General features: G+C 59.0%; 53 protein-coding genes (1 of these 53 cut by a window edge). 30 read left to right on the top strand and 23 right to left on the bottom strand.

Annotated features, from left to right (window positions below; genetic code table 11):
• Positions 1 to 796, bottom strand: the 5' portion of a protein-coding gene (locus tag ABX75_RS22005; RefSeq protein ID WP_014338800.1) for a cytochrome P450. The gene continues 482 nt to the left of window position 1, outside the view; the window shows 796 of its 1,278 coding nt (coding positions 1–796); the start codon lies at positions 794 to 796; its stop codon lies beyond the left edge, outside the window.
• Between the two features lie 182 nt (positions 797 to 978).
• On the opposite strand from ABX75_RS22005, the gene ABX75_RS22000 reads away from it, so the two are divergent.
• Positions 979 to 1,644, top strand: a complete 666-nt coding sequence (locus tag ABX75_RS22000; protein ID WP_014338799.1) for a TetR/AcrR family transcriptional regulator — start codon at positions 979 to 981, stop codon at positions 1,642 to 1,644.
• 179 nt (positions 1,645 to 1,823) lie between these two features.
• Here the strand turns inward: ABX75_RS22000 and ABX75_RS21995 are convergent, their stop codons facing one another.
• From ABX75_RS21995 to ABX75_RS21960, 8 genes are all read right to left on the bottom strand, one after another.
• Positions 1,824 to 3,428 (bottom strand): NAD(P)/FAD-dependent oxidoreductase, encoded by a 1,605-nt coding sequence (locus ABX75_RS21995; RefSeq protein ID WP_014338798.1) that lies wholly within the window; start codon positions 3,426 to 3,428, stop codon positions 1,824 to 1,826.
• A gap of 90 nt (positions 3,429 to 3,518) precedes the next feature.
• The gene (locus ABX75_RS21990; RefSeq protein ID WP_014338797.1) at positions 3,519 to 4,340 is read right to left on the bottom strand and encodes an SDR family NAD(P)-dependent oxidoreductase; all 822 of its coding nucleotides are present in this window, start codon (positions 4,338 to 4,340) and stop codon (positions 3,519 to 3,521) included.
• 32 nt (positions 4,341 to 4,372) lie between these two features.
• Positions 4,373 to 5,191 (bottom strand): enoyl-CoA hydratase/isomerase family protein, encoded by an 819-nt coding sequence (locus ABX75_RS21985; protein ID WP_014338796.1) that lies wholly within the window; start codon positions 5,189 to 5,191, stop codon positions 4,373 to 4,375.
• Positions 5,188 to 6,159 (bottom strand): lactoylglutathione lyase, encoded by a 972-nt coding sequence (locus ABX75_RS21980; RefSeq protein WP_014338795.1) that lies wholly within the window; start codon positions 6,157 to 6,159, stop codon positions 5,188 to 5,190. The genes ABX75_RS21985 and ABX75_RS21980 overlap by 4 nt, the downstream gene beginning before the upstream one ends.
• A gap of 47 nt (positions 6,160 to 6,206) precedes the next feature.
• Positions 6,207 to 8,738, bottom strand: a complete 2,532-nt coding sequence (locus ABX75_RS21975) for an RND family transporter (RefSeq protein WP_014338794.1) — start codon at positions 8,736 to 8,738, stop codon at positions 6,207 to 6,209.
• A 35-nt stretch (positions 8,739 to 8,773) separates the two neighbouring features.
• Positions 8,774 to 9,904 carry a YCF48-related protein gene (locus tag ABX75_RS21970; protein WP_014338793.1) on the bottom strand — a complete coding sequence of 377 codons (1,131 nt, stop codon included), beginning with the start codon at positions 9,902 to 9,904 and terminating at the stop codon, positions 8,774 to 8,776.
• Between the two features lie 95 nt (positions 9,905 to 9,999).
• On the bottom strand, positions 10,000 to 11,361 hold the full coding sequence (locus tag ABX75_RS21965; RefSeq protein WP_039588653.1) for a DUF1329 domain-containing protein: 1,362 nt from the start codon (positions 11,359 to 11,361) through the stop codon (positions 10,000 to 10,002).
• A gap of 30 nt (positions 11,362 to 11,391) precedes the next feature.
• Positions 11,392 to 13,053 (bottom strand): DUF1302 domain-containing protein, encoded by a 1,662-nt coding sequence (locus ABX75_RS21960; RefSeq protein WP_014338791.1) that lies wholly within the window; start codon positions 13,051 to 13,053, stop codon positions 11,392 to 11,394.
• Positions 13,054 to 13,474: 421 nt separating this feature from the next.
• Here ABX75_RS21960 and ABX75_RS21955 point away from each other — a divergent pair, with 421 nt between their 5' ends.
• The gene (locus tag ABX75_RS21955) at positions 13,475 to 14,320 is read left to right on the top strand and encodes an SDR family oxidoreductase (RefSeq protein ID WP_014338790.1); all 846 of its coding nucleotides are present in this window, start codon (positions 13,475 to 13,477) and stop codon (positions 14,318 to 14,320) included.
• Positions 14,321 to 14,364: 44 nt separating this feature from the next.
• Here the strand turns inward: ABX75_RS21955 and ABX75_RS21950 are convergent, their stop codons facing one another.
• Positions 14,365 to 15,402 carry an amidohydrolase family protein gene (locus ABX75_RS21950; protein ID WP_014338789.1) on the bottom strand — a complete coding sequence of 346 codons (1,038 nt, stop codon included), beginning with the start codon at positions 15,400 to 15,402 and terminating at the stop codon, positions 14,365 to 14,367.
• Between the two features lie 165 nt (positions 15,403 to 15,567).
• Complete coding sequence (locus tag ABX75_RS21945; protein WP_034114514.1) at positions 15,568 to 16,479, bottom strand: LysR family transcriptional regulator; 912 nt, start codon at positions 16,477 to 16,479, stop codon at positions 15,568 to 15,570.
• 141 nt (positions 16,480 to 16,620) lie between these two features.
• Here ABX75_RS21945 and ABX75_RS21940 point away from each other — a divergent pair, with 141 nt between their 5' ends.
• Positions 16,621 to 17,526, top strand: a complete 906-nt coding sequence (locus tag ABX75_RS21940) for an AraC family transcriptional regulator (RefSeq protein WP_034114517.1) — start codon at positions 16,621 to 16,623, stop codon at positions 17,524 to 17,526.
• 40 nt (positions 17,527 to 17,566) lie between these two features.
• Here ABX75_RS21940 and ABX75_RS21935 read toward each other — a convergent pair whose 3' ends face one another.
• From ABX75_RS21935 to ABX75_RS21900, 8 genes are all read right to left on the bottom strand, one after another.
• Complete coding sequence (locus tag ABX75_RS21935) at positions 17,567 to 18,493, bottom strand: zinc-binding dehydrogenase (protein WP_047882653.1); 927 nt, start codon at positions 18,491 to 18,493, stop codon at positions 17,567 to 17,569.
• A gap of 93 nt (positions 18,494 to 18,586) precedes the next feature.
• Positions 18,587 to 19,834: an MFS transporter gene (locus ABX75_RS21930; protein ID WP_014338785.1), complete on the bottom strand. Its 1,248-nt coding sequence runs from the start codon at positions 19,832 to 19,834 to the stop codon at positions 18,587 to 18,589.
• 10 nt (positions 19,835 to 19,844) lie between these two features.
• Positions 19,845 to 20,666, bottom strand: a complete 822-nt coding sequence (locus ABX75_RS21925) for an SDR family oxidoreductase (protein ID WP_034114521.1) — start codon at positions 20,664 to 20,666, stop codon at positions 19,845 to 19,847.
• A 59-nt stretch (positions 20,667 to 20,725) separates the two neighbouring features.
• Positions 20,726 to 22,090 carry a phosphotransferase family protein gene (locus tag ABX75_RS21920; RefSeq protein WP_014338783.1) on the bottom strand — a complete coding sequence of 455 codons (1,365 nt, stop codon included), beginning with the start codon at positions 22,088 to 22,090 and terminating at the stop codon, positions 20,726 to 20,728.
• A gap of 38 nt (positions 22,091 to 22,128) precedes the next feature.
• Positions 22,129 to 22,578 (bottom strand): nuclear transport factor 2 family protein, encoded by a 450-nt coding sequence (locus tag ABX75_RS21915; RefSeq protein ID WP_014338782.1) that lies wholly within the window; start codon positions 22,576 to 22,578, stop codon positions 22,129 to 22,131.
• A 33-nt stretch (positions 22,579 to 22,611) separates the two neighbouring features.
• Complete coding sequence (locus ABX75_RS21910; RefSeq protein WP_014338781.1) at positions 22,612 to 23,430, bottom strand: SDR family NAD(P)-dependent oxidoreductase; 819 nt, start codon at positions 23,428 to 23,430, stop codon at positions 22,612 to 22,614.
• Between the two features lie 65 nt (positions 23,431 to 23,495).
• A complete protein-coding gene (locus ABX75_RS21905; RefSeq protein WP_014338780.1) occupies positions 23,496 to 24,848 on the bottom strand; it encodes a DUF1329 domain-containing protein in 1,353 nt (450 codons plus the stop codon).
• Between the two features lie 67 nt (positions 24,849 to 24,915).
• Positions 24,916 to 26,586, bottom strand: coding sequence for a DUF1302 domain-containing protein (locus tag ABX75_RS21900; protein WP_014338779.1), 1,671 nt, complete (start codon positions 26,584 to 26,586; stop codon positions 24,916 to 24,918).
• 373 nt (positions 26,587 to 26,959) lie between these two features.
• On the opposite strand from ABX75_RS21900, the gene ABX75_RS21895 reads away from it, so the two are divergent.
• From ABX75_RS21895 to ABX75_RS21885, 3 genes are all read left to right on the top strand, one after another.
• Positions 26,960 to 30,523, top strand: coding sequence for an indolepyruvate ferredoxin oxidoreductase family protein (locus ABX75_RS21895; protein WP_047882652.1), 3,564 nt, complete (start codon positions 26,960 to 26,962; stop codon positions 30,521 to 30,523).
• Positions 30,524 to 30,623: 100 nt separating this feature from the next.
• Positions 30,624 to 31,181 carry a GTP cyclohydrolase I FolE gene (gene folE / locus ABX75_RS21890; RefSeq protein WP_014338777.1) on the top strand — a complete coding sequence of 186 codons (558 nt, stop codon included), beginning with the start codon at positions 30,624 to 30,626 and terminating at the stop codon, positions 31,179 to 31,181.
• Positions 31,182 to 31,245: 64 nt separating this feature from the next.
• Entirely contained in the window at positions 31,246 to 31,704 is a 459-nt protein-coding gene (locus ABX75_RS21885; protein WP_039588814.1) for a MarR family winged helix-turn-helix transcriptional regulator, read from the top strand.
• Between the two features lie 52 nt (positions 31,705 to 31,756).
• Here the strand turns inward: ABX75_RS21885 and ABX75_RS21880 are convergent, their stop codons facing one another.
• Together ABX75_RS21880 and ABX75_RS21875 are read right to left on the bottom strand one after the other, a co-directional pair.
• Entirely contained in the window at positions 31,757 to 33,409 is a 1,653-nt protein-coding gene (locus ABX75_RS21880; RefSeq protein WP_014338775.1) for a methyl-accepting chemotaxis protein, read from the bottom strand.
• Between the two features lie 189 nt (positions 33,410 to 33,598).
• Entirely contained in the window at positions 33,599 to 34,615 is a 1,017-nt protein-coding gene (locus tag ABX75_RS21875) for an AraC family transcriptional regulator (RefSeq protein ID WP_014338774.1), read from the bottom strand.
• 127 nt (positions 34,616 to 34,742) lie between these two features.
• On the opposite strand from ABX75_RS21875, the gene ABX75_RS21870 reads away from it, so the two are divergent.
• The 12 genes from ABX75_RS21870 to ABX75_RS21810 all read left to right on the top strand — a co-directional run bounded on the left by ABX75_RS21870 (position 34,743) and on the right by ABX75_RS21810 (position 46,904).
• Positions 34,743 to 35,927 carry an acetyl-CoA C-acyltransferase family protein gene (locus ABX75_RS21870; RefSeq protein ID WP_014338773.1) on the top strand — a complete coding sequence of 395 codons (1,185 nt, stop codon included), beginning with the start codon at positions 34,743 to 34,745 and terminating at the stop codon, positions 35,925 to 35,927.
• Between the two features lie 13 nt (positions 35,928 to 35,940).
• Entirely contained in the window at positions 35,941 to 36,792 is an 852-nt protein-coding gene (locus tag ABX75_RS21865; protein ID WP_014338772.1) for a 3-hydroxybutyryl-CoA dehydrogenase, read from the top strand.
• Positions 36,779 to 37,459, top strand: a complete 681-nt coding sequence (locus tag ABX75_RS21860) for a TetR/AcrR family transcriptional regulator (protein ID WP_080569988.1) — start codon at positions 36,779 to 36,781, stop codon at positions 37,457 to 37,459. The genes ABX75_RS21865 and ABX75_RS21860 overlap by 14 nt, the downstream gene beginning before the upstream one ends.
• Positions 37,460 to 38,036: 577 nt before the next feature.
• Complete coding sequence (locus tag ABX75_RS21855) at positions 38,037 to 38,786, top strand: hypothetical protein (RefSeq protein WP_047882651.1); 750 nt, start codon at positions 38,037 to 38,039, stop codon at positions 38,784 to 38,786.
• Positions 38,787 to 38,898: 112 nt separating this feature from the next.
• Complete coding sequence (locus ABX75_RS21850) at positions 38,899 to 39,126, top strand: AlpA family transcriptional regulator (protein ID WP_034113396.1); 228 nt, start codon at positions 38,899 to 38,901, stop codon at positions 39,124 to 39,126.
• A 406-nt stretch (positions 39,127 to 39,532) separates the two neighbouring features.
• Complete coding sequence (locus tag ABX75_RS21840; protein WP_014338768.1) at positions 39,533 to 41,104, top strand: ParB family protein; 1,572 nt, start codon at positions 39,533 to 39,535, stop codon at positions 41,102 to 41,104.
• The gene (locus tag ABX75_RS21835) at positions 41,101 to 41,649 is read left to right on the top strand and encodes a DUF2857 domain-containing protein (RefSeq protein ID WP_039588660.1); all 549 of its coding nucleotides are present in this window, start codon (positions 41,101 to 41,103) and stop codon (positions 41,647 to 41,649) included. Before ABX75_RS21840 ends, ABX75_RS21835 begins: the two co-directional genes overlap by 4 nt.
• A complete protein-coding gene (locus ABX75_RS21830; RefSeq protein ID WP_047882650.1) occupies positions 41,646 to 42,833 on the top strand; it encodes an STY4528 family pathogenicity island replication protein in 1,188 nt (395 codons plus the stop codon). Before ABX75_RS21835 ends, ABX75_RS21830 begins: the two co-directional genes overlap by 4 nt.
• Positions 42,834 to 42,977: 144 nt before the next feature.
• Entirely contained in the window at positions 42,978 to 43,733 is a 756-nt protein-coding gene (locus ABX75_RS21825) for a PFL_4669 family integrating conjugative element protein (RefSeq protein WP_047882670.1), read from the top strand.
• Positions 43,730 to 44,248 carry a DUF3158 family protein gene (locus ABX75_RS21820; protein ID WP_047882649.1) on the top strand — a complete coding sequence of 173 codons (519 nt, stop codon included), beginning with the start codon at positions 43,730 to 43,732 and terminating at the stop codon, positions 44,246 to 44,248. Before ABX75_RS21825 ends, ABX75_RS21820 begins: the two co-directional genes overlap by 4 nt.
• Complete coding sequence (locus ABX75_RS21815; protein ID WP_047882648.1) at positions 44,245 to 44,715, top strand: single-stranded DNA-binding protein; 471 nt, start codon at positions 44,245 to 44,247, stop codon at positions 44,713 to 44,715. The genes ABX75_RS21820 and ABX75_RS21815 overlap by 4 nt, the downstream gene beginning before the upstream one ends.
• Positions 44,716 to 44,936: 221 nt before the next feature.
• Positions 44,937 to 46,904, top strand: a complete 1,968-nt coding sequence (locus tag ABX75_RS21810; protein ID WP_047882647.1) for a DNA topoisomerase III — start codon at positions 44,937 to 44,939, stop codon at positions 46,902 to 46,904.
• Positions 46,905 to 46,941: 37 nt separating this feature from the next.
• Here the strand turns inward: ABX75_RS21810 and ABX75_RS21805 are convergent, their stop codons facing one another.
• Positions 46,942 to 47,199 carry a hypothetical protein gene (locus tag ABX75_RS21805; protein WP_047882669.1) on the bottom strand — a complete coding sequence of 86 codons (258 nt, stop codon included), beginning with the start codon at positions 47,197 to 47,199 and terminating at the stop codon, positions 46,942 to 46,944.
• A gap of 209 nt (positions 47,200 to 47,408) precedes the next feature.
• Between ABX75_RS21805 and ABX75_RS21800 the strand changes: the two genes are divergently transcribed.
• From ABX75_RS21800 to ABX75_RS21745, 12 genes are all read left to right on the top strand, one after another.
• The gene (locus ABX75_RS21800; RefSeq protein WP_047882646.1) at positions 47,409 to 47,750 is read left to right on the top strand and encodes a helix-turn-helix domain-containing protein; all 342 of its coding nucleotides are present in this window, start codon (positions 47,409 to 47,411) and stop codon (positions 47,748 to 47,750) included.
• A gap of 860 nt (positions 47,751 to 48,610) precedes the next feature.
• A complete protein-coding gene (locus ABX75_RS21795) occupies positions 48,611 to 49,192 on the top strand; it encodes an STY4534 family ICE replication protein (RefSeq protein WP_047882645.1) in 582 nt (193 codons plus the stop codon).
• A 71-nt stretch (positions 49,193 to 49,263) separates the two neighbouring features.
• The gene (locus tag ABX75_RS21790; protein WP_047882644.1) at positions 49,264 to 49,521 is read left to right on the top strand and encodes a hypothetical protein; all 258 of its coding nucleotides are present in this window, start codon (positions 49,264 to 49,266) and stop codon (positions 49,519 to 49,521) included.
• Positions 49,522 to 49,622: 101 nt separating this feature from the next.
• Positions 49,623 to 50,117 carry a JAB domain-containing protein gene (locus ABX75_RS21785; RefSeq protein ID WP_047882643.1) on the top strand — a complete coding sequence of 165 codons (495 nt, stop codon included), beginning with the start codon at positions 49,623 to 49,625 and terminating at the stop codon, positions 50,115 to 50,117.
• A 55-nt stretch (positions 50,118 to 50,172) separates the two neighbouring features.
• Complete coding sequence (locus ABX75_RS21780) at positions 50,173 to 50,919, top strand: hypothetical protein (protein WP_047882642.1); 747 nt, start codon at positions 50,173 to 50,175, stop codon at positions 50,917 to 50,919.
• Between the two features lie 106 nt (positions 50,920 to 51,025).
• On the top strand, positions 51,026 to 51,565 hold the full coding sequence (locus ABX75_RS28685; RefSeq protein ID WP_082136191.1) for a PilL N-terminal domain-containing protein: 540 nt from the start codon (positions 51,026 to 51,028) through the stop codon (positions 51,563 to 51,565).
• Positions 51,562 to 52,233: a chemotaxis protein gene (locus ABX75_RS21770; RefSeq protein ID WP_047882640.1), complete on the top strand. Its 672-nt coding sequence runs from the start codon at positions 51,562 to 51,564 to the stop codon at positions 52,231 to 52,233. The genes ABX75_RS28685 and ABX75_RS21770 overlap by 4 nt, the downstream gene beginning before the upstream one ends.
• A 9-nt stretch (positions 52,234 to 52,242) precedes the next feature.
• Complete coding sequence (locus ABX75_RS21765) at positions 52,243 to 52,962, top strand: TIGR03759 family integrating conjugative element protein (RefSeq protein ID WP_034113418.1); 720 nt, start codon at positions 52,243 to 52,245, stop codon at positions 52,960 to 52,962.
• Positions 52,944 to 53,492, top strand: coding sequence for a hypothetical protein (locus tag ABX75_RS21760; protein ID WP_047882639.1), 549 nt, complete (start codon positions 52,944 to 52,946; stop codon positions 53,490 to 53,492). Before ABX75_RS21765 ends, ABX75_RS21760 begins: the two co-directional genes overlap by 19 nt.
• The gene (locus ABX75_RS21755) at positions 53,489 to 53,992 is read left to right on the top strand and encodes an integrating conjugative element protein (protein ID WP_034113420.1); all 504 of its coding nucleotides are present in this window, start codon (positions 53,489 to 53,491) and stop codon (positions 53,990 to 53,992) included. Before ABX75_RS21760 ends, ABX75_RS21755 begins: the two co-directional genes overlap by 4 nt.
• A gap of 9 nt (positions 53,993 to 54,001) precedes the next feature.
• Positions 54,002 to 56,110, top strand: coding sequence for a type IV conjugative transfer system coupling protein TraD (gene traD, locus ABX75_RS21750; protein WP_047882638.1), 2,109 nt, complete (start codon positions 54,002 to 54,004; stop codon positions 56,108 to 56,110).
• 87 nt (positions 56,111 to 56,197) lie between these two features.
• Positions 56,198 to 56,929: a TIGR03747 family integrating conjugative element membrane protein gene (locus ABX75_RS21745; RefSeq protein ID WP_047882637.1), complete on the top strand. Its 732-nt coding sequence runs from the start codon at positions 56,198 to 56,200 to the stop codon at positions 56,927 to 56,929.
• Positions 56,930 to 57,180: 251 nt separating this feature from the next.
• Here the strand turns inward: ABX75_RS21745 and ABX75_RS29205 are convergent.
• The coding region (locus ABX75_RS29205) for an IS3 family transposase (RefSeq protein WP_138762977.1) at positions 57,181 to 57,289 on the bottom strand (109 nt) is incomplete at its 5' end.

Here is a 57,289-nt window from a genome sequence, read left to right as displayed (position 1 = left end):
CAGCGGCCGGCAACAACGAGCGGGTGAAGGTGATCACTTCATGGTCATCCAGCGTGCGCCCTTCGTATTCGGCACGCAGCAAACGCCCGATCACATCATCGCCCTGGCTACCCTCGGCACGGCGTTGCACCACGACCTCGGCCAGCGCGTCGTACAGCCCTTTGACGGCGATGCCGGCCTGGCGGCGCGCTTCAGCCATTTTGCTCGGGTCAATCTGGTTGCCGCCGACAATGGCCAAGGCCCAGGCGGCGTATTGCTTGTACTTGGAGGGGTCATCCGAAGGGAAGCCCATCAAGGCGTACATGATGCGAATCGGCAGTTCGAGGCCGAACTTCATCAAGTCGGCCTTCTTCGCTGGCAGCATCGGCCGGATGTATTCTTCGCGAATCACTTGATCGATCTGCGGGCGCCATTTGTTCACGGTCTCCGGCATGAATGCCGGTTGCAGCAAGGCGCGGACCTTGCGGTGTTCGTCACCGTCCATGGCAAGAATGATCAGGCCATCGAAGAACGCGCCCAGACCTTCGGCAATGAATCCACTGGTGTAGGTCGCACCGTCGCGCAGGACGGTCATCACATCCTGGTACTTGAACAAGGCGAAGGTCGGGCGAGTGCCCTGCTGGGTCCCGGCATTGGTCGGAACGCCGAACTGGGTGATGAAGTCGCCTTCATAGATGGGCGATTTCAGCCGTTGCTCGCGGCACACCGCGTGAATATCCAGGTCGGTGCCGCGGTACATTTGCGATACGGCAGAATAAGCGGTTGCCAGGTCCAGTGCCGCGCTGTCGTTGTTCATCAGGGTCTCCCGTCTTGTTTTTATGGCTCTTGCACACCAAGATTGCCCGGCTGCTAACCTATGGTATGCGCTTGCATCCATACCGGTGGCCGGCTTCGTTTGACTTAGGGTCAAACGAAGGCCCACGGGAAAATGCTTCAAAGTATCAATAGCCTGCCCCATGCAGGCATGAGGAGTACGAGGTGGCGGTGAAGGCAGGAGAAGGTGGCGAACAGGGCAAGCGCAATACGATGAATCGCCTGCTCGCTGCTGCGCGCATGGAGTTCGCCAAAAAGGGCCTGGCCGGTGCGCGAGTGGAAGAAATTGCCCGGGATGCGGGCGTCACCAAGCAGTTGGTCTACCACTACTACAAGTCCAAGGAAGGGCTGTTTGTAGCGGTACTGGATGAGTCTTCGGACAACATCATGTCCGAGCTGGTCAACCTCAATGTCGAAGCGCTTCCACCACCGGAAGCGATGCGCGTCGTGCTCAACCATTTCTTCGATCAGTACCGCCTGGACCCCTTCCTTGGCAGCCTGGCGCTGGAGGGCATCCGCTACCACGATACCCACGAAACACCCCGTAACCATTTCCTGGAAATGGCGCCGAAACTGATCGCCAAACTCGACGCGATTCTGCTGCGCGGCGCTGCCAATGGTGATTTCCGTGGGGGTATCAACCCGCGCCTTTTGCTGGCCAGTGCATCTTTGGTGACCACTGGCTGGTTCACCAACCGCTATTCGATGTCGGCACTCGCCGGGTTGGACACCGACTCGGCCCAAGGCATGGCCATCTGGCGTCAGTACTCGGCGGACTTTGTCCTGGCGAGTATTTCACTGGGGGCAGAAAAGAACGCCGACAGCGTTTAAGGCTGTCGGCGCGTTTTCGCGAGCAGGCTCGCTCCCACAGGTTTACCCGCGTTACCTGAACATGATCTCTTTGTGGGAGCGAGCCTGCTCGCGAAGGGGCAAGCACTTGCACCATCATCGCCGCCTGACACACCACCTTCGCGAGCAGGCTCGCTCCCACAGGTTTATCTGTCGACGGTTCAGTTGCCTTTTTTACTCAGGTACTTGCTCACCCGCCTGGCCGCCAGCCGGCCGGCCATGCCATTGACTCCGCCGCCCGGGTGAATGCCGGCACTGCCCAAATACAATCCCGCCACCGGCAAGGTATCGCCTCCCAAGCCGTATGCCGGGCGCATGGTACTCGAGCGCATCGAGGTGGTGTCGATATGCACCACGCAGCCATTCACGGTGTTCAGGCGTTCGGTAAAGTCCGGGGCGGCCTCGATGCGTCGGCCAATCACTTGCCCTTCGATACCCTCGATATAGTCGTACAACTGTTCCTGCACCTGGTCGGCCACTCGCTCACGCAACGCGTCCCAGCCTTCGTTGGGGTTCACCGGCATCACGGGCGGGTAGATGTACAACACATCCTGGCCGGCTGGCGCCTGGGAGGGATCCGCGGCGCTTGGTGCGGCCACGGTGATATAGGGCAATTTGGGGACCTCGCCACGGGCGCAGGCGGCGAAGTTTTCCAGCACGGCCTCTTCGGTGCCGATCAACATCACGGTCTTGCGCAGATCCACACCGTCGCCGCGCGCGGCAGCGAAACGTGGCAGGGAAATCTGCCCACGCAAGGCGACATCCACTTTGAGCGGTCCCGAGCCCTTGCCGTTGGCCGGCGCCATGGCGATGCGGGTCAGCAGGTGTTGCGGGATCTCGCCGCGGGTGACCATGTCCAGCGCTGGCTTGGGATGACAACCGGCAATGACTGCACGGGCCGTGAACTCGCGACCGTCGGCCAGCTTCACGCCTTTGACCTGACCTTGCCTGGCGACGATTTCACTGACGCTGGCCGATACCAGCACCTGGCCGCCCAACTCTTCCAATCGAGCCTGCATGGCATTGCTCAACTGCTGCATACCCCCCATCACCCGGCCCACGCCAAAACGATGGAGGAAACCGAGCAAGGCGTAATAGATGCCACCGCCATCGGCGCTGATATCGCCCGCCAGGCCGGTGAGTGCGCACATCGCAGAAAGGGTCACCGGATGCTCGAAGCGCTCACGGGCCGCCTGCAACGCAGAGCCCGTCATCAGCGCCATCAGCTCGGGTTTCAAGGCTTTGTGCTTAAGCGCGGTGCCGAGCATTTTCAGCTTCACGCCCAGGTTGGTTTTCGCCGGGTCGACCCGCATCATCGGCAGCGCGATATCGAGGAACATGTCGATGACCTTCATGAACTGGAGAAACGCCTCGGCGTCCTTGCTGCTGAAGCGGCGTATCTCGGCAGCGGTTTTCTCACGGTCACGCCAGAAAATCAGCGACTGCCCATCCGGGTGGAGGTAGACATACCCCGGCGCGAGCTCCACCGATTTGAAGCCGTGGCGCTCCAGTCCCAATTCCAGCGGCACATGGGAATGCACACGCATCGACATCATGTCCAAGGCACAGGGGTGTACCAGATGCTGCGGCGCTTCGGGTATCAGGTAGCCAGACGAGGCCATCCCGCCAACCTTGTCCAACGCCTCAAGGACCAACACTTTTTTGCCTTCCATGCCCAAGTAACAGCCCGCTGACAGGCCGTTGGTACCCCCACCGACCACGATTACATCGAAATCAGTGTTTCTCTCAATTTGGTTCTGGTTCATTACAGGCTTCCAATGTCGAAATACAAGCACGGCGGCTGTAGCGGCGAAGATCAGCCTCGGCGCACTGCGTAGAGGGCGCCGAGGCAAGCGTTACATGCCGGTGCGGCCCATCTGCGCAAAGAGCGCGCGCATCGCCACCAGGGATGGCGTGTGGCTGCTGAAACCACCGTCGGCGACCAGTGTGGTGCCGGTGACAAAGGCGGATTCATCACTGGCCAGGAATGCCACGACATCGGCGATCTGCCGGGGTGTGCCCAGCTCGGCGGTGCAGTGGTTGTCGCGCAGAATGTCGAGCACCGGTTCAGGCATGGCGTGCTCCGAAGGCGCCAGGCCGATCTGCACGGCGTTACCACGAATACCTTGCTTGCCGTACTGCGAAGCCACCATGCGCGGCAGCATCATCAGCCCCGCCTTGGAGGTGGCGTAGCCGGTCAGGGACATATCGCCCTGCATGCCCAGGCCTGAAGTGGCAAAGATAATCGAGCCCTTGCCGTTCTCCAGCATGACCGGGATCACATGCTTGGTGCACAGCACCGCGCCCCGCAAGTTGACGGCGATGGCGCGATCCCAGGCCTGCATATCGAGGTTGACGAAGTCACGGTCCAACTGACGTTGCTCGGCATTCAGGATCGCCGCGTTGTTGTGCAGGATGTCGACACGGCCAAAACGCTGTTTCACCTGGGCGACCATCGCCCGCACGTCGTCTTCCGAGGACACGTCCGTAGCGATCGCCAAGGCTTGATGACCCGCAGCCAGCAGCGACTCGGCAACGGCCGTCGCGCCCTCGAAGTTGATATCGACCACTGCGATACTTGCACCATGCGACGCCAGTACCCGGGCGCACTCAGCGCCCAGGCCGCCACCGGAACCGGTAATAATGGCCACTCGCCCTGCCAGTTTTCCTGTGCTCATGTCCTGTTCCTTATTGTTTTTTGGGTGACGCTTTACTCGCCGGTAAAGCGCGGTTCGCGCCGCTCGCTGAACGCCTGGGCCGCTTCGCGGGCATCCTTGGTCGGGGCCAGCAAGGCGAACAGATCGAGCTCCAAGTCCAGGCCGCGCTTGAGATCCATGTCCAGCGCCGCCCGGGCCGCCTGTTTGACAAAGGCCGACGCGGTGGGTGGTTTGCTGGCGATGCGCTGAGCAAAGGCCCGTACTTCGTCCAGCAGGCTGGCGTTGTCACTGGCCAGGCGGCTGACCAGGCCAATGCGCTGCGCGTGTTCGGCACCCACCCGGTCACCGGTAAGCAACATGTCCAATGCCTGACCCGGCGCCACCACACGGGAAAGTCGTTGCGTGCCGCCGCCACCGGGAATCAGGCCCAGGCCGGTTTCCGGCAGGGCGAACACGGCATCGGGCGCGGCGAAACGGATGTCACACGCCAATACCAGCTCCAGCCCACCGCCCATGCAGTAGCCATGGATGGCGGCAATCACGGGTTTGCCGATGCCATCCAGCGCTTCGATCCAGCGCACCTTTTCCATGCGCTGGCGCACTTGCAGGCTCGACTCCGGACCGCGACGTTCCTTGATATCGGCGCCCGCACAAAAGCCTCGCTCGCCTTCCCCGCGAATCACGATCACACGAATTTCCGGGTCTTGTTGCAACAACGCCAATGCTTGCGGCACGCCCTGGCGAATGTCGTCGTTGATGGCGTTGATCTGCCGGGGCCGGGTCAGTACCACCCAGCCCACCATGGCCTCCCGCTCCAGGCGCACGGCATCGTTGATCAGCACGCAAGACGGCTGGTTCTGCGCCGGGCTCATGCAGAGCACTCCTCGAACTCGAAGACTTGGCCATCGAGTTCCTGCGGATCGACCTTGATCAACGCACGGCCACCCACGGCCGCCGAGGATTCGATCCACTGGAACCGAGTGCCGCGCGCTCGCAAGTCCTCGGCTTTGGCGGCCAGGTCGTTGACACCGATGCGGATGTAGTACGGACCCGGGCCCCAATTATTGACGTAGTGGCCGGCGTCGGTGTTCCAGTAGGTAGCCTCGAGCACATCGAGGGTGGCGCTGTTGGGCACTGTGAAGCCCATCCGCGCACGGCGGTAACCTTCACTACCGATGGTCTCTACCGGGCCGCTCGGCTCCCAGTCGAGGTTGGTCGATACCTTGCGCAGGGTTTCATCGAGGTCGCGTACCAGGAAGCCACGGGCGGTGACGCGCACCATGTCGCCGGGCTTGAGATCGCGCGGTTGCATCGGTGGCAGCTGGTAGGTTTCCGGCGGCATCTGCAAAGGCTCGGTCGGCATGATTTCAATGCACAAGCCGCCGTCCACGGAGGGTTGGTAATACGGTTGCTCGGGGGTCGCCCCCAGCCATAGGCGATCGAACGGCATTTCCGGGGTGCGCTGCGCCATGCGGAATGGCAAGCGACGACGCATCAGTTTGTCCACCAGCGCGTCGAACTTGTCCCCATGCAGCGCCAGCACGATGGAGTGGGTAAGCATGGGCCGGTGGTGGCCCTGGAAATCCTTGAGGCTTTCCAGGAAATCATGAAACAGCGGGTCACCGGGGTTCGGCCGATCCAGGTGCCACTGCGGTTCGATGCGCGTCGGCGACACCGCCAGGGATTTGTGTACCCGCAGAAAATGCGCGATGTACGGGTGATTATCGAACGCCTGGCGCCAGCGCTCGTGTTTGTAGATCCCGAGCTTGTCGACCAACATTTGCGTCATGCCGTCCGGGTCTGGAACCATCATGTCGGCACTCATCAATAACTCGAACATCTTTATCTCCTTGCAATTGCCAGCCAGGGCCTGGGCCCGGCCATTAGTCAGCGGGCACGCCGGGGTAAGGCGAGCTCAGTCAATGAGTGTGTTGGTGCACTGGTCGCGGCCTTACGCGGTTCCTGCTGCGCGCGGGCGTCTTCAAGGTCAAGCGTCACTCCGGCCTTGGAGTTGCCCTTGGGGTTGAGCAGGTAATGTGACAGGGCCGGGATCAACACCAGCGCACCGAGCATGTTCCACAGGAACATGAAGGTCAGCAGAATGCCCATGTCCGCCTGGAACTTGATCGGCGACCAGGCCCAGGTAATCACCCCCGCGGCCATGGTCAGGCCCACCAGGGCGACGACACGGCCAGTGAAATCCAGCGAGCGGCGATAAGCGACAGCCAGGCTGCCACCTCGCGCCTGCACCGCCAGTTGCACGCTCAGCAGGTACAACGCGTAATCGACACCGACCCCGACACCCACGGCGATGACCGGCAAGGTGGCCACTTTCAGGCCGATGCCCAACCAGACCATTAGCGCCTTGCAGATGATCGTGGTCATCAGCAGCGGAATCAGCGCCACCAGCGTTGCACGCCAACTGCGGAACGTCAGCAGGCAGAGCAAGGCCGTGGCGCCATACACAGCCAGGTACATCGTGATGATGCCCTTCTCAACCTCGATGTTGGTGGCGGCCTCGATGCCGGCGTTACCCGCGGCCAGCAGGAATTCCACCGGCTGCTCGGCGCCGGCGGCGGTGTTGTTTTCCTTGGCGAACGCCTCGGAGACCTTCAATACCCGGCTCAGGGTATCGGCCTTGTGGTCTGCCAGGTAGGCAATCAATGGCGTCACCGAGCATTGCTGGTTGGTGATGCCGGGGGCGGAAATCATCGCCGCGTCCACCGCCGAGTTGGTGATCGCCTGGTCACGGCTGATGCTCAACCATTTCGGGCTGCCTTCGGCCATGCCGGAGCTGATCATCCGCACGGTTTCGGCCAGCGATTGGGTGGTTTGCACGCCCGGCGTCTGGCGCAGGCGCCAGGCCAGTTTGTCCATGCTTTGCAGCGACTGGTACAGACGGCAGCTGTCTTCGTTGGTCTTCATGATGACCACGAACTGGTCACTGGAAAGTCCGTAATGGCTGGTGATGTAGGCGTTGTCACGGTTATAGCGTGAGTCCGCGCGCAACTCGGGTGCACCGGGGTCCAGGTCGCCCACCTTGAGATGCATCATCACCACGCTGCCCAGCAGGGTCACCAACAGCGACAAGGCAATGACTGCCGTGGCCGCCGGCCGTTCGGTGAAGCGGTCGAGACCACGCCAGATATGCCCAAGCAAACCTCGGCTGGCTTCATCGGCCTGGTCTTTGGCGATGGCGATACGCGCGGCTTTTTCACTCACACCCAGGTATGACAGCGCCACCGGAATCAGCAGCAGCTTGGTGAAAATCAACACCGCCACACCGATGCTGGTGGTCAGGGCCAGGTCGCGGATCACCGGGATATCAATGATCACCAGCACGGCAAAACCGACGATATTGGTCAGTAGCGCGGTAAGGCCGGTGAGGAACAAACGGCGGAAGGTGTATCGCGCGGCCACATACTTATGAGTGCCCCGGCCAATATCCTGGAGGATGCCGTTCATCTTCTGCGTGCCATGGGAAATGCCGATGGCAAAAATCAGGAACGGCACCAGAATCGAATACGGATCCAGCTCGTAGCCGAGGATCTGCATCAAACCCAACAGCCACACCACACCGGCCACCGCCACGCTCACCAGCAACAGGGTGCTGCGCAGGCAGCGGGTATAGCAGTAGACGAACAGGCCGGCGATCACCACCGAGGTGCCAAAGAACAGCATCACCGAATACAGGCCGTCGATCAGGTCACCGACCAGCTTGCTGAAACCGACAATGTGAATGCCCACCTTGTCGCTTTCCAGCGAGCGAATCTGTGCTTCCAGTTGCTTGGAAAAATCACCGTAGTCCAGGGGTTTCCCGGTCTGCGGATGAGTATCGAGCAGTGGCGCGACAATCATGCTCGACCGGCCGTCGTTGGCCACCAGGTTGCCGATAATGCCGGCGCGCATGATGTTGCGGCGCAGCGCCTTTATCGACTTGTCGCTGCCGTCGTAATCGGCTGGCATCACCGCACCGCCATCGATGCCCTCCTCCGTCACTTCTTTCCAGCGAACGATGGGCATCCACAGCGACTTCATCCAGGAACGGTCGATACCCGGAATCAGGTACAGGGTGTCGTTGACCTTCTGCAGGGCCAGCAAGTAGTCAGCGTCGTAGATGTCACCGGTCTTGTTTTCCACCACCACGCGAATGCTGTTGCCCAGGCCTGGTAACTGGTTTTTATAGGCCAGGTAATTCTTGATGTACGGGCTGGAGCTGGGAATCATTTTCTCGAAGCTGGCATTCACCTGCAGCTGGGTAGCAAAGAAGCCCAGCACGACCGTGGCGAGCAAGCAGGCAACGATGACGACCATGCGATGACGGAAAATGACCCGTTCAAACCAGCCACCGGAGTGCTTGTCAAAGTCCTCCAGGTTGGCAATCACTGGCATCCCGCTGTTGAATTTTTGCTCGACCATTTTTTCTTTCTCGTAGGGGAATCGTGCCGGCGGCGTTAGTTGGCCGGGGCGATATCGATGACCTTCGCGCCGCTGAAGCGCGTGACGACCAGGCTCCCAGCCTGTTTGGTGGCGGTGGCTGCATACACCTCGCCTACCCGCGCATCGGTCAACGGGCTGACCTGCAAACTCTGCCGATCGACACTGACCAATTGCCCCCCCTGGCTTACGACGATCAAGGCGTTGCCCTGCTCGACGATACTGACCAGGCTGCTATTGAGCCGGGTCTCCACGGGCTGCCACTGCTGGCCGTCATCACGGCTGGCCAACAGATTGCCGCGCAGTCCGTAAGCCAGCAGTAGATGATCGAAGGCACGAACGCCAAAGTAGGTACCGGTATAGGGCGTATCGATTTTCACGAAACGCTGTTGCTGACCGTCCAGGCGCAACAACAGGCCCTGTTCACCCGCGATATAAAAAGCGCCAGCGTGCTGCGCCAGGCCATACAGGTGCATGCGTCGATCGTTGTCGCTGCGCTCGATCCATGGTTCCCAGCTCTGGCCGTTATCAGCGCTGTGCAACAACATGCCGAAGGCCCCCACGACAAACCCGCTGCCGTGTTCATTGAACATCACATCCAGAAACGGTGCGGCCAACACGTCCGGCGTCGCCGAAGTGCTGGCGGCCATGGCAACCTCCCTGAGCACCAGGGCTGCGGCTTCATCGCCTTTTTCGGCCCGCGGGCCGTAGTAGGCGTTGAGCAACGTCAACAGGCGGCGCCCGTCAAGTTGCACCTGCCAGCTGTCGCCGCCATCGGTGGTGCGCATGACCAAGGCATCGTGACCGACGACCCAGCCATTGCGCTCATCGCGAAAGCGTACTTGCACCAGATCGCTGGAAACCGGGCTGTCGACCTGCCGCCAGGTCCGGCCGTCATCGGTGGAACGCTGGATCAGCCCGTGCAGACCGACGCCGATCATCGCGTTGCCAGCCCTGGCGACCGACAGCAAGGGTGCGGGCAGACGTTCATCCACCCGCTGCGCCGGCACGTCCAGCGAGTCGGCGGAGGACGCGACCGCGCTATAGGCAGGCGTCGTCACCCACGGACTCGCACCGACGATCAGCGCGACAGCCAGCAGCAGGCGCGTCGTGGAGCGGAAAAAAGAAGCAGGGCAAGGGCCAGTCATTATTTTTATTCCTTAACCATCCCACGTGGCGAACCCACCCGCTCTGCCTGCCAGGCTTGATGCGCAAACCGGCACGCAGAACAGGCGAGATCACGTCAGCGCTGAGTCACCCGGGCCACAATGGCTTCAGGGTTCATGTCACGCTCGGAAAGTGGTTTGTCGACGAATTTGTAGCCGCCCTTCAAACCATCGTTGAGCAACGCATACATGCCTTTGTTGAAGTCATAAACGACGTTCTTCACGTTGTAGGGGATGTTCTTGTCGTAGAGCTGGACACCGCTGAGGAAGATCGAGCGATACAAGGCGCCGCTCTTGTCCCAGGCGTCATACAGGCCTACGCCGAAGGTATCTTCATCCAGATAGTAGGTGCGCTTGCTGTAGACGTGACGCATGCCCGGCTTCAACGTCGCCTCGACGACCCAGACCCGATGCAGTTCCCAACGCTCGTTCGCCGGATTGGCGTGGTGCGGCATGAACTGATCTTCCTGCTTGCCAACGCCGAAATAGAACTTGTAGGCGTTGTAAGGGATGTACATCTCCTTGCGGCCGACCAGTTTGTAGTCGAACCGGTCCTGGCTGCCGGAGAACATTTGCAGCTCGTCGAACAGCGTCACACCGCCCTGGCTGGCGACCGGCGTGTCGAAGGCGAATTCCGGCGCCAGTTTTACCCGGCGCTGGCCTGGGGAATAACTGAACGAACGACGCGCCTTGGCCAACGGATCGAGGAAGTCGGTCAGTACCACCACTTCACCAGAACGTCGCGCCGGATAGTCATTGCGCGAGAACACCCGGGCATACATCAATGGGTCGCGATCCTGCTGAGTCACCTGGTAATAAGGGGTTTCCTCGAAGGTCGCCTGTTCAGCGGTCTTGGTAATCGAGCCGTTCGCATCGACTACCCAGCTATTGGAAGAAGACGTGGTCGAGTAGCCGGTGCCGATCTTGTAACGCACCTGCTGGTTCCACATCACTTCGTTGCCGGTTTTCGGAATCGGGAACGGCAAGCCGCCACGGCAGGCCGGATCGACTGCCAACCCGTCCTTTTGGATCTGACAGCTGGTGGCGTTGCGCACGGTGGCGTCAAGTACCGCCTGAGGATAGGCCGCCGTACGGTGGCTTGGGTAAACGTCGATGTAGTAGGTCGGGTATTTCTTGATCAGGGCCTTTTGCCCTTCACTGAGCTTGTCCCCGTACTGGTCAACGTTTTTGGCATCAATGCGAAACAGTGGTTTCTCGTCCTTGAACGGGTCGACCCAGAACCCGCTATCCGCTACGAAGCCGGCCGGTGCCTTGGTCAAGCCGCCATCATAGGCAGGAATCGTACCTTCGGCGTTACCTGCCTTGATCGCCCCGAACGGGGTAAGGCTTTTGCCCAGTTCCGAGGCGTCACCGCCTGCCGCCAGGGTGTAGGTCGCCATGCTCATCAGGGCAATGGATAGGGCAAGTTGTCGTTTCATGAACACATTCTCCGATTCTTGTTGTATTTGTCAGAAGGAGGTCTTGAAGGTAAACGCCAGCCAGCCGCGGTCGGTGCCGCCCACGGGCCCGTTACCCGCCACGGTCCCGTTCGCCAGGTGCTTGGGTTGAGCCCGGGTGTCGGCATAGCGCAACCCGAACTCATAGAGTTGCGCGTAAGTTGCCTTCAGCCCGATCGAATAGGACAGCGCTCCCTCGTTCCCACCACCGGCAGTCGGTGCGTTGCCATGCAGACCGTAGTTGACGGTCAATGGAACATCCAGATCCCAGGACGGAAAGATGGAAATGTACTGTGGCGTATAGTTGACGGCGACGGCGTAGTAGTTCTTCGACGAACAGCCATCGGCTTCGCTGCCCGAATCAGGAATGCCGGGAGTCCTGGCATTGGTACAGGCCGCCGTACCGACGCCCTTGTACAGTTCTTCGTGTTCGGTCACCCGTTGCAAATGACTGTAGGCGAACTCACCGACCAGCGTGGCGTTGTCCGAAATGAAGTTACGCGGTACGCCGTAGACAGCGTTGGCGATGAAGTGGATCGTATCGCCGCGAGGGCCTTCATCATCCAGGGCACTGACACCGGTGGCATTCAACGCGCCGCCCATGCGATAGGACAACTCGGTCCCTACCGCCACGGTGTTGAAGACCCGGGCAAAACTGACACCAGCGAGTTTCACGCCGCGTGGGTAGACCACCCGATAGGAGCCCGATGCCGCTTTGACCTGCGGTGCCAGCCAAGGCTGGTAGTCATCGAACTGACGATAGTAGGCGCCAAAGGTCGATTCGATTTCTTCGACGTTGAGCTTACCCATCACGCCCCAGTTCTTGCCGTCACGCCCGAAGCGCGAATCCTGACGCTGCAACGTTGCCCCATTGGCAGCCACCGGCAATTGGTCCGGACCTTCGAACAGAGGGTCGGCGCCACCGAAATAGGTGCCGCCGAATGGAATCCGGGTCGGTTCCCATTCATAGAAGTACTGAGCGGCAAGGGAGAGTCGGTCGGTGACCTGCGCTTTGGCCGACACTTGTCCGACGGGCAGGAACACTTCCTTGGTTTCGATACCTGGGCTGGTTGACGCCTTCACGCCATCGCTCGGGGCTTGCGAGTAAGACACGGAGTGGGCGCCGAAGAGCAGGCCCTCGCCCCAATAGTTGGTATGGCGACCGACTTTCACGTTGACTGGCGTGTCGCCGATGTTGAAGTTGCGCCAGACGAACGCATCGAGGATCTCGCCCGACGGTCCGTTCATGTAGCGATCCACTTCATCGCTGTACTTATTGTTGTGATAGCTGGTCGCGTAGCCGGGAATGTTACTGGTCACCGAGTCGTCGTGATAAGCCTGGTCAAACCAGGCGGCGGCACTGAGTCGCCCTCCCCATTCGTTGAGGTAGGAAAGGTCGAACTCACTCAACAGATCGAGGCGATTTGTCACGATATCGCCTTTATCGAACTTGCCGTCCGACTCGTCGTAGTTCGGCGTGTTCATGATGTGGCTGTCTTGACTGTCGGTGCGCATCCCGAGGTTGTAACGGACCGTATTGTCCCAACGCACACGGTAGTCCGGGTTCGACATGTCGAACGAGGCCGCCATCGAAACCTGTGCGCCGCCAACCATCAACAGTGTCAGCGCACCTTGAGTCAGCACCCGCCGACCCTGTTTGGTCTTCTCTTTCATACACACTACCTTTTATTTTTATTTTCAGTCGTTTAGTGCGTTCAAACAGTCCTTCCAACAATCTGCGAAACCTCACAGGATCGTTGCAAGTCCCGCCTGGACAGTCCGCTCACGGAGGCCTGGCACGCTCCAGGACCGCTTCCCTCCTCAGCTGAAGTTACCGTAACGGATAAGAACCAAAAATTCCACATAAAGATTTCAATTCTATATACAGAATTATCGATCGACTTCCTTGGGATACCGATTTCAGCCACAGGCGATGCCAGGAATAATACTGCACACAAAATCTATAAACGTTCAAATAGTCTTTGACGCTTTTCCTCTTTCAGCTTTCAATAGCTCCGGAAAACCCAGTGAATTTGGGATGTTCCCCAGCAAAAAACGGCCATCGCAGCGGCAGATAAAAACAAGAGGAGCCACCATGAACATTGATTTGAGTGCCAAACGCGTGATCATCACGGGCGCTTCGCGGGGCATTGGCCTGGCCATTGCCCGGGCTTTCGCGGCCGAAGGCGCACGGGTAGCGATTTGTGCCCGCAGCGAGACTGCCGTCCACGAAGCCGCAAAGGAGCTCTCGCAACACGCCCAAGCGGTCATTGCCCGGGCTGTCGACGTGACCGACAGCGAGGGGGTCAAAGCATTCGTGGCTGAAGTTGCACAGGCCTGGGGCGGTGTCGATGTGCTGGTGAACAACGCCGGTCAAGGGCGTGGCGGCAATCTAGAGACCCTGACGCCGGAAGCCATCCTCGAACATGCCAACATTCTGCAGATGGGGCATTTCCGGTTCGTTCAGGCCGTGGTGCCGTTCATGCGTGAACAGCGCTGGGGGCGGATCATTGAGATCAATGCCCTGGCCGGCGCGATTCCGACGCCCGACGGAATTCCCTCGGTGATCAACCGCGCCTCGTGCATCGCCCTCTCCCGCTCCTTGGGCATGTCCCTGCCCAAGGACAATATCCTGGTCAACAGCCTGAACATGGGCTGGATCGATACCGGTCAGTGGGATCGCCACTACAAGGAAATGGGCCCGGGCGTCAGTCGCGAGGAATTCGATGCCATGGTGATGAAAGTCGTACCGCTCGGGCGTTACGGCAAACCTGAAGACGTGGCCGGCATGGCGCTGTTCCTGGCCAGTGAATATGCCAGCTTCATCAGCGCCGCCTCGATCGACATTGCCGGTGGCATGGGCGGACAGATTGCCTACTTCCCAACCCTCAAGCGCGATTTTGCCGCTGCCATCGCGGCGCGTAACGCTGCCAGCGAATAACACAGGCATGGCCGCCTGGCGGCCATGCCTGGCAGGCTATTCCATCACGGCGTCAATATCCGGTCAGTGCTGGCCGGCACCGTCAGCTTGAGCAGTTCAATCGCGTTACCACTGCGAATCCGCTCGCGGTCCTCAGTGGATAAGCCGATGCCTTCGGTCAGATCGCCATGGTCGTAGGCACCGCCGAAGTTGGTGCCGTACAACAGACGCTGCGCGCCCACCACTTCGGCGACACCACGACGCAAGCCCGGAGCATGAACGTCGAGATCGAAGTAAAAGTTCGGCAGGTAATCCATCAATGGCCGCTGGTTGCGCGAGTCCGGCGCCATGGCCCGGTTCAGTTCGCTCAGGCGCCCCAACTGGAACACCGCCATACCGCCGGCATGGGTGATGTAGGTTTTCAGGGTCGGAAACACATCCAGCGCGCCGCCGCAGATCAGGTACCAGAAAAACAGTGTTTCATCGACACAGTCGCCCACGATCGACGTCGTTTCGAATTTGTCTTGCGTATGTTTCTCGCCCCAATAGATCGACTGGTTGAAGCCGTGCACCATAATCGGCACATCCAGCTGGGTCAGCTTTTCCCAGACAGGAAACAAGCGCTCATCGTGAGCCTCCAAACCATTGAAATTAGCCCCACCCACGCAGACACCCTTGGCGCCTAGCTGAGTCACGGCGCGCTCGATCTCCTTGGCCGCGTTTTGCGGGTCCGCCAGGTTGGCATGGCACCAGAAATCGAAATGGTCGGGGTCGGCCCGGCAAAACGCGGATAATTCATCGTTGCAGATGCTTGCGTACTCATTGGCGAAGTCCCCCGCCCAGTACATGAAGCAGTGGGACGGCGTGGACATCACCAGTTTGTCGACACCCCGCTCGTCCATCAGCTTTCGACGGCTGGCGTGGGTCATGCGCGCCAGGAGATTGGCCTGCGCTTCGGCATCCGTAGCCGCTTTGGCCGGTTGTTTGGTACCGAGGGAAAAATGCCCCACGGTCAGCCCCTGGACCTTCATGAACGGCCCCCAGAACTCATGGCGGTTCAACATGCCCTCGGTCAGCAAGTGGGCGTGGACATCAATCAGCATGGCGTTCTCCTTATTGTAATGAGCCAGCAGACCGAACGCCCCATTGGCAGGGGCTCCGGATCGATTTGAGGGTATAAATGCATCGCCAACTATATAGACACATTTTAATTAAGTGTTCATTTAATTATTGAGTGAACGACTAGAACAGCCACCTGCCGGTAGCGGCTACGAGGCGCAGGCCATGATCAGGAACTGCCGGAACGCCTGGGCCGGCGCCGACAACCGGTTATCCGGCAGCCAGATCAGCCCCAGTTCCATGGGTGGAATCACATCCACCAGCGGCCGGATCTCAATTTTCTTGCCTTCCAGTGACCAGGCCCGGTAGAGCATGTCCGAGAGAATGGTCACACCGAAGCCATGCGCCACCAACCCGCGCAACGCCTCCATGGAAGAGGTGCGAAAAGCTACCTTGGGGGCCAGCCCACGGGATTCCCAATAGCGCAAGGTCGACGCCTCTCCCTCATCCACCGTGGGGAGGATATAGGCATGCCCGGCGACGTCCTCGAGATTGATCGAGGTGGCAGCCATCAACGGGTGCTGGCTGGCCAACCAGAGTTGGCGGCGGGAACGGACCAGCACATGGTGAGCAAATCCGTCGAGGTTCGGTGTGTTGGAGACGATCGTCAGGCCGAGATCGAGGTCGCCATTGCCCAGGGCCTCCTCAATGCTCTGGCGGTTCATATCGATCAGGTCGATCTCGACCTGAGGGTAGCTACGCTTGAAGCGTGCCAGCAGCGCAGGCAGAAAGTAACCCAGCACCGTGTAGGAGGCGCCGATGCGCACGGTCCCCTGCATGGTGTGGCCGAGAAACAGCGGTTCACTGAGGGCATCCTGCAAGGTGTCGAGGATGTGCCGCGCATGCTGGGCAAACTTGTTGCCCTCAGCGGTCAGTGTCACGCCATGAGGTAAACGGTCGAACAGGCTGACGCCCATGGACTGCTCCAGGTGCAGCACCGCCGCAGTAATCGCCGACTGCGAGACATGCGCCTTGAGCGCCGCTTGGGAAAACTGGCCCGCGTCGGCGGCGGCAACGAAATAGCGCAGTTGACGCATGGAAATATCTTTGCCTTTCGTCATCGGATTTTCTGATACCTGTCACCTGAATATGTGAAACAGCTCGGCTCACGCGCTGGGTACACTCAAAGCCGGGTAACTCCCTGACGTATCGTTATCTTTCGAATTTCAGCGCCAATAATAAAAATGGCTGAAGGTTGAACCATGAACGCGATCCACTACAGCGAGTACGACTGCGAAGCGTCGGGTAATTTCCTGACTGAAGCTTCATTGGCCAGACAAGGCTTCGACATCCGGGTTGAACACGCGCAGTGGTCCAACACGGGCACCGCCTTGATCGAAACCGGCGACAGTTGCCTGTTACGCCTGATGCTGCCGACCAGTGCCCAGACCAAGCCTAACTTCGGCAGTTTCCCCAGCCACGGCGCGCATCGATTCCACCCCCTGGGTAATCTATTATTCATTCCCCGCGGCACCGAATTTCACCTGCGTCACGCGGCCAGCGAGCAAAAAGCGCTGGTCTGCCTGTTCGATCCCTCCTCCCTCGGCGTCCTGGGCAGCTATCGCTGGAATTGGCAAGACGGCGTCAGCGAAGCCATGCTCAACCTGCAAAGCGGTTACCTGCACGCCTCCCTGCAGCGTCTGGCCGAAGAGGTGGCCCACCCCGGTTTTGCCAGCGAACTGCAAACCGAGTGCCTGCTCACCAGCATCGCCCTGGACCTGCGTCGCGAGTTCATCGACGCGGACGACGATGCCGTCCACTCCTCGCACAGCGCGGAAAAACTCAGCCCTCGTCAACTCAACATTCTGCGCGAGCTGCTCGACAGCGCCAGCGATGAGGGCCGCTCCCTCGGCCACCTGGCGCAGGCCTGCCAACTGCCGCTGCGAACGCTGTCCAGTCGCTGCAAAAACACCACCGGCATGACCTTGCGTCAGTACGCCGCGCAAAGTCGCCTGCAAAAAGCCGTGGCGCTATTGGCCGACTCACGACTGCTGATCAAACAGGTTGCCTATCAGGCCGGCTTCAACAATGCCGCCGCCTTCAGTGCCGCATTCCGTAAAGAACTCGGTGTCACACCCGAGGAGTTTCGCCACCAGCGCCAGCGCTGACAGGCGCCCTGACAAGGACGCCCTTTTCGCGCTCATGGCTTCAGCGATGAATCTTGGCGGTGATTTTGGCGTGTGGCCCATTGACCTGCGCGGCCCAGGCTTCAGCCGCCTGGTCGAGGGTGTAATCAAGGTAATCCACCTGGATCTGCTGCTCTTTGGCGATCTTCAGCAGTCGGAGCCAGATCTGCTCACGGTCTGCGGGCGGGCGTTGCCCCGTGCCAATGCACGACAAGTTGCGAAACAACAGATCGGCAATATCCAGATTGAGCTGGCGACCGGCTCCCGTGCCAATGGTCATGATCCGCGCCCCCCAATTGGTGGCTTTCAGGGAGGTCAACATGGGTTGACCGCACACGAGGTCAAGCACCACATCAAATCCGCCATCGGCCGCATCCTTCAGTGCAGCCACATCATCGCTGCCACCCAGCGTCACCACAGCGTCGGCCAGGCCCCGCGACTTCAAACGGCCCAGCGCTTCGCCCGACCGTGCAGCACCGACCACTTTGCCAGCCCCCATGCCACGCGCCAATTGCAGGGCAATCTGGCCGAGGGTGCCGGTGGCGCCCAGTATCAGGACCTTTTCACCTTTCTGGATCGCGGCTTTTTCCAGCGGCACGATGGCACCGGTAGCGGCGATGCCCATGCTGATCGCGGTTTTATCGTCGACGTCGTCCGGCACATTCCATACCTCGGCTTGCGGCACCAGGGTGCGCTCTGCCCAGGCACCAAACGGCAACACCGAGCGCTCGCCGAAATACACCCGGCGACCATCCGGTGCCCGGCCCACGCCTTCGCCGCGAATGACACAGGGGTATTCAACCCCGAGTCGGTACGCGCCGAGGACATCCCAGCCGCCCAGGCCGGCGGTATCGACATCGATCAGGACTGCGCCGTCTTGCGATTGCGGCTCACGAAACTCACCGACGGCTGGCGGTGCATTGCGCTCGGAAATGATTGCGGCACGCATGGCATTCTCCTTGTCTGTTTTATTGTCAGGCTGCACCCGAGCAATAATTGAACATTTTTCTATTATCTGTCCATATTTACTTAAGCGCCGCGTTTAACTGCTCGTCAATGGCTCGACCTGATAACGCGGGTACCCACCCAGCGTCAGGAGTAGCAAGGGCCCGACGACAAAGCAGATGGAACTCAACAGCAGCATGGCCGAGTAGCCACCGGTGAGCTTGAACAACCCCGCGAACAGTAACGGTGAAATCGCGGCACCGGCGGTAATCAGGCCCAGGTGGGCACCAAACAAGCGGCCGTAGTCACGCATACCGAAATAGCGGGCGATCAGGAATGCCGCGATATCGAACTCGGCACCCGCCCCCACGCCCACCAGCAACGTGGCGAGGATGTACAGCGCAATACTGGAATCCCCATAGGCGAAAATGCCGCAGGCAAATGCCGGCATCAGCAGCGCCAAAGAGGCGACGCCGGGCGCCCACAACCGGTCAATCAGGTAGCCCACCAGCAGCCGGCCAAGAATCAGCGACACGCCAAAACTGCTGAAAACCTGGCTGGCCTGCAAGGCGCTCAGGCCTCTGTCCTGCAGCAACGGCACGATATTGGTGACCATGCCCACCACGCAGGAAACCACCAAGGTCATCGACAGGTTGCAAACCCAGAACCGCCATGAACGCAGCGCCTCCCGCAGTAACAGCCCTCCAGCTTGTCCGTTGGCGGCTGGGAGTTGTGTGGTGTTGTGGCTGACATTGGCCGTCGGTAATAACCACCGCAGTGCCAAGGGCAACGCCAGCAGCACCGGCAATACGCCCAGCGCCAGGAAACCGGCCTGCCAATTCCAGCGGCCGATCGCCCAGGCGGTAACCAGCGGCAGCATGATGGCGGCCAGCCCGGAGCCGCTGAGGATGATCGCCAGCGCCAGGCCACGGTTTTCCTCGAACCACAAGTTGACCAGGTGCGACCAGGTCACCTGCAATGTACCCAGCCCGGCTAGCGGCACCAGGAAAAACCCCAGGTAGAGGGTCCAGATCGAACCGTTGATACAGGTCAGGGTGAAGACACTCAGGGACAGCGCCAGCAGCGACAGCAACGTGACCCGGCGCAGGCCATATCGCAAGTTCAGCCAGCCCGCCAACTGCGACGCGACAATGGTGCCCAGCGACAGCGCGGTGATCGCTGCCTGCAACTCTGCCCTGCCCCAGCCCATGGCCTGTTCCAGAGGAATGACCATGGAACTGAAGCTGTACAGCAGCAACGAACTGGAACTGGTCGCGACGCCGATCAGGGCCAGGATCAGCACTTGCCACCCGCGTTTGAATTCTGCGTTATCAAAACCTTTCATGGGGGTGACCTCAGTCGTTGCCGATAAACACAGCCGCTTGCGCGCTCTTGCCCAGCACATGGGCACGACGTGCCGCACCGGGTGTATCCGCGCCCTGGGCGAGGATGTCTTCGGGATGGATCAGCGTCGGGCCATTGCCCAGTTCCTCAAGCGCCAGGAGCGCCAGGTCTTCAGCCTGGGGCAAGGTCATGGTCAGAGCGTCGGGAATGTTCAACTTGACCATGGCATCACGCATGGTCGGTGTGTCGACGGTGCCGATGAGCAGGTTGAGCACATCCACGCCACGGTCTTTCCACTCGGCCCATAACGACTCGCCGAGATTCAATGCGAACCCCTTGGTGGCGGCGTACATCGCCAGTTTGCGAATACCGCCCAATGCAGCCTGGGAACCCACCAGCAGCAATCCGCCCTGTCCGCGCGCCAGCATGGCGGCACCAAAGGCATGGCTGCATTGCATCACGGTCGAGCAATTGAGGCGCAGCAAGGCGCCCCAGTCCTCAACCGAGGTGTCGAGGAAGCGTGTGATGTAAGGGTCACCGCCAGCGTTGTAAATGAACAGACCGACTTGCCGTTCACCCACAGCCGCCATCAATTGCTCGCAGGCATTCGGATGAGCAAGGTCTTGGGTCACCACCAGCACATCGATGGCGTACCGTTGCTCCAATTCGCTTTTCAATTGCGCCAGCGCGTTACCACGGCGCGCCACCAGCACGCAGTTGAGGCCACGCTCGGCCAGTGAACGGGCGAACGCGGCGCCCAAGCCATGGGAGGCGCCGGCAATCACGGCCCATGGGCCATACCGATGCGCGAAGGCATTATTAGGAACAGGCATAGGGACTCCCAAAACGAGGGTCCGGTGACCGATCACCGGACGAGGAAGGTTTCAGCGCGTCAGATGACAGGCGGCAGGTCGATGTGGCTGGCGGAGGCGCCAATGGCGGTGCTGCCATAGACCAGGACGCGGCGCTCGATTTGCGCCATGAACAGGCGCAGCAAGGGCTCGTCGTATTCGGGCCCGGCGCTTTTGACAAAGGCCTCCAGCGCTGCATCGATCTCGTTGTAGCCACTGAAGGTGCGGTCCAGCAGGTCTTGCGCTTCTTGTTGTTCCAGCTCGCGCAAGTGCAACTCCATGGCATCACCACGACCCAGGTATTCCACCAATTTGCTCACTGCGCGCAGTTTAGTCTTCTGGAAGTCACTGCTCACTTCCACCTGTGCCAGGGCATCGGCGAGCATGGTCAGCAACGCTGCATTCGGGCCACTGCTGACAATGTCCAGTGTCGGCGTTTGCAGAGCGACCCCCATGGCTTCGGCCAGCGCATGCACCACCACCCGGCGCAGGGCGAGGTCAAACTCGGCGTAGGTGTCATGGGGGTCACCCGGTTGTGGCGTAGCCACCGACGCCGAGAACTGCATCGTGCTGACGGTGGCAAACAGGGCGGTGTGATAACGCACGACATCGGGGTCCGCCGGTTCACCGGTCACTTGCTGGTAGTAGCGATACAGGGCCGCGAAACTGTCCCCGAGCGGCTCATAATTGTCGCGCATGCGCGCCGAAGCCAGGTCGGCCAGGGGATCGCCGATCATGGCGAATTCAAAATCATAGAGGCCAAGCACCTGGCCGTTCTCGAACAGGAATTGCCCCGAGTCATACTGAACGAAAGCAGGCCGGGTGCGGTGCCGTGGCACGTTGCGGCGCAGCCAACCGAGGGCGAATTCGGCCAGCGGTTGCGGCTTGGTTTTATTACGCGCGTACAGCGGGTAATAGGCCTCCAGGCCTGCCAAGGTCATGTCCTCGGCACCTGTTGGGAGGTCAATACCCTGCTCGACAAAGGGTTGCAGCGGCAATTGATGCATGCGTGCCATGGCGTCGACCCACTGGCGTGCGACCCCATGGCGTTCGGCATCGCTCTGCGCGGTGCTGACATCACGACTCCCCGGCACCCACTGCATCACGATGGCCTGCGGATCTTCGCAGAAACCGTAGATACGCGGTACCGGCACGCCTTGCTGATCGAGCACAGTGAGAATATCCGCTTCCCGGCGTAGCTCCGGAAATGGACTGACATCCCCCCCGCGCTCGCCACGAATGTGCAGTTGAAGGGTTTCGCCCTCGCGTTGCAGTTCAAGGTTCCAGGCCGGGCGCCAGCGCGGCAGGCGTTGCATGGCAGTGACTTTCCCACCCAGCAGCCCTTCGACAAAGGTACGCAGCTTTTCTTCGAGCGGATCACAGGTCGCATTTATTGTTGTTGACATACAAGGTCCTCATCAGGCGCTGATGACCAGCGCCGTTTTCAATGGGTGTCGGTCACTCCAGCGCCAGGCCCGCCCACCTGTTCCAGCGGCACGCCTTTTTTCCTGGCAAGGTCGGCGGTGTCCAGGTACTCGCGCCAGGCACAGATGAGCCCGTTTTCATCCAGCTCATACACCGCCACCATCGAGTGCGGCATGGGGATGCCATTGCTGACGCAGTAATCGTCGCGCTCGGTCATCACCACGCGCTCGGAAGAGACAATGTGGCGCGTGGTGCAGCGGTTATGCGTGACATAACTCATCTGCCGCTCGATCTCGCGACGCAACGCAGCATGCCCGCGGATCACCGGGCCACCCGGCACCCACAGTTGCCAGACGGCGTTGTCGGCGAAGGTGGCCATGATGCGGTCGATATCGGGGCGGCTGCCGTCGCTGCCATCGCCCCAGGCGGCCAGCATGTCGAGGATGAAGCGTTCCTGTTCGAGTGCCATGAAACGGGCTCCAGTGCAGTGAATGGATCGGCATCAGACCGAGGCTTTGGGCAGCAGGAAATTACGCACCACCGGCACCATCGGCGTGCCGCAGCTCATGCCGCCGTCCACGCGCATCAGCGTGCCGTTGACATAGGCCGCGTCGTCGCTGGCGAGGAAAGCAGCCATGGCGGCGATATCTTCCGGCTCGCCCAGTTGCGGTACGTTTTGCAGATCGAGAAAGGCGGCCTTCATGGCCTCGTTGGCCCAGCTTTCCATGGCAGGCGTGCGAATCACCCCCGGTAAAATGCCATTGCAACGAATGCCGCGCTTACCGAAGGTGGCGGCAATGCTTTGCACGTACCAGTTGAGCGCGGCCTTGGAGGCGCCGTAGCTGAACTGGGATATCTCACCGGCAATCGAGCTGGTGGACGAGGTGAACAAAATCGAGCCACTGCCCTGGGCGAGCATGTGCGGCAAGGCGTATTTGCACGCCAGCACACCGCCCAGCACGTTGACACGCATGCAGTTGTGGAACAGCTCGGTGTTGAAGTTGATGAAGTCGATATCGCGCGTGGTGGCCGGGTTTCGGTACACGGCGTTGTTGAACAGCACGTCGATCCAACCGAAGGTCTGGACGGTCTGCTCAATCATCTGCCGCAAGGCGTCTTCATCACCGACGTCCACCTGCAAGGCCAGGGCGTTGGCACCGATTTCCGCTGCCACGGCCTGCGCCGATTCAGCGTAAAGATCGGTGACCACCACCGTGGCGCCTTCCCTGGCAAAACGCAGTGCCGAGGCACGGCCAATGCCGCTGCCTGCGCCGGTGATCACACAGATTTTGCCGGCTAGACGTTTCAGGATCTCGCTCATAAAGGAATCTCGGGACGGATAAAAAAAATCGGCGCCCGTGGCGAACGCCGAAAAGGAGCATGACGTCAGCGGGTCTGCCCCCCGGCGATGGTCTGCGGGTTGGCTTCACGCTCAGCCACCGGTGCCTTTCGGTAGCGCGTCGGGCCATTGCCGAACATGCCGTATTGGTCACGGGTGAAGTCGTACAGCGAGTAGGAATCCTGTTGCGGATTGTTGGGAATGCCGTAGGCCTCGATGTTGTACTGAGAGCCGGTGCGGAACAGCGCACCGCTGTCGTCCCAGGCGTCGTAGACCGCAGCGCCGTAGGTGTCCTCGTCGATGTAGTAGCGACGTTTCTTTTGCGCGTGGCGCACCCCGTCCTTGCGGGTCGCTTCCACCACCCAGACGCGGTGCAGCTCCCAACGCTCACAAGCGGGGTTGATGTGTTTGGGCATGAGCTTCTTGTCCATGTCGCAACCCCATTTCAGCGTGTAGTTGCTGTAGGGAATGAACATTTCCTTCTTGCCCACCAGCTTCCAGTCGAAGCGGTCCATCTTCCCGGAGAACAGGAAGATTTCGTCGTAGAACGCCACCCCGCCGAACGCCGAGTTGGGGGTGTCGTAATTGAACTCCGGGGCCTTGCGCACACGGCGCTGGCCGGTGCTGTAGCTCCAGGCGTATCGGGCGTCGGCGACCGGGTCGAGGTAATCCCAATACCCGGATGCCTGCCCGGCGGTGCGAGCCGGCGCGACAATGCGCGACCAGATACGCTGGGCGATTTTCGGATCGCGCCCTGGCACCTCCAATTGGTAGAAAGGTTTTTCGCCGGTGGACTGGTTGGTGTTGGTCAGCGTCGCATGGCCTTCGTTGACCACGTAGGCACTGTGGTTCCAGTCCCAGCCATTCACGCCCTGGTAGTTGAGGATGTAATTCCACATCAACTCCCGACCGTCACGCGGCAACGGGAATGGCAGGCCGCCACGGCAGCCTTCGCTGATCGACAGACCGTCGTTTTCGGTTTTGCATTCCTTGCGGCTGGCGTTGCGCTGGGTGGCGGCCAGAAAGTCAGCCGGAAAGGCCGCCGTCCGGTGCGTGGGGTACACCTCGAGATAATAGGTGTCGGGGTTCTGCTTGAGCAGTTGCAATTGCCCGGCCGCCAATTGGTCGGCGTACTGATCGGCGTTGGCCGCCGTGATGCGCAAGCGTGGTTTTTCATTGGCGAACGGGTTGGGCCAGTTCCCATCGCCGGGCACCAGGCCTGCAGGCACTTTCAAACCACCGTCGTACGCCGGGATCGTGCCCGCGGCGTTGCCCGCGACTATCGCGCCAAACGGCGTGAGCTTGCCGCCCAGGTCGGCCGGGGTGAAGCTGTCATCGGCCAACGCCGAACCCGCCAACGCGATGACCACCAGGCCTATCGCATGAAAATCAACCATCATGACATTCTCCGATCAGAGGGGGGTGATCACCGAACCCGGCGATCACTGCATTGCATTCAGAGGCTGTTCAGAACGCGGTGCTGAGGGTCAAGGACACCCAGTTACGGTCGGTCAGACCAACATCGCCGGAACCGCCAACCACCGTTTTGCCGACACCGGCGACGTCCGCGTAGTGGCGCTCACTGCCGTAGCCGATGTACGACAGGGTCACGTCAACGCGCTCGTCGTAAGTGCCCTTGATGCCAGCCTTCCAGGTGTATTTCCCTTCGTTGCCACCGCCCGTTGCGGCATTGCCGTTGACGCCGTAATCCACACTCATGGGCGTGGAAATATTCCAGCCGGGGAACACCCCAAGCCATTGCGGCGCAAAGCTGACGGCGAGGCCGACATAGTTCTTGGTGGCGCAGCCGTAGTGCTTGTCCTGGCCCGCCGGGCAGCCGCCATAGCCTTCGCCCTTGAACAGTTCTTCATGCTGGGTCACCCGTGCCACATGGCTGAAAGCCATTTCGGCAATCAGGCTGCCGGTGTCGAAATAATCGGTGCGCGGCAGCAACCACAAGCCGTTGACCACCATGTGCCACGTATCACCCCGGGCACCTTGGTTGTCGACGGTGCTGATATTGCTGGAGACCAGCGAGGTGTTCTGGCGATACGACAGGTCTACTCCCAGGGAGCCACCACCCAGTACCGGGCCAGCGGAATAACCCAGGCCATAGAGCTTGACGTTCTCGGCGTACACATACCGGGCGAAGGTGGGCGCCACCTGCAGGCCCCACGGGTTGTAATCGTCGAACTGGCGATAGAACAGGCTGACCTCCGAGTGCAGGAAGTCGAAGCTGTAAGTGCCCATCACCCCCCAGTTGCCCCGGTCCTTGGGCTTGACCGGATCGATCAACGGCCGTGATACACCACTGAACAGCGGCAAGCGGTCCGGCCCCTCCAGGGCGACGTCGGCAGACGCCAGATAAGTGCCGCCTTCCGGTGCCCGAGTGGTGTCCCATTCGAAGAAATACTGCGCCGCCACCGATAACTTGTCGGTGACCTGTGCCTGGGTGGAAAGCTGCGTCAATGGCAGGAAAATTTCGCGAGTCTCGGTACCGGGGTTGCTCACGGCCTTGCGCCCATCCAGCGGTGCTTGCGAATAGGAGACCGCATGCCCGGCAATCAGCAGGCCATTGCCCCAGTACACGGTGTGTCGACCGGCACGTACGCTGACCGGAATGTCACCGAGTTCGAAGCGGGTAAAGGCGAAGGCGTCCAGCAACTCACCGCTGGGGCCGCGGTGGTAGCGCTTGGTAAAGCCCGAGTAATGGCCGTTGGTGTAGCTCGACGTGCTGGTACCGGGAAACGCGCCGGGGTAGTAGACATTGCCAGGGCTGGTTTCGACATCGGTGTCCGCATATGCCTGGTCGTACCAGGCGGCGCCGCTGATGCGAAAGCCGTTGTACTGCTTGTAAGCCACCTCCATTTCACTCATCCAATCGATGCGATTGGTCACCACATCGCCTCGATCGAACTTGGAATCGGACTCGTCGTAGCTGGCATTGTTGGCCAACGCGGAGTCGCGTCCCTCGGCCCGTATCCCGAGGTTGTAACGTACGGTGTTGTCCCAGCGCGCGGTCAGGTCGGGATTGCCGGTATCAAACTCGGCAGCCTGACCAGGGCTGACGATGAAGGCACACCCGGTCACGCTGAACCAGACGGCCAGGCTTAACGGCTTTAACTTTGCATCGATCATCAACACTCCCCCTACATTCTTGTTGTTATTGGCAGCCGAGGCGTTGGGCCGTTTGGGCCGCGCGATAAGCGCCGGCCCGACGGCATTCGGTATGGCCTGAAGTAGACGGGAGGGGGAGGTTCGGGCACAACGGTTGGGAGCATTGCTCAAATGCATTTTGGTATTGATCAAATGCTCAGGCCCACGGAGGGCGTGCAACACGCAAGCTGTGTCAGCAAGGACCGCTGGACGACTGAGCGGTATTTGAATAACCAATACCGACCCGTCGTTTTTGTGATTTTACGATGACAGAAGCACTCCCTAGACTCCGGCCAATAACTAGGCAACGCCGCTCTCCTGGCGCCGCCATGACAATAAAGCCTGGAGGATGAACATGAGTGCGCCCCCGTCCCTGGATGACAAATACGTCCAGCACAGTGGAAACGTTTTGCTCAGCGGGATTCAGGCGCTGGTGCGCCTGCCGCTGATGCAGCGCCAACGCGACCTGGCCAATGGCCTGAACACCGCCGGGTTTATTTCCGGGTATCGGGGCTCGCCGCTGGGTGGTTTCGACCAGGCATTGTGGAAGGCGCGCGACTATCTCAAGGCGCACCACACAGTGTTCCATCCAGGCATGAACGAAGACCTCGCCGCCACCTCGATCTGGGGTACGCAGCAGGTCAACCTCTTCGAAGGCGCCACCTACGATGGCGTGTTTGGCATGTGGTACGGCAAGGGTCCGGGCGTCGACCGCTGCGGCGATGTGTTCCGTCACGCCAACGCCGCCGGCACCTCGCCGTTCGGCGGTGTACTGGCCATTGCCGGTGATGACCATGGCGCGCGTTCCTCCTCGCTGCCTCACCAGACCGAGCACATCTTCAAAGCAGTCATGATGCCGGTACTGGCACCATCGGGCGTGCAGGAATACCTCGACTACGGCATGCACGGCTGGGCCATGTCACGTTATTCCGGGTGCTGGGTTGCGCTCAAGGCAGTGGCCGATACCGTGGAGAGCGCGGCCATTGTCGATATCGACATTCATCGCGTGCAGCCGATCATTCCCGATATCCCGCTGCCCGAAGGCGGCTTGAATATTCGCTGGCCAGACCCGCCCCTGGCGCAGGAACAACGCCTGCTGGAACACAAGCTGTATGCCGCCCTCGCCTACGCCCGCGCCAATCGCCTCGACCGGATCGTGATGGACTCGCCGAAGGCGCGGATCGGTATCATCACGTCCGGCAAATCCTACCTCGACGTGTGCCAGGCACTGAAAATCCTCGGTATCGATGAAGCCCTGGCGCAGCAGATCGGCTTGCGCGTGTACAAGGTCGGCATGGTCTGGCCGCTGGAGGCTGAAGGCGTGCGGCAGTTCGCCGAGGGCCTGGAAGAAATCGTGGTGGTCGAAGAAAAACGCCACATGATCGAATACCAGTTGAAGGAAGAACTCTACAACTGGCGCGAAGATGTCCGCCCGCGCATCGTCGGCAAGTTTGACGACAAAGGTGAATGGAGCCTGCCGCACACCGATTGGTTGCTGCCCGCCATCAACGACCTGACCCCGGCGATGATCGCCCGTGCGCTGGCCAAGCGTATGTTGCGGGTACATCAAAGTGGCCCGCTGCAAGTGCGCCTGGCCGTGCTGGATGCGCAGCTGGCCAGCAAAGGCCAGTTCAGCAACCTGATGGACCGCGTCCCCCATTACTGCTCCGGTTGCCCGCACAACACCTCGACCAAAGTGCCCCAGGGCAGCCGGGCACTGGCCGGCATCGGTTGCCATTACATGGCCGCTTGGATCTACCCCCAGACCCAGACTTTCAGCCAGATGGGTGGCGAAGGCGTGGCGTGGATCGGCCAGGCGCCCTTCACCACCACCCAACATGTTTTCGCCAATCTGGGTGACGGTACCTATTTCCACTCCGGCATTCTCGCGATCCGGGCTGCCGTCGCGGCAAATGTGCAGATCACCTACAAGATTCTCTACAACGATGCCGTAGCCATGACCGGTGGGCAACCGGTGGACGGCAGCCTCAGCGTGGCGCAGATCAGCCGACAGCTCGCCGCCGAAGGCGTACAGCGCGTGGTGGTGGTCAGCGACGATGTCGAGAAATACCAGCATATCCATGATCTGGCTGATGGCGTGCCGGTGCTGCGTCGCGACAAGATGGACGAGGTGCAGGAACAGCTGCGTCAATTCCAGGGTGTGTCTGCAATCATTTATGACCAGACCTGCGCCGCGGAAAAACGTCGGCGTCGCAAGCGCGGCAAGTTCCCCGATCCGGCCCGCCGGGTAGTGATCAACGAAGCGGTGTGTGAAGGCTGCGGTGATTGCAGCAGCAAATCCAACTGCATGTCGGTGGTGACAGTGGAAACCGAGTACGGCCACAAGCGGGAAATCGACCAGTCCTCGTGCAACAAAGACTTCACCTGCCTCAACGGCTTCTGCCCGAGTTTCGTCACGGTCGAAGGTGGCGCTTTGCGCAAACCCAAGGCGCTGGCGGCTACGGCGGATGACGTCTGGGAACTGCCAACCCCTGCGACCGTTACCCTGGATGAGCCCTACAGCATTCTGGTGACCGGCGTAGGAGGCACCGGCGTGGTGACCATCGGCGCACTGCTGGGAATGGCAGCGTTTATCGAAGGTAAAGGCACACTCAACCTGGACATGGCGGGCATGGCGCAAAAAGGCGGCGCGGTGTGGTCGCATATCCGCATCGCCGCGCATCAGGATCAGTTGTTCGCGCCCCGGATTGCCGAAGGTGAAGCAGCGCTGCTGCTGGGCTGCGACCTGGTGGTCAGCGCCAACACCGAAACCCTGTCCAAGCTGCGCCAGGGCGTTACCCATGCGTTGATCAACAGTGAAGAAAGTATTACCAGCGCCTTTGTGCGCACCTTTGCCCAACAGGCCGAAAGCGGCGATTTGCAGAAACACCCGGACCCGACATTCCAGACCCAAAGCATGTCGGCACAAATCGCCGAAGCGGTTGGCCAGGCCCAGGCCGACTTCGTCGACGCGAGCAAAATCGCCACGGCATTGATGGGCGATTCGATTGCCACCAATACCTTCATGCTCGGCTATGCCTACCAGAAAGGCTGGTTGCCCGTGGGCGAAGCGGCGCTGCTACAGGCCATCGAATTGAATGGCACTGCGGTCCCCTTCAACCTTTCAGCCTTTACATGGGGCCGGCGCAGTGCCGAAGATTTGCCACGGGTCTTGCGCAAGCTGGAAGCCGGCAACGTGCAGAACGCAGATCGCCGGCTGTCGCAAAGCCTGGAGGAAACGCTGGAACGCCGCGTGGCATTTCTCACGGCGTACCAGAACAAGGCGTATGCCCAACGTTACCGACAACGGGTCGAGCAAGTCATGGCAGCGGAAACGGCACTGCTCGGGCAGCCGGGCAAGCTGTCGGCAAGCGTCGCCCGTTACTACTTCAAAGTGCTGGCGATCAAGGATGAATACGAAGTGGCACGTCTGTTTACCGATGGTCAATTCCTGGAAAAAATCCAGGCGGGCTTCGAGGGCGACTACCGCCTGCGCTTCCACCTGGCGCCACCGCTGCTCAATGATAACGGTACCGGTCGTGAGCCGAAAAAGCGCAGCTTCGGCCCGTGGATGCTGCAAGGCTTCAAGCTGCTGGCCAAGCTCAGGTTCCTGCGCAACACCTGGCTCGATCCATTCGGTCGCACCCACGAGCGCAAGGTGGAACGTAACTGGCTGGCCAACTATGAAAGCATCCTCGACGAAGTGTTGAGTGATTTGACTGCGGACAAGCTGGGCCTGGCTCAGGATCTGGCGCAGTTGCCAGACAGCGTCCGCGGTTATGGTCCGGTTAAAGAACGCTTCCTCGCCCACGCCCGAGAGCGCCAGGCACTTTTGCTTGAGCAGTGGCGCAACGGCACGGGGGCAGCGTTTCACGATGCCAGTCGAACCACAGGAAAAATCACCGTCACCCAACTTTAAGTTCGACACCCCGGCGCTGCGGCGTCGGGGTGTACGTTTTTTTGCCACGTGGCAGGGTATGACGTTCTCTTCTTTTTCAACCTGACAACAAGGTCGACTAATGGACGAAAAGCTGGCGAAAAACTACCGGGAAATACTCCAAGGCGTGGGCGAGGATCCGCAGCGAGAAGGCTTGCTGAATACGCCAGAACGCGCGGCCAAGGCCATGCATTACCTCTGCCATGGCTATCGGCAAACGCTCGAAGAGATCGTCAACGGTGCACTGTTCGAGTCGGACAACGATGAGATGGTCATCGTCCGGAATATCGAACTTTACTCGCTGTGTGAACATCACATGCTGCCGTTTATTGGTAAGGCGCATGTTGCTTACATGCCGACGGGCAAAGTGCTTGGTCTGTCAAAGGTGGCGCGTATTGTCGATATGTTTGCCCGCCGCCTGCAAATTCAGGAAAACCTCACCCGTCAAATTGCCGAAGCTATTGCCCAGATCACCCGTGCCGCCGGCGTGGCGGTGGTAATCGAGGCGAAACACATGTGCATGATGATGCGCGGCGTTGAAAAGCAGAACTCTGTAATGAGCACTTCGGTAATGCTCGGTACTTTTCGCGAGTCGTACAACACGCGCCAGGAGTTCTTGCAGTTGATCCGCAGCCGCTAGGCGATGCACCTGATTCGCCCAGGCATGGCGGCATTCAGTTCAAACATTGACTTGAGGTGCCCTAATGACAACTGAATCTACCCTCAGCTTTGTTCTCCATGACGTTGCCCGTTTGATGCGAAAACGTTTCGAGCGATTGACTCGTGCAGCCGGCCTAACGCGCGCTCAATGGCAAGTTCTATCCAAACTGTCCATGCATGAGGGCATTTACCAAAAAGGTCTGGCCGATCTGCTGGAAGTCGAGCCTGTCACTCTGGTACGCCTGCTGGACAAAATGCAGGCGCGCGGTTTGATTGAGCGTCGCAACCACCCCACTGACCGTCGTTTTTTCTTGTTGTTCCTAACCCCGAGTGCCCACCCGCTGCTGCAGTTCATGCGCTCCATTGGCGAGCAGACGCGACTGGAGGCCATGGCAGACTTCTCCCCTCAGGAGTATGACCAATTGCAGCAGTACCTAGAGCGTATGCGTGAACATTTGCTGACGGCTTGCAGCCTGCCCCCGGACGAAGCCACAGCAGGCTAGGTGCAACGGGAATCCACCAAGCACCCATCCGTAGGCGCCCTGGATCGGTCGGTCATATTTCAAAGCGAAAACGTCCTACCGCCAGATTCAGCTCATCGGACAGCTCCCGCAAAGAAACCACGGCTCCGGAGACTTGATGAGTGATCGCATCGCCCTCGCCGGCCATGCGCGCGATGTGCTCGACGTTCGCAGTGATGCCCCGCCCACCCTCGCTCTGCACACTCGCCGCGTCCGCAATCTGGTCCACCCCGCGCGTGGAATCACCGACCAGTTCCGCTGCCTGTTGTAGCGTACTTTCCAACTCAGTCAACAATCGGCCGCTATCATCCAACGCCACCGTGCCGGCGCGCAGGGCTTCGTCGACAACCTCAGACTGACTCTCCAGCTTCACGGTCAGTTCGTTGATCGAATTAGCGGCCGTCGCAGAGCGTTGTGCCAAGTTGCGCACCTCGTCGGCCACCACACTGAAACCGCGTCCGCTCTCTCCTGCCCGCGCCGCCTCGATCGCCGCATTGAGGGCCAACATACTGGTCTGTGCGGAAAGATCCTTGACCTGAGCGATGCTCGTAGTGATCGCCGTCGTGCTCTCGACGAAGTCGCCCACCGAGCCGCGGATCGCTGAGAACGCAAGGCGCACGCTGTCGATCTTCTGAAGCAGTCGTGCCAGTGCCAGGTGTCCATCTTGCGCACCACGCAAACTGGCTTCGGCACAACTGCGCAGGCTCTCTGCATGACGGGAGATTGCTGCAATCCCGTCGCTCATCTGCTCGATGGTCATCGAAACCGCACCCACCGCACCGGCCTGTGCGGTAGAGCTTTCGGCCACCCGAGCAGAGGTTTCCACAAGTTCCTCCGCCGACGCGCCAACCGATGCCGCAACGCCGGCTACCTTGCGCATGGCCTGCTGGAAGCTATCAATGAGCTCGTTGAATGCCTGGGCGGTATGGGCAACCTCATCTCGCCCCATGACCCGCACACGTCGGGTCAGGTCGCCGTCGCGCAAGTCGATCGACGCCTGCTCGATTTCCCGGATGGGCCGGATGATCTGTGAACGCAATAACAGACTGACCACCACAGCCAGTATGCTGGCGACCAGCAATACCACGACCAGCATCTGCGATACCTGTCGTTGCGTGGCACCGGCCTCGGCAAAGGCGCCAGAGGTCAGCTCCGCCTGCAGCCCCAGAAGGCGGCTGAATTGGCCTTGTAGCCCATTGTTATCGGCGCGCGCCCTTCCGAGCAGCGAAGCAGCCTGTATCTGATCGCTCAGGGCGGTGCGCTTGAAATCGGCAAGGCCCTCGCCAACGACCGCGGCCTGTTCCTGCACGGCCTGGTAGAGGGCTTTCTCCTCGTCACCCAGGCGCGTCTCACGGGCTACCTTGTCCAGCCCCACGCGCATATCGTCGACACTGGCCTGCATGTCTTCCAGATAGGACTCAAGGTCTTCAGCAGAAGCTTGCCCGTTGGATTCGAGAATTCGCGCGCCTGCCGCATAAGCGCCGACCATCGCCGCCTGCGAGGCGGCCGAGGTTTCCAATACCTGGCGATACTGCTGAAAGCGCAACTGGTCTATTTCCTCAATCACCGCTTGCTGCTTGGCAAGCCCCCGGTAGGCCAGACCGGAGACAACCAGGAGAGCGAGCATGAATAACCCGGGCAACACGAGGAGTTTGCCGCCGATAGAAAGGCCTTTGAGAAGTGACATGATGGGTACCGTTTTTGTTTTTATAGGGACATGACTGGGCAGGCAACTCTCCCGCCTAATTCTTTATACAGTATTTAATTCTTCTTTCAGAATAAAAATAACTATTTGCCCCCCATCAATGACCGGTTCCAGCGAGCGCGCACGCGCATCGACGCCTCATCACCTCACATGCCGGCCAAGGCGCATGGCTCATTCAGAACGAACCCGAAACCGCGCCCGATATCGCCCCGGACTCTCCCCCGTCCACTTCTTGAACGCCCGATGAAACGCACTCGACTCCTGAAATCCCAACTGCTCGGCAATCTCGCTGATGTTCGCCTTGCTCTGGCGCAACCATTCAAACGCCAGCGCGCGCCGCACTTCATCTTTGATTTCCTGATACGAACAACCTTCACGTCCTAACTTCCGGCGAAACGTGCTGGGACTCAGGTGCTGCTCCAGGGCGAAGGCCTGCAAGGTCGGCCATTCGCTGTAATGGCTGTGGCGCAGGCGTTGATGAACCTGCGACGCCAGCCCATGTTGGTTGCGAAAGCGGATCACCAGCCATTGCGGTGCGGTGCGCAAAAAAACTTTCAGCGAGGCAAGGTCTTGGACTACGGGCAAGCGCAGGTAATGACTGGCGAACTCGATTTCGGTGCGCTCGGCACCAAAGGTCAAGTTGGCTCCCCAAAGCAACGCATCATCACGCAACGACAAGCGCTGATGACGAAAGTCTGCCCGATCGATAGGAATGCGTCGCCCGCCCAGCCAGCACAGCAGACTGATCATCAACACCAGGAACGTTTCTTCTCCCAACCGGCTGACCTCACTGTCCTGCGAACCGCTCTGCAAGCTGATCACCGCACGTTTGCCACGCACAGTTAGCGTGCCGCGATAATCACCTAGGAACAGGGCAAAATTGGCCAGGCACTGACGCATGGCTTTCTCCAACGTCGGCTCCTGAATCAATGCCCTACATATCAAGGCAAAACTGCCCGGCGGCATGCCATGGGCGTCCAATTGAAAAAACTCGTCGTTCAGCTCACGAATCTGCACCAGCCACAACGCGGCGAAGGCCTTGGCCGGTACCCGTGCTGTCGGTTGACCCAGCAATGCCGGATCGATGCCCACCTGTTCCAGTATTGAACGCAGACGCTGCGGTTTCTCACGCAGCGCATGGATCATGGGGAACATGAAGTAAGCCGCCACCGAATCCGTTTCCCGCATTTGAATGCCTCTCTCACATCTGAATATGGCAAAAAACGCCATCACCCTTGAACAGTTCTGGCATAGGCCAGTGGCGCTGCTGATTCTAAACTCGTGTCCAACATAAAAGACCTGCTTAGAGGGCAACATGAAGCATTCCGATATTTTTGTCGTGAGCGCCGTCCGTTCTGCCATTGGCAGCTTTGGCGGCTCGCTCAAGGACGTGCCGCCTATTGACTTGGCAACCGAGGTTTCCCGCGCCGCTATCGAACGGTCAGGCCTGGCGCCCGAACACATCGGCCATGCGGTGATGGGACATGTGATCCCGACCGAGGCACGTGATGCCTACATCTCTCGGGCTGTCGCAATGAATGCCGGCCTGACGAAAGAAACCCCCGCCTTCAACGTCAACCGCCTTTGCGGTTCGGGTCTCCAGGCCATTGTCAGTGCCGCGCAAAGCTTGATGCTCGGAGACGCGGGTGCTGCGCTGGCCGGTGGCGTCGAGTCCATGAGCCGGGGGGCGTATTTGTTGCCGCAGGCGCGCTGGGGGGCACGAATGGGCAACGTGCTGGCCATCGACTATATGCTTGGGGTATTACAGGACCCATTTGCCGGTTTCCATATGGGTATCACTGCTGAAAATATCGCCGAGCACTATGGCATCACGCGTCAGACCCAGGATGAACTGGCGCTTCTGAGCCAGCAGCGGGCTGCCCGGGCGATTGCCGAAGGGCGTTTTTCCGGGCAAATCGTGCCGATCGAAGTCGCGACCCGCAAAGGGCCTGTTTCGTTTGCGACGGATGAGCACGTACGGGCCGAGGTCGACGCCGAGCAATTGAGTCGCATGAAGCCGGCCTTCAAGAAGGATGGCAGCGTCACCGCTGGCAACGCGTCTGGCCTCAATGATGGTGCCGGCGCACTGATCCTGGCCACGGGCCAGACTGTTCACGAACAAGGCCTCAAGCCCCTGGCGCGACTGGTAGGTTATGCCCACGCCGGCGTTGAACCTTCGATGATGGGGTTGGGACCGATTCCCGCCACCCGCCTGGTGCTCGAACGTGCCGGCCTGAGCGTCGCCGACCTCGATGTAATCGAGGCCAACGAAGCCTTTGCCGCCCAGGCCTGTGCCGTAGCGCAAGAACTGGGCTTCGATCCGCAGAAGGTCAACCCCAACGGGTCGGGCATCTCGCTGGGCCATCCTGTGGGCGCCACTGGCGCGATCATTGCCACCAAAGCCATTCACGAACTGCATCGCTGTCAAGGCCGTTATGCCCTGGCGACCATGTGTATTGGCGGCGGCCAAGGCATCGCCGTGTTGTTCGAACGGGTTTGATAAGGAAATACGCATGACTCTTCAGAATATAGGCGTCATCGGCGCCGGCACCATGGGCAATGGCATCGCGCAGGTCTGCGCCCTGGCTGGTTTCAATGTGACCTTGATTGACATATCCGAGGGTGCCTTGCAAAAGGCAGTCGCAACCGTCAATAAAAACCTTGATCGACAGGTTTCCAAAAACACCCTGACACATGAGCAAAAGCTCGCGGCTCTCGACAGGATACGCACCAGTACTGAATACCACAGCCTGCAAAACGCGCAACTGGTGATCGAGGCCGCCACCGAAAACCTCGACCTGAAACTGCGCGTGCTACAACAAATCGCCGCGCAGGTCAGCGCCGAATGTGTAATCGCCTCCAATACCTCATCGCTGTCCATTACCCAATTAGCTGCCAGTGTGAGCCGGCCTGAACGCTTCATCGGCCTGCACTTTTTTAACCCAGTGCCGGTAATGGGCCTGATCGAAGTGATACGCGGTCTGCAAACCAGCGATGCTACCCGTGCCCTGGCGCTGGAAATGGCATCCACGCTCGGCAAGACCGCGATCACCGCTGCCAACCGTCCGGGTTTCGTGGTCAACCGGATCCTGGTGCCAATGATCAATGAAGCAATCCTGGTGCTTCAGGAAGGCTTGGCCAGCGCCGAAGATATCGACGTGGGCATGCGCCTGGGCTGCAACCAGCCAATCGGCCCGCTGGCGCTGGCGGACCTGATCGGCCTGGATACCCTACTCGCTATCCTTGAAGCGTTCTACGATGGTTTCAACGACAGCAAATACCGCCCCGCGCCACTGCTCAAGGAGATGGTTGCCGCCGGTTACCTGGGACGCAAAACAGGGCGTGGCTTCCATGCCTATGCCTGAGCGTTGCTCGCGCTTCGCCGAGTATCGGGACAAGGTGCTGGAGCTTTTTGCCAGCAAAGGGTTCGGTCAGGTCGGCATGCGAGAGCTTGCCACGTGCCTGGGGCTGTCCCCAGGCTCGCTGTATCACCACTACCCCAGCAAACAACACTTGCTGCTCGACCTGATCGAAGAATTTTACGAAGAGCTGCTGGCAACCCTGGCGCGCATCAAGCAAACGGCTACGACAAAACGCGACAGGCTCAAGCCATTGATCCGCGCCCACCAGGATCTACATCGGGAGATGCCTTGGCATTTTCGCCTGGTGGAGCGTGACAGCGGTTGTTTGAATGAAGAACAGCAAGAACGGGTCCGACAACTTCGCGAACAGTACGAACGCCAACTGCTAATGATGCTCGGTGTCCGCTCCCGACTCAGTGAACAGGGCCGAGCCGTCGGTCATGCCATTGCCACGCTGCTTAACAGCGCGCCCGGTTGGCTGACGCACTATTCGCTGGAGGAACGAGAGCACGATAGTCTGATAGAAAACCTGGTGAGTGGCGCCATCGAGAGGTCGCTGGCATCTGGCAATAAGCCTGGCCTTGGTTTCAAAAAACACCCCCAGGAAACTCATACCCCCGCCGCAGTCCAGAAAACTTATTCGGAGCTCCACTGCAGGAAGACATCGTAGCAGAGGGCAGTTGTTGGGAGCAGGCGCGGCTCCTGTGAACACTGCCCTAGTCTGCACTCGTTTCAAAAACTCCCCTCGATACTAGCAGGCGCAGATCCCCGATGCCCCCTCTCCCAAACATGTGAATCAATTGATCGGCGTAACGAACCGATATTTGAATCCGAACGGCTCGCGCCGCGGAAACGCCTAGCGAAACACTTTTGCTACTTACAGTGGGGTGGTTATGCCCGCAAATCTGCTAAAAGAACAACCGAACGTTGCGTACCGAGCTATGGGTGAAGACTATATTCATCGAACGTATGTAGCTCAACGCTGCAAGAAAGCCAACTGGCTATGATCAGGTAACAAACGCATCAATCGTTACCAACATCAATAGTTGAAATTCTTACTATTTTTTTCTCATGCCCCCATGATGGTCCGAACACTACAATAGTGGCCAGGAACGGACCGTACGTACCTGGGGATAGTATAAAGTTTTTAATCTATTGACACCGGGGCTGGACGAAAGAAAAATGATGGATTCGACGTATAATTTATTCTAGGAGTCCATGATTTACAGGAATAGGAGGTTCCTTCGGTGTACATATCTCAAAGCTGTAACCCACTGGCACAGGTATTCTATCGCCCCATCGATGCAGCAATACGTTGGTGCAACTTAATGGCCTACGAGACGCAGATTCTCGAGGTAGCCTGGCGATCACCTACCATGCTCAGGTCTGCCTTCCCACAATGGCCATGTCTGTACGCAAACACTGAGAAAATTTTCGATGCTATTCGTCATGGAGAACTTCCCTACGGCTGCCTCGGCATACAGGTAGCCATTGGGACTCGCGTCGAGTGCACTCAAGTAACCATCCGCCACGCTGATCTTAAACTTTGGATGTCTCGCTTTCACCCTGAACAAAAGCCAGCTTTCCTTTTCGATCAACCATTGAACCAGAACGGAACAATCAGCATTGGTACCTACTTGGCTCTACAAGCCGATCGTGATGCTTTGCAACTACAGGTGAGGAGTACAGAAACAGCTTATCAACAACTGTTGAGTGAACTTGAAGCTGTCGGTTTGGAAAAGGAGAACATCGAGCATCTCATCAAAATTAACGGCAAAGTAAGCGACCGAAGTGAGGCCACTTACCTCCACATCATCGGAGCGATGCTCAGTCTACTGCTCGGTCACTCTCCCTCAGGAAAACCTCATTCAGTTTTCCGTTCCCAAGCCGCCATTGTCGACGCACTGACCGCCCATTATGACAAGCTGCCAGGCATATCCAAGCGAAATCTGGATGAGAAATTTGCTGCTGCCAAACGCAGCCTCTCGGAGCGCTAGGGCAGATTGCGCTGCAATCGCTGTAGTTGCAGCGCAATGACGCCAACCCGTTTCAACGATTCAATTCAGGTCACGTCTTATCACGCGCCAATCGACGCCAGGAGTGACCATTATGTCCAGCCAGTCCTTCCCCATCGCTAAGCATCAACCACAAGTCGAACGCCATATTATGCGGCGTGAAGAGGTGGAGCAAAAAACCGGCTTCAAGCGCGCGCACATTTACAGCTTGATGAAGGAGGGCAAATTCCCACAAGCCAAGCGCATTGGATTGCGTGCTGTGGGATGGGACTCAATGGAGATCGAGCGATGGGTCACCGATCGCTTGGCGCAGCAGCGCTGATGTTACGCGCGAGGTGTCGGTGGCTTCCACTAAAGGTGGAACAGGTAAACCCACGGTTGCCGTCAACCTCGATAGCCACGTGTGAGGAGGCTCAATGAAACGAATTACCAAGCGGGTGTTTCTCGCCCGGCCATATTGTTTGACCGGCCTCGACGCCAATAGCATTGGCAAGGATCTCTTCGATGTTAGATAAACTACCCATCGTCGTTCAGCCATCCGATTGGCTGCCCCCTCCGCCGTCCGAAGAGTATTGCACCGTGGTATTTCACCTGCAGGGCGGACGCTCTACCATGGGATCGTTCCTAACAGAACTTTCCAGTCACTTCGAAGATGCGCGGACTCTCAAGATCGTCAAATTCGAGGTCGGTGACCATTTGCGCAACCGGCGCTAACTGAGACTATTCAAATGAAGAAGCTCAGTCAGGAGGAGGTCGCCGACAAACTGCACCAGAACCATTTTCCTCGAGGTCCAGAACTGGAGCGACTCTCCGATCCGGTCGTCGACACTCCCATGCTGGTCACACTGGAGCAGTTACGACCCTACGAACACAACCCACGCTTCATCCGTAATCCGCTTTTTGACGATATTAAAGCCTCCATCCGTGAACGCGGGCTGGATCAACCACCGCCGATTACCCGCCGCCCGGGTGGGACCTATTTCATTATCCGCAACGGCGGTAATACGCGGTTGGCAATTCTCGGCGAGCTGTGGCAGGAAACCCGCGACGAGCGCTTCTTTCGCATTCATTGTCTGTTTCGGCCTTGGAGCAATGAAGTCACCACCCTGCTCGGCCATCTGGCCGAAAGCGATCTGCACGGTCAACTCACCTTCATCGAACGGGCTCTGGCGGTGGCCAAACTCAAAACCATGATCGAATCAGACGGAGCGACACTCTCGCAACGTGAGCTGGCGCGACGTATTGCCGCTGGGGGTTACCCAATTTCACAGTCGCACATCAGCCGGATGCTCGACACCCTCGAACATCTCCTGCCCGCCATTCCACAGACCCTGTATGCCGGATTGGGTAAACCCAAAATTGAACGCTTGATCGCTCTGCGTAGCCAGGCTGAACGAACCTGGAATCGTTACCCAACCGACATCATTTCGTTCCCCGAGTTTTGGCTCGACACCTTGGGGCAATTTGATGCCGATCCCGAATCTTTCCACCTTGAGCAAATCAAGGATGAACTGCTCGAACGCATGAGCCGCCTACTCGGCCAGTCCTACCGCATGTTGGCCTTGGAGTTGAGCTCCACACAACGGCCTGGCGTTGTCAGCACTTCCTTAGAGAACAGCCATCTGCCAAGCATTGATGAAGCCGCAGCAGGACCTCCCTCCTCCGAGTCCCGCCCCCCATCAACTGAAACCGGAACCCGGGCCGAAACAGCGCCAGAGGAGCAGCTCACGCTGCCCGAAACGAATGTCGCATCAGCAGTCAGCCCTCGGTCACGTGTCCAACAAATTCGCGAACAGATTGAACGCGACACTGCCCCCGAACCAGCACCGACCGTCGAAACCTGCATGATCGACGACCTCTGGATCATCGCACCAACACTGGATACCCCCGAGCAGCTGCGTTTAGCCATTGCTGGGCTGGCTCGGGAACTGGCGACCTATGCCGGGTATCCCGAGAGCGTCAGCGATCAGCAGCGCGACTTGGGCTTCGCCCTGAACATCGACCAACTTGATCTTGCAGCGCCCCGCGCGACCGGCGTTCACCTATTGCTCCTGGCCCTGCTGCGCGCTCAAGACAAAGTGAACTGGGAAGATCGTAAGCAATTGCCCTCAGCCTTGTTCGGACAACTGCTATTGGGGGTCTATCAACTCCCGCTGACAGATCGTCCCGCCATGGACGTAGGACTGGAGCGACTGCCCGACAGTCTGTTAATCAAACTGTATCGTCTCATTCGCTTAGCCCGGCGCCTGATCGACTTATCGCTTTCCGCTGAAGTCGATTCACCAAGGGAGGAGCCATGAACCTGTCCTTCAACGTGCTCAACCAGGCCATGCTGACTCAGGTCCTTCACGAGTTGCGCCTGGGTAACCTGCAACGCTGCAAAGCACTCGGGCTGGGTGAGGAGGACATTTACTTATTGCAATCCTTACCGCCTACCACGCTGTCACGCCTAGCCCACGCCACCGTCCCCTGGGTTGAGATCAAAATTGATTCGCCGGTGCTACATCGCTTGATCGACCAGGCCGAACGCGACGAACAGAACGAGCGCCTGATCAACCGAGCGCTCAAGCTCGGTGCCAGCAGTACCATCATGTATCAGTGCTTCGGCTTGGCGCATTCGGAGACCGCCCTGCGCCGACGGCTGCTCAAGATAGAACCCCGTAAGGGCCGGCCCCAGAGCTTGAGCGAAGCGCAGGAACATGCGCTCTGGCAGCGTTGGTGCCAGCTACGCGCTGAGGACGATGCTGAGGATCAGCTCGACGCCATGATGATGTTGGCGGAGGAGCAACAAATCAGCTTGACCATCGTTTGGCAGCAGATCGACCATTACAGCAACGGAACATGAACACTACCCCTTCCAGTCGCTGGCAACGTGTTCTGCAGCAATGCACCCAACAACTAAGTGAACGTTGGCCCGCACGCCCCACCACTGAACATCCTTCCAACCAGGCCCTGCAGGCGGGCTTTTTGTTCAGTGGCCAATCTAACGAAGTCGTGCCACGTCGACTGCTGCTGGATAGTCGGCTAACGCCATTGGAACGGAATGCCTGGCAAGTCTTTCGACTCATGCTGCAAGGCCAGGGCGTGGTCACGCCGCGCTATGAAGATCTGCAACCTTACTTGTCGAGCGTGCCCTACGGTGCGTCAGCCTCTCGTGAAACCATCGCTCGCGTTTTGACGATGCTCCGGCTGACCCGCTGGCTCAGCTTGGTAAGTCGTGGCCGCGATCAGCTCAGCGGGCGCCTACAAGGTTCTCTGTACGTCCTGCACGATGAACCGTTAACCCCCGCCGAAGCCATGGAGGTGGATCAGGATTATCTGGAGCTGGTCGGCCATGCCCTCTCTCACGCGACCAAGGCTGTGCGAATTGTCGCTCGGCATGTTTTGGAAGAAATTCGTCAGGACACCGATATCGATTTGGGTCGGCTCCCCACCCGACTCGACAGTTGGGGCGACCATTGGACAAAACAAGGATTGGATCAGACGACCGATGAAGCGTTACACGATTCCGAACGGGGTGGCGATCACCGCGTTCGGAATCATGCGGGACCTCGTTCGGATTCCGAGCCGGGTCTGAACGCCCATGTTTCCGGCACCGTTCGGAATGCGAATGCCGCCTGTACTGTATTAAAAGAAAGTATATGTACTGTACCGCGCGCGACCCCAGCAGTGGATAACCTGCACTGGCCTGATCCGCTGCACCTGAGTCCGAGCGAGCGGCAGGCCGTCACCGTGACGCTGAACAAGCTAAAACCAGCGGATCGGCAGGCGGTGCTCAACGAAGCGGCCGCGCGGTGTGCGGCAGGACGCGTCCGCAAACCGTCGGCGTATCTGATGGGCCTGATCCAGCGGGCGCTGAAAGGCGATTTCCGCCCTTGGGCAGGTCAGGCTGAATCGTTACCCATTGCGGAACCGCCACCCGCTCCCCCGCGCCAGCTTAGGAAAAAGGGCGAGCCCGCCTCTGCCCTCGCCCAAGCGTGCCTGGATGAACTGCGCCAGCTGCGCAGCAAACGCTCTGGACATCAGTAGATTTGATGCCACTGGCATCATTGTCGAGCGTCTCGAAGATTGGCCGTTTCGAAGCAAACCGAACAGACCGCATTCAGCTTTTTGGCTGTCCTTGACCATCATCTGTCGCAACGTTCCCGTCCAAGCCTATGCGAGGACAACACCGTGGCCGATCACTATCAGCTCAACTTGGGTTCTTTGCGCAGCAGCATCACGCTGACCCTGCACACGCACCACGCCGCCAGGATCTGGCAAGGCCGAACCGCACGCGAAGGCGTCCACTCGATTATGGGTATGGCCGGCTACATCAGCGTCACTAACCTGATCAAACAAGCCGCAGCGCAGGACGATCCTTACGCCGACTGGGCGATCGTGCAGCTCGAAGAAAAATTGATGCAGGCCAAGGCTGGGATGCTGGAACTGACCCAGCAGTTGGACCGGATCAGACAGGACCTGCCGACGCAGATCGACATGAGCGACAACCTCAATATCCACCCAGTCACCTTACCCTTGTACATCGGCAGCCAACTGGGATTTCTCGCCGTCTACCTGCTGACTGACTACGACACGCTGGTGCGCCACACCCTGTTGGCCCATCACACCGCCTTGATTGGTCGCCGAGACATGGAAGCCTGGATCGACGATGGTGCCCATTTGCTGCGCAGCCTGTTTGGCCAGGCGCAGCGCTATCGACTTGCAGGAGTCACACGCGATGACATGGCCACAAACAATGCTCGCGGTCTGGCAGCCATAGAGAAGTTTGGATTGCCCCCCACGGACATCCTTGAGGGACATCGCCGCTCCCAGTTCGCGCCGCCCATCATTCGTCGTGGTGCTGTGGCGGTGGATGACGCGGACGCGTTGGCGGAGAACGCGGCAGAGCCATCTGCGACAGTCGATGAGCCGGAGGACGAAGCATGAAGCCCTTTATCTCGACTCAGCCAATCCCCCTCGAAACACTCACACCGGATGCCTATCGACAGCTCGAACATTCTGCCTCCCTAAAAAGCCTTTTAAAACCTTTTAAGGGTAAGGGGGAGCTGGAATACCTGGCGCAGGTGGCGAGGGAAACCGAGGCGCAGTTACGTCGTCTGATGGAGGCTGTGGTGCAGCAAGCCGGACAACCGCCTTACTCGTTGCTGGATATTCGATTGGTGCTGCAGAACACCAGTGCGGGCAGCACCTTTTTGCGATGGCGCACCCGCGACTTTGCCCGCATGGGCGTTGCGGCCTGGGAACGCCAGGTCTCCAACAAGGCTTTGCCCCAAGCCGTACGCGAGGGATTGCACCGTTTCGAATGCGAGCGCATTGCACTGAACTTGCAGATGAGCGTGGTGCATTCGCTCTACCGTCAGGCTTCAACCTGCGCGATCAAAATGGCCAGCGCCGAACGGCTGCTGCGCCAGTCCACACCAGCAGCGGAGATATCACGATGAGTACTTTTTTCGTCGGCGAAGGCAACATCGGCAGCGCGCCAGAGTTCCAGGAGTTCCCGTCAGGCAATGACGAGCCACGGCGTTTGCTGCGCCTGAATGTGTACTTCGACAACCCCGTGCCACGCGATGGCAGCTATGAGGATCGAGGCGGCTATTGGGCGCCGGTCGAGCTCTGGCACCGCGAGGCTGAACACTGGAGCACGCTGTACCAGAAAGGCATGCGTGTGTTGGTAGAGGGCCGCACCGTGCGCGATGAGTGGGAGGACAGTGAAGACAATGCGCGGGTCACCTTCAAGATCGAGGCGCGTCGTGTCGGCATCCTGCCTCATCGCGTGCAGAACGTGGCCATGCGGGAGCGCTCCAGTGAACCAGCCCAACCTGCGGCTCACGTCGGGCAGGCTACAGACCACGCCAGCTCGCCTGCGTCGAAGTCCAAAAAGCGCAGAGGGCAGCCACCATCGGCATGACGGACTTGAGGCATAAAAGTTGCGCCTTTGCGCGAAGTTCCTGGTCTGTCATTACTCGCTGCTCGTGAAGCACTGTCGTTCACATGACTACCAGGTAGTAGCCCACCCCCAATCAAGACCGCCCTCACCGACTAATATGAGGAGCCTGCCATTCAGGTTTCTCATAGCTTGCCACTGCTGTTTCCAACAACGCTGCTCCGAACTCAACCCGGAGCAGTTCTATGCGTCTCTTTCTCTGCGAGAAACCCTCCCAAGGTCGTGACATCGCCAAGGTTCTCGGAGCCAGCCGACGTGGCGATGGTTGCTTGATCGGACGCGAGACAACCGTCACCTGGTGTATCGGTCACCTGCTGGAAACGGCCCCACCTGAAGCCTATGGCGATCAGTACAAAACCTGGTCGTTGGACCACCTACCGATCATTCCCGCGCAGTGGAGGGTTGAGGTCAAACCCAAGACTGTCGCGCAGTTCAAAATCATCAAACAGCTGCTCAGCGAAGCTACCACCGTCGTCATCGCCACCGACGCCGATCGCGAAGGTGAAATGATTGCCCGCGAGTTACTAGAGCTCTGCAACTATCGTGGTTCTGTTGAGCGCCTCTGGTTATCCGCACTCAACGAGGCGTCGATTCGCAAAGCACTGTCCTCGCTGAAGTCTAGTCAGGAGACCTTCCCGCTCTATCACTCAGCCCTCGCCCGCAGCCGCGCCGATTGGCTGATTGGTATGAACCTCAGTCGTTTGTTTACCCTCCTAGGACGGCGGGCGGGCTATGACGGCGTGCTGTCGGTTGGACGCGTCCAAACGCCCACTTTGCGCTTGGTGGTTGAACGAGACCGCGCGATTGCCAGCTTCGTTTCTGTGCCGTATTGGGTGGTGGATGTGCACCTGTCTTCAATGGGGCAACCCTTCATCGCGTCGTGGATACCGCCCAGCTCAGGACGTGACGAAGCCGGTCGCTGCCTGCAGCAGGCGCTTGCCAGACAGACCGTCCAAGCGATTTTTAACAGCAAGACCGCCACCGTAGTCTCGCTGCAGACTGAGCATTTCCGCGAAGCGCCACCCCTGCCCTTCGATCTAAGCACACTGCAAGAAGTCTGTTCACGCAAGTTGGGACTCGGCGCTCAGGAAACCCTGAACATCGCCCAAGCCTTATATGAAACCCACAAAGCCACCAGCTATCCGCGCAGCGATTGCCGCTATTTGCCAGAGAGCATGTTCAACGAGGTCGCCGCGGTATTCGATGCCCTGTTTAAAATGGATCCCGCGTTACGCCCAGCGCTCGGAAGCGTCGATCGATCATTGCGCTCACGAGCATGGAACGATGCCAAGATCACCGCGCACCACGCCATCGTCCCCACCACTGAGCCGGCGAACCTTGGGCGGATGTCTGAACAAGAGCGCCAAGTCTACGAATTGATTCGTAGCCACTACCTAGCGCAATTTCTGCCGCATCACGAGTTTGATCGAACCGAGGTCGAACTGGAGTGCGGCGCCGAGCGTTTGACTGCTGTTGGCAAACGGATCCTCGTCCAAGGCTGGAAAGGCTTGCTCTCCGACAGCACCGAAGACGATGAACCCAGTCAAAAATCCCAGGTGTTGCCCGCTCTACAACAGGGTGTGAAGTGCACAGTGGACAACGTCGAACTCAAATCCATGCGCACCGCTGCGCCCAAACCGCTCACCGAGGGCGATCTTATTAAGGCAATGAAAAATGTGGCCAAGCTGGTCAACGATCCACGCCTGAAACAGAAACTTCGGGACACCACCGGTATCGGCACCGAAGCCACACGTGCCGGTATCATTAAGGGGTTGATTGATCGCGGTTATTTGTTGAAGAAAAAACGAGCTTTGATGGCCTCCGCAGCGGCCCATACCCTGATCGAGGCGGTGCCCGCTGCAGTCGCGGATCCGGGTATGACAGCAATCTGGGAGCAGGCTCTGGATGAAATCGAAGCGGGACGTCTGACCTTGGATGCATTCGTTGCCAAGCAGGCGCACTGGATTACGCAGCTGATCGCAAACTGCGGAGCGCTCACTTTGTCGGTACCGGTCGAAGCCGGGCCTGTCTGCCCCATTTGCAAGGCCTCAATGCTCCGGCGGAAGGGAAAACCAGGGCCGTTCTGGTCATGCTCCCAGTACCCGGACTGCAAAGGCACTGTGCCGATCAGCAAAGGTACGCGTCGTCCATGAGGCGCCATTGGCGTTCACATGAACCCCGGGGGTGTTGTCAGTGCATCATCAACGGCGCCTGATCCTTCTCCAACTCGTCTAGCGGTCGTCCGATTTCACGGGCCAAGGCGATGCCTGTCGCGACCCATATTTGCCCCAGTTCGTTGAACGCTTTCAGGTGAGCAGGATCTTCGTTGAGCCAATGAACAAGGCTGTCGAGGTGTGCGGGGTTATCAGGGCAATCATGGATCTTGATGAACAGCTCCAGTGTTCGATCCCAGATCAAGTCCATGTCGTTCTCGCGCTGCTCATCCATGCTCAACCTTTCCTCCATTTGGTCCTATCAGACCGCTCAGTCTTACTGGTCACTACGGGCTCTGATTCCTGAAGGAACACATGTCACGTCGCGACAAACAGGTATTTCAGTCAATATAACAACCCTATAAGTCGATACACAACCGTTAAGGATGTTCATGTCAACGGGTCTTTGCTCAACCATTCGGGTTGAATTGGAGAACTCATCACTTGGCATATAAACATCCAACCCAAGCCCAAATCGGGCGCATGATCGCGAAGCACCGCACTCAGCGTAATCTGACCCAGGAAGAGGTGGCTGAGCGCCTGGGGATCGGCAGCGAAGCCATTTCGCGCCTTGAGCGGGGTGTGGTGGAGCTTTCCGTGGTCAAGCTGATGCAACTGGCGGACATCTTCGATTGCCGGATGGATGAACTGCTGACGGAGTCGAGCAATCGCCCCAACGACCAGGGCCAGATGATCGCGGGCCTGCTGAGCGGCCTGCAAGAAAGCGACCGTGCCTTTATCCTCACGACCGTCGAACAGCTGGCCGCTCATCTCAGTAGCAAATAACCGCTTCGTCCACTGGCTTGACGTCGTCACACCCGCTCTGCTGTAGTGCCTCAGGATCATCGCTTACGGCGACCCAAGACCGATTCGCTCCGGGTAGCTCGGTCGGACTCCCTGAGTTCGGAGCCTTCTCTTCTGCGGAATTTCATTCCCGCTTCGTGCTCGACCTGATCGTTGTGGCGGATGACCGCTGTTGCCTCTGCCAGGCATCAGCGGTCATCCGCTACGGCGATCGCATTCAGTCCCGGAGCCCGCCGGGGAAACACTGGGCACCCTTTGTGCGCGGATGCGTGCCAGCGTATTCCGACCCAGGCCACGATAAGGGTCGGTTGGCGAATCGAGATGCAGTTAAAGCAAGTTTTGCGAGGAGCTTCTCGACTGCAAAGTTCGCCAAAGGTGGTTTTTCTCTTCCTCGCCTGGCACCCCACCAGGCCCACTTTTCACTTTCGTCCGTCCAGTGTTTGCCACTGTATTCCGGCCATAAAAAAACGGCTTGGGGTATCTTGACGCGCCCCTATGACAGGCTTATACAAAAGGTGTGGTTCGCTGTCGTTGACAGCCCAGGTAGCTTGAACCTTCAAGGCTACGCCACGCTCGTGGTGGTTTACCCAAGTGCGATCAGCATTCGGAGGCTCGCACGATTACCGCGTCAGCGGTGATGAATGCCCACTACCCTAGGTCCGCAGACCTGCTGCGGATTTCTCCTCTGCTGCACCTCTATTCTCCAGGCGCATCGAACTGATGGTCATCGGCTCGCCGGTGCCGTGTCGTTCATCGCTTGCCTTCACCTTACCCACCCTGACGGGGCTCACTTTCCCGTCAGGGGCTGTGCGTCGCCGTTTTTCCTTGAAAGGAGAACCACCATGGCCCACGCCAACCAATCCCAAGAAGCAACTACTTACTTCAATCTGCACACCGTCGGCATCGGCTACCTCAACCGTGTTCGCGAAGTACAAGTCCGCCGCGGCCAGCCGTTCATGGCCTGCGATATCGCCGCCCTGCACGGTGCCACGGATGCGGTCGAATACACTCGCTTCGACTGCAAAGTCGCTGGAGGCGAAGCTGAACGCTTGATCCGCCTCTATATGGATGCAGTCAATGCCGAGAAAAAGGTTTTGCTGTCATTCCGTATCGGCGACCTGTGGATTGACCCATTTCTCTATGAGAAAGGCGCTAAACAAGGCCAACCGGGCGCCAGCCTGAAAGGTCGTTTGCTGTACATCGACTGGATCAAGGTCAACGGCACGTACGAATACAAAGCGCCTGCCAGGCAGGAGGCAACAGCACCTGCTGAGCCAGCGCCAACCAGTGAGCCATCCTCCACGTCAGCTGATGCCGACGCTGAAGATACCGACAACCCAAAGGAATCCAGGATTGAACCTGAATCTCCATCCACTCCCCGCACGGCCCGCCGTGACGCCACACGTACTGTTCAGCCCGCCTGAACAGTCCACGTTGTTTTACATCAAGGCGCTCAATCGAGCGCCTTTTCTTCAGTCCGCACAGGAGAACCAACATGGAATCCTTCTGGCTTTGCGACGACTGCCTCTTCGCTACGGCTTACGAGGACTACAGCACGTTATCGCTCTACTACATGACGGATGAGATCGAGAAACGCATCGCCGGCCTCGATCTTGGGCTGGTTCGGCTAATGCCCATCAGTGCCGACTTCGACCCCGAAACTGGCCGTGGCATAAGAACCTTCTCCCCATTGCCCTGCGACGGTTGCGATTCACACCTGCATGGACAACGCCACCGATTCTCTCGGCTGTAAACAGCGCGTCATCGCGCAATGCCCGTCATTCTATATCCACCTCGGGGACACCACTCCCCTCGGGTGTGTACCCCCCGGATTGTTCCCTTCGGAGGTACCCCATGAGCACCCAACTCACCCTGATTGAAGCCTCGGATGTCGAGGCTGATCGTATCGCCCAGGAAAACCAGCTGATCAACGAGGCGCTGCACATTCTGGATCGCCGACTGTTCACCCGCGGCCCGAACCTGACGTCACCTGACACCGTGGCCTCATACCTAAAACTGCATATTGCACCCCAAGAGCATGAGGTTTTCGGTGTGATTTTTCTCGATGCTCGCCATCGCGTTCTGGCATTCGAGATCCTCTTTCACGGAAGCATCGATGGCGCCAGCGTTTACCCCCGCCAGGTCGTCAAGCGCTCCCTAGCGCATAACGCAGCAGCTGCCATTTTCTGCCACAACCACCCCTCCGGTTGCACGGAACCCAGCCTGGCGGATCGCGCCTTGACCGCACGGTTGAAAGAGGCCTTGGACTTGATTGAAGTGCACTTATTGGATCACTTCATCGTCGGTGAAGGTCGTCCTCTCTCTCTTGCCGAGCATGGCTGGCTTTAACCCCCCCCAAAGGCGTCTACGGACGCCTTATTCATTTCCCTTCTGGAGAATCCTCATGAACCCAACACCCCAACCCTTAGCTCTGCCGGAAACCTCGAATCCATTTGCTCGCGGCTACGACAAACTGCATATCAAACGACTGCTACAGATCACTTACGCAAATGACTGCCCTCCCTGCTTTCGCCCCGTACACGACGCACAAGCCCATCTGCTCGATGATGCGTTAGAACTATTTCCCTGCCTGTTCAATGACGACGTGGCTCTGATCAGCGAGGGTCAGTCCATTCCGGATGAATTGGATGAACGCTTCCAGTCCACCGGGCTGGTACAGCAAGTGATCTATGACGTGACTGGCGAAATGCTCAACGAGCGACATCACGTCGGTGATCTGTACTCCTTGGAAGAAGCCCAAGCCTTGGTCCATCGTTTGAGCTTCGACACAGGACATTACAGCCGAACCTGGGAGCTCAGTACCGCACACCTCACTGACGAAGCACTACGCCACTTGGCAAGCCGGGTTGGCAATTTCGACTCCAAGCCAACCGGACTGCTGTTTGAACCCTTTGCCCTGCCAGACTGCAATGGCATCGGATGTAAGCTGATCGGGACGCCCTGGACCGACGATAACTTGGTGAAGATCGAGGGCAATCCTTACTCTTCGCTGAGGCAAGAGCAGCTCGACGCAGATACGCCGGAGGCCTTGATCAACGTGCTGTATCTGGCGGCATTGGCGGATGTGAGGTTGTTGATTTTCGACCCCGACGCTGCCGTCTTGGATGGGCTAGCCATTTTTGATCAGTAGTAATGCCTTCAGCGTTAACGCGACTCGCCTTGAATCGACTTTCTCACTGCTTGGCTCCTTCACCTCATGTCAGGTTCTGCACTGAATCTGACATGAGGTTTTTTCCATGGAGCGTTTTTTCACGCCTGTCTGCCTGCTGGGCTTGTTGAGTGCTTGCACCGCGCAAATCCCAACCCCATTGCCGACTCATCCAGAGATTGACGGTGGCTCCAATCGGCCTCAGTTATCGAGGAGCCCAGCCGACGAAAACCATCCGTCAGAGCTCCGCTATGGCCGCTATACGCTGGTCAGCACCGACCCCACCACGGAACAACGTGATCTTCTCGCTCAAATCGTTGACGTGAGCATTCCGTCCCACCTGAATTCTTCGGTACAGGAAGCGATGCACTACGTGCTGCTGCGCTCGGGTTATTCGCTCTGTCCTGCCGAAGAGCCAGTGAAAATACTGTTTACCCGGCCTCTGCCCGCCGCCCATTACCGGCTCGACCCAATCTCATTACGCAGCGCGCTCCAAGTGCTGGCTGGCCCCGCCTGGCAACTCACGACCGATGAAGTTAGCCGTTCGGTCTGCTTCGAACCGCAGAAAAATAGCGGCACGGTGCGGGTCACGCCAACCTCGTCCCATCAGTCGGAGGCTCGTCCATGAAAGCCTCAACATTTCAAACTCTCATTGTCGGCTCACTTTGCCTGGCGGTCTTCGGGCTAAGTGGTGGCTTGTATTACCAGTATCAACGCATGACCGAGCTGGAAAATGCGAACGCCCAACGCGCACAGACCCTGGATACCCTGCAACGTGATTCAAGCACCCTCTTGGATGCCCAGGAAAAGCTGCAGTACGCACTGAAAGACCTGAAGCAGATGGTCGATACCGGTGAGCAACAGGCCAATACCCTCGATCCGATGTTGGATCAATGGGCGCAAGAGATACAGGAGCTACGCGACGGTCTGGCAGACCGTGCCACCGAAGCCGACATGATCGCGCTACGCGCACGACTTGAGCACGTCGAACAGCAACTCCTGGACCTCAAAAGCCAGCCACCATTCCCACCACCGACGCACTCCTCGGCCAAGCCGAAAAAAACCGCTCAGCCCAAGCCTGCCCCGCTCCTGCCGCCATTTTCAGTGTTGAGCGTCGAGTACCGCGGTGGGGAGCGCTTTCTGGCTGTCGCACCTCCTGACAGTCGCTCGCTCAATGATATCCAGTTGCTGCACAACGGCGAGCAGTTCGGCACATGGCAACTGAAGGTGCTGGAGCCGAACGCGGCCATCTTCGCGGTGATCAATCACTCAGACCAGACCGTGCACCTTCCTTGAGAAACGATCATGAACAGAGCGCTGCTGCCCGCCGTCGTTTGTCTCGTTTCACTGTTTAGCACGGGCGCTGCGATGAGCAACCCTATCACGGCACCGTCACAGAACCGGGACACACAGTCCATTCCCTTGGAGCGCTCGCACTCTGAACAAGCTGCAAGCTGGGGTCTCACGGAGCAGGAGTGGACACGCTTCGAAAAAATTCAAGCCGGCCCGCGCGGTTTCTGGAGCCCGAGCCTCGACCCATTGACCGCGCTTGGGGTAGAGGCAGAGACCGACCAAGAGCGCCAGCGCTATGCCGAATTGCAGGTAGCGCTGGAAGCCAAACGTGCCGAGCGCGAGTTGGCTTACCAAAACGCCTACACCGCAGCTTGGGCCAAGCTGTTTCCTGGACTGTTGCCGATTCAGGGTATGGCATCCCCGCCCGCTGCTAGCTCACCGGTAGAGCCCCGCCGTGCTCTGTTTGTCGAAGACCATTGCCCTGCGTGCACCGCTGAAGCGCAGCGTCTGCAAAGCAGTGATACAGCGTTCGATATCTACCTGGTGGGTAGCCATGGTGAGGATGAACATGTCCGTGGCTGGGCGCGGCAAGCAGGCATTGATGCGAGCAAGGTCCAACACCGGCAAATCACCCTGAACCATGATCGCGGGCGCTGGTTCAGCCTGGGAGCCCCGAGACCATTACCCGTCACATTTCAGCAGGTGAACGGACAATGGCAACGTCTCGATTGATTGCTATTGCGCTCCTGCTGACGGTGCACGCCGTCCGGGCAGACGAACTTCCGCCTCCGGCTTATCAACTGGCAGCGCATGACGCCAACGTTCCTTCCACGGTGTTGTTCGCGATTGCCCTGCAGGAGAGTGGCGCCCGCCTCCGTGGTCGACTGCTGCCCTGGCCCTGGACGCTGAATATTGCCGGTAGCCCTTACCGTTTCGCCAATCATCAGACCGCCTGTCACGCCTTGCTTCAGGCGCTTGCTCGGTATGACGCCAAGCGCGTCGATGCCGGGCTTGGGCAAATCAACCTGCGTTATCACGGACAGCATTTTTCCAGTCCCTGCGAAGCCCTTGAACCCTACCGCAATCTGGCCGTGACTGCCGCGCTGCTGCAAGAACATCACACCGTTACCGGTGATTGGGTGTCAGCTGCTGGCCGCTATCACCGCCCGGCAGGAGGAACGCCGGCCGCGCGTTACCGCGTCGGCTTTTCCCGACAACTCGAACGATTGCAGGTTTCCTCTAAAGAGGGCACACCACCATGAAGCGAATTCCCAGTGCGTATAACTTCGCCATGCTCTTGGCAGCGTTCGCCCAGCCGGTACTGTCGTTTGCAGAAGTTCACACTCGCCCCCAGTTTGAAGCTTCCACGCCGCCAATAAACAACAAGACCCAGCCTGCTCGGGCCATACATGCAGACCTATCTGCATTTGCCGATGAAACCTGGATACTGCCCGTGCGCAGCTCTCACTTGAGCCCAGGCCAAATCACAACTCGCACCCTGGACATGCCGGGCTTGCAGCCATTTTTCCTTGTCGGGGAGGATCCCCAATCGTTGGCTTGGCTGCATCAGCGTGCGACTGAACTGCAAGAAATGGGGGCAGCCGGCCTCGCCGTCGAAGTGACCGATACTGAAGCCCTGGCCCGAATTCGAGCAGCCGCGCCGGGCATCACCATCCTGCCGGTCAACGGGAACGACATCGCCTCTCGCCTGAAAATTAAGCACTACCCTGTCTTAATCACAGCCACCTCACTGGAACAGTGAGTCTGGGTCATGGCCGAGCATGCGATGGAGTCCAAACTCCGGCCCGCAGTCGAGCTGTATACCGTGGCGATCTGCGTCGCCGCGGTGGTGTTATGCGTGTACTCGCCCTGGGCCGTGGCCCTATCACCCGAGATCGGTCTGATTGCGGCTCTGGCCTATGCCCTGTTCGGTTTGATCCGCCTCCGACAAGCCTGGGAGGTGTTGCGCTATCGGCGCAATATCCGCCGGCTGCCTCGCTACGAGCTGACCAGCCGGCAGATTCCGGTGAGCGGCAAACGTCTGTTCATGGGCCGCGGCTTTCACTGGACCCGTCTGCACACACAGCGCTTGGTAGAGGCCCAGGATCCGGCGGTCGCTCACTATGTCGACCAACCGACCCATTACCGGCTGGCACGCGGACTCGAACGTCGCCTGGAACATGCACCGTTTCCGTTCTCGACACTGGCCCGTGTCACGGCTTGGGACAGCGCCTTCAATCCGTTGCGCCCTTTGCCCCCGGTCGGTGGCTCGCCGCTGTTGCATGGGGTCGAGCCCGACGAAACGGAAGTCAGCCTGCCGCTGGGCGAACGGGTCGGACACACACTGGTGCTGGGCACTACCCGTGTCGGCAAGACGCGACTCGCCGAGGTGTACATCACTCAGGACATTCATCGCATCGACCATGAGGTGGTCATCGTCTTCGATCCGAAGGGCGATGCCGACTTGCTCAAACGCATGTACGTTGAAGCCAAACGCGCCGGTCGGGAAAAGGAGTTCTATGTTTTCCATCTGGGCTGGCCGGAGATCTCCGCGCGCTACAATGCCGTGGGGCGTTTCGGACGTATTTCCGAGGTGGCATCACGCATCGCCGGGCAGCTCAGTGGAGAAGGTAACTCGGCGGCCTTCCGTGAGTTCGCCTGGCGCTTCGTCAACATCATCGCCCGCGCCCTGATCGAGTTGGGCCGACGTCCGGACTACCTGCAGATCCAACGGCATGTGGTCAACATCGATGCATTGTTCATCGAGTACGCCCAGCAGTTTTTCGCCAGAACCGATCCGAAAGCGTGGGAAGTGATCGTACAGCTTGAAGGCAAGCTCACCGAGAAAAATATTCCCCGGCATATGGTGGGACGCGAAAAGCGCGTGGTGGCCATCGAGCAGTACCTGGCAGTGAAACGGGTATTTGATCCGGTTCTGGACGGGCTGCGTTCGGCGGTACGCTACGACCGTACTTACTTCGACAAAATCGTGGCCTCGCTACTGCCGCTGCTGGAGAAACTCACCACAGGCAAGACCGCCCAGTTATTGGCTCCCAACTACACAGACCTGGATGACCCGCGGCCGATCTTCGACTGGATGCAAGTCATCCGAAAACGCGGCATTGTTTATGTCGGCCTCGATGCGCTGACCGATGCTGAGGTCGCTGCTGCCGTGGGCAACTCCATGTTCGCTGATTTAGTCTCGGTCGCCGGACACATCTACAAACACGGCATTGACCATGGCCTGCCCCAATCGGGCAACAACAGCAGCGCCAAGCTACCCATCAACCTGCACGCTGACGAGTTCAACGAGTTGATGGGCGATGAGTTCATCCCGCTGATCAATAAGGGTGGCGGTGCCGGCATCCAGGTGACGGCCTACACCCAGACCCTCAGCGATATCGAAGCGCGCATAGGTAACCGCGCCAAGGCCGGCCAAGTCATTGGTAATTTCAACACCCTGCAAATGCTCCGCGTGCGCGAAACCGCCACCGCTGAACTGCTCACCCAGCAATTGCCCAAGGTTAACGTGCTGACCAAAACCCTCGTGTCGGGCGCCACCGACACCTCCGATCCTGAGGCCAATACGGACTTCACCTCGTCCTCACAGGACCGTGTCAGCAGCACCAGCGTGCCGCTGATCGAGCCTGCGCACATCGTCAGCTTGCCCAAAGGGCAAATGTTTTCCTTCCAGGCCGGTGGCCAGCTCTGGAAAGTCCGCATGCCCTTACCAAAACCCTCCAACGACGACGCCATGCCCAAGGACCTGCAGGAGCTTACCCTGCGGATGCGGGCCACCTACAACGAGCAAGCGGGGCAATGGTGGAGCGCAAGCGGTGGCGGCCCAACAACCAACTTCGATCTGGATCAGGTGGGGTAGCCAGCCTCGCTCCAGGTTTTGATTCATCGGAAAACGATCCAGAAAACATCGTTACGACATTAGCCCTGCAACGCATTGGAGTGAGCGATGACGACTTACGCACCTAACACGCCGCCACAACCGATCCAGCACCCAGGATTAATCGTCTCGCTGATTGGCTTAGTTCTACGCATCATCGGTTTGCTGATCGCCTCGTTGCTATTCTCTATCCTCATCGAGTTCGCCGGTCTGCTGTTGTTCTGGAGCGACCAAGGTTGGCGACACAGCCAAGCCATGTTGAATAGCGAACTGGAATGGCTCAACGAGCACTTCAAAGCTTCACTCATCCTCCAACAACCCGGACCAACGATTGTCCAGTGGCTGGATTTCCTCAATCAGTGGCTGCTAGTCAAGACTGGCTTTGCGGATTTTGCCCGGCAAGCGCGGGTGTCAAGCCAGGGCAACGGCTTCTGGAGTTGGACCAATCAGCTCTACGTGAACATCGAAGATTTCGTGCTGGCTGCAGTGTATGTGACCTTTACCTTCGTGGTGCGCCTGACCACTCTGGTCCTGGCCACACCATTATTTTTGTTGGCGTCGTTCACCGGTTTTGTCGATGGCTTGATGCGCCGCGACCTACGCAAATTTGGAGCTGGGCGAGAAAGCAGTTTTGTCTATCACCGCGCTAAACGAGCAGTGATACCACTGCTGATCGCGCCTTGGGTCATTTACCTGTCCCTGCCCTTTCCACTCAATCCCATAGCTATTCTTTTGCCTTGCGCGGTAGTACTTGGAACGGCAGTAGCGATCACTGCGACGACGTTCAAAAAATATCTCTAGACGCTTAGCGAAGCTATTTTCCCATTAGCCCTACGCTTTCAACTCAAGCTGCCGAAACAAATTATATTTACAGCGGACGACTCAAAAACCAACGGAAGCAGGGCAGTAGATGAACGCACAGTCAAACGCTTCAGAAGAAGCGATCAGGGCACAAAACACTGAAGCACAAAATCAAAGTTCGATAGGTTACATTCAGGTTTTCTTGGGAATTCTGAATGATGGCAAGTGGTGGTTGAATCGCCCCGGGTTTCCTAGACACTCTCCAGGCTCGCTGCGTAACGCTTTTCAAACTCTACCGGTGACAGCTGATTGTTGAAACTGTGGCGTCGTTTTGGGTTGTAAAACATCTCGATGTAATCG

It is taken from the genome of Pseudomonas sp. ARP3 (assembly GCF_001029595.1).
Taxonomy (GTDB): Bacteria; Pseudomonadota; Gammaproteobacteria; order Pseudomonadales; family Pseudomonadaceae; genus Aquipseudomonas; species Aquipseudomonas rhodesiae.
The sequence above is the reverse complement of the archived record's forward strand: the minus strand, read 5'-3'. Positions and strand labels throughout refer to the sequence as shown.

What these genes read in the sequence shown, in the direction of transcription:
- ABX75_RS21885 (WP_039588814.1), top strand. Translation starts at nt 31,246, where the DNA reads ATGACAACTGAATCTACCCTCAGCTTTGTTCTCCATGACGTTGCCCGT.
- folE (WP_014338777.1), top strand. Translation starts at nt 30,624, where the DNA reads ATGGACGAAAAGCTGGCGAAAAACTACCGGGAAATACTCCAAGGCGTG.
- traD (WP_047882638.1), top strand. Translation starts at nt 54,002, where the DNA reads ATGGCCGAGCATGCGATGGAGTCCAAACTCCGGCCCGCAGTCGAGCTG.
- ABX75_RS21935 (WP_047882653.1), bottom strand. Translation starts at nt 18,493, where the DNA reads ATGCGTGCCGCAATCATTTCCGAGCGCAATGCACCGCCAGCCGTCGGT.
- ABX75_RS21875 (WP_014338774.1), bottom strand. Translation starts at nt 34,615, where the DNA reads ATGCGGGAAACGGATTCGGTGGCGGCTTACTTCATGTTCCCCATGATC.
- ABX75_RS21770 (WP_047882640.1), top strand. Translation starts at nt 51,562, where the DNA reads ATGAAAGCCTCAACATTTCAAACTCTCATTGTCGGCTCACTTTGCCTG.
- ABX75_RS21860 (WP_080569988.1), top strand. Translation starts at nt 36,779, where the DNA reads ATGCCTATGCCTGAGCGTTGCTCGCGCTTCGCCGAGTATCGGGACAAG.
- ABX75_RS28685 (WP_082136191.1), top strand. Translation starts at nt 51,026, where the DNA reads ATGGAGCGTTTTTTCACGCCTGTCTGCCTGCTGGGCTTGTTGAGTGCT.
- ABX75_RS21830 (WP_047882650.1), top strand. Translation starts at nt 41,646, where the DNA reads ATGAACACTACCCCTTCCAGTCGCTGGCAACGTGTTCTGCAGCAATGC.
- ABX75_RS21920 (WP_014338783.1), bottom strand. Translation starts at nt 22,090, where the DNA reads ATGTCAACAACAATAAATGCGACCTGTGATCCGCTCGAAGAAAAGCTG.
- ABX75_RS21810 (WP_047882647.1), top strand. Translation starts at nt 44,937, where the DNA reads ATGCGTCTCTTTCTCTGCGAGAAACCCTCCCAAGGTCGTGACATCGCC.
- ABX75_RS21880 (WP_014338775.1), bottom strand. Translation starts at nt 33,409, where the DNA reads ATGTCACTTCTCAAAGGCCTTTCTATCGGCGGCAAACTCCTCGTGTTG.
- ABX75_RS21905 (WP_014338780.1), bottom strand. Translation starts at nt 24,848, where the DNA reads ATGATGGTTGATTTTCATGCGATAGGCCTGGTGGTCATCGCGTTGGCG.
- ABX75_RS21940 (WP_034114517.1), top strand. Translation starts at nt 16,621, where the DNA reads ATGAACGCGATCCACTACAGCGAGTACGACTGCGAAGCGTCGGGTAAT.
- ABX75_RS21980 (WP_014338795.1), bottom strand. Translation starts at nt 6,159, where the DNA reads ATGTTCGAGTTATTGATGAGTGCCGACATGATGGTTCCAGACCCGGAC.
- ABX75_RS21965 (WP_039588653.1), bottom strand. Translation starts at nt 11,361, where the DNA reads ATGAAACGACAACTTGCCCTATCCATTGCCCTGATGAGCATGGCGACC.
- ABX75_RS21915 (WP_014338782.1), bottom strand. Translation starts at nt 22,578, where the DNA reads ATGGCACTCGAACAGGAACGCTTCATCCTCGACATGCTGGCCGCCTGG.
- ABX75_RS21755 (WP_034113420.1), top strand. Translation starts at nt 53,489, where the DNA reads ATGAAGCGAATTCCCAGTGCGTATAACTTCGCCATGCTCTTGGCAGCG.
- ABX75_RS21785 (WP_047882643.1), top strand. Translation starts at nt 49,623, where the DNA reads ATGAGCACCCAACTCACCCTGATTGAAGCCTCGGATGTCGAGGCTGAT.
- ABX75_RS21910 (WP_014338781.1), bottom strand. Translation starts at nt 23,430, where the DNA reads ATGAGCGAGATCCTGAAACGTCTAGCCGGCAAAATCTGTGTGATCACC.
- ABX75_RS21765 (WP_034113418.1), top strand. Translation starts at nt 52,243, where the DNA reads ATGAACAGAGCGCTGCTGCCCGCCGTCGTTTGTCTCGTTTCACTGTTT.
- ABX75_RS21960 (WP_014338791.1), bottom strand. Translation starts at nt 13,053, where the DNA reads ATGAAAGAGAAGACCAAACAGGGTCGGCGGGTGCTGACTCAAGGTGCG.
- ABX75_RS21930 (WP_014338785.1), bottom strand. Translation starts at nt 19,834, where the DNA reads ATGAAAGGTTTTGATAACGCAGAATTCAAACGCGGGTGGCAAGTGCTG.
- ABX75_RS21895 (WP_047882652.1), top strand. Translation starts at nt 26,960, where the DNA reads ATGAGTGCGCCCCCGTCCCTGGATGACAAATACGTCCAGCACAGTGGA.
- ABX75_RS21795 (WP_047882645.1), top strand. Translation starts at nt 48,611, where the DNA reads ATGGCCCACGCCAACCAATCCCAAGAAGCAACTACTTACTTCAATCTG.
- ABX75_RS21780 (WP_047882642.1), top strand. Translation starts at nt 50,173, where the DNA reads ATGAACCCAACACCCCAACCCTTAGCTCTGCCGGAAACCTCGAATCCA.
- ABX75_RS21995 (WP_014338798.1), bottom strand. Translation starts at nt 3,428, where the DNA reads ATGAACCAGAACCAAATTGAGAGAAACACTGATTTCGATGTAATCGTG.
- ABX75_RS21900 (WP_014338779.1), bottom strand. Translation starts at nt 26,586, where the DNA reads ATGATCGATGCAAAGTTAAAGCCGTTAAGCCTGGCCGTCTGGTTCAGC.
- ABX75_RS21815 (WP_047882648.1), top strand. Translation starts at nt 44,245, where the DNA reads ATGAGTACTTTTTTCGTCGGCGAAGGCAACATCGGCAGCGCGCCAGAG.
- ABX75_RS21985 (WP_014338796.1), bottom strand. Translation starts at nt 5,191, where the DNA reads ATGAGCCCGGCGCAGAACCAGCCGTCTTGCGTGCTGATCAACGATGCC.
- ABX75_RS21865 (WP_014338772.1), top strand. Translation starts at nt 35,941, where the DNA reads ATGACTCTTCAGAATATAGGCGTCATCGGCGCCGGCACCATGGGCAAT.
- ABX75_RS21975 (WP_014338794.1), bottom strand. Translation starts at nt 8,738, where the DNA reads ATGGTCGAGCAAAAATTCAACAGCGGGATGCCAGTGATTGCCAACCTG.
- ABX75_RS21760 (WP_047882639.1), top strand. Translation starts at nt 52,944, where the DNA reads ATGGCAACGTCTCGATTGATTGCTATTGCGCTCCTGCTGACGGTGCAC.
- ABX75_RS21945 (WP_034114514.1), bottom strand. Translation starts at nt 16,479, where the DNA reads ATGACGAAAGGCAAAGATATTTCCATGCGTCAACTGCGCTATTTCGTT.
- ABX75_RS21790 (WP_047882644.1), top strand. Translation starts at nt 49,264, where the DNA reads ATGGAATCCTTCTGGCTTTGCGACGACTGCCTCTTCGCTACGGCTTAC.
- ABX75_RS21870 (WP_014338773.1), top strand. Translation starts at nt 34,743, where the DNA reads ATGAAGCATTCCGATATTTTTGTCGTGAGCGCCGTCCGTTCTGCCATT.
- ABX75_RS21840 (WP_014338768.1), top strand. Translation starts at nt 39,533, where the DNA reads ATGAAGAAGCTCAGTCAGGAGGAGGTCGCCGACAAACTGCACCAGAAC.
- ABX75_RS21850 (WP_034113396.1), top strand. Translation starts at nt 38,899, where the DNA reads ATGTCCAGCCAGTCCTTCCCCATCGCTAAGCATCAACCACAAGTCGAA.
- ABX75_RS21970 (WP_014338793.1), bottom strand. Translation starts at nt 9,904, where the DNA reads ATGACTGGCCCTTGCCCTGCTTCTTTTTTCCGCTCCACGACGCGCCTG.
- ABX75_RS21950 (WP_014338789.1), bottom strand. Translation starts at nt 15,402, where the DNA reads ATGCTGATTGATGTCCACGCCCACTTGCTGACCGAGGGCATGTTGAAC.
- ABX75_RS21820 (WP_047882649.1), top strand. Translation starts at nt 43,730, where the DNA reads ATGAAGCCCTTTATCTCGACTCAGCCAATCCCCCTCGAAACACTCACA.
- ABX75_RS21835 (WP_039588660.1), top strand. Translation starts at nt 41,101, where the DNA reads ATGAACCTGTCCTTCAACGTGCTCAACCAGGCCATGCTGACTCAGGTC.
- ABX75_RS21990 (WP_014338797.1), bottom strand. Translation starts at nt 4,340, where the DNA reads ATGAGCACAGGAAAACTGGCAGGGCGAGTGGCCATTATTACCGGTTCC.
- ABX75_RS21805 (WP_047882669.1), bottom strand. Translation starts at nt 47,199, where the DNA reads ATGGATGAGCAGCGCGAGAACGACATGGACTTGATCTGGGATCGAACA.
- ABX75_RS21745 (WP_047882637.1), top strand. Translation starts at nt 56,198, where the DNA reads ATGACGACTTACGCACCTAACACGCCGCCACAACCGATCCAGCACCCA.
- ABX75_RS21955 (WP_014338790.1), top strand. Translation starts at nt 13,475, where the DNA reads ATGAACATTGATTTGAGTGCCAAACGCGTGATCATCACGGGCGCTTCG.
- ABX75_RS21925 (WP_034114521.1), bottom strand. Translation starts at nt 20,666, where the DNA reads ATGCCTGTTCCTAATAATGCCTTCGCGCATCGGTATGGCCCATGGGCC.